We start from the raw sequence: 56992 nt of genomic DNA, 5'->3' as shown, positions 1-56992 counted from the left end.
ACACTCGCACAGTCCACAAGCGGTCGAGCTGCGAGTGGCGGCTTCGCTGGAGAATCTGGCCGTCCTGCGCACCCTCGTCGCCGCGGTCGGCACGTTCGAGGACCTCGATTTCGACGCGGTGGCCGATCTGCGGCTGGCCGTCGACGAGGCGTGTACCCGGCTGGTCCGGTCTGCGGTGCCCAACTCGACCCTGTTGGTCGTCGTCGACCCGCAGCCCGAAGCGCTGTGCGTGCACGCCTCGACCACCTGTGAGAGCTCCGACATCCTTGCGCCGGGCAGCTTCAGCTGGCATGTGCTGACGTCGTTGACCGACGAGGTCAACACGTTCACCAACGGATCGTCGCCCGACGGGCAGGTGTTCGGGATCTCGATGATGACGCGACGAGCGAGTTCCTTGCAGTGACGCGGTCGTCGTCCAGGGGTTCGTCCTCACGGCCGAGCTCTGAATATGCCGACGTTGCCGACATGTTCCGCGAGTTGGCTGAGCTCGATGCGGACTCGGCAAAGTTCCAGCGCCAGCGTGACCGCATCGTCGAGCGGTGCCTCCCTCTGGCCGATCACATCGCCCGGCGGTTCGACGGCCGCGGTGAACCACGCGACGATCTTGTTCAGGTTGCGCGCGTAGGTCTGGTCAACGCGGTCATCCGCTTCGACGTGACGGCCGGCTCGGACTTCGTGTCGTTCGCGGTGCCCACCATCATGGGCGAGGTCCGCCGACACTTCCGGGACAACAGCTGGTCGGTGAAGGTTCCGCGCCGCCTGAAGGAACTTCACCTGCGGTTGGGTTCGGCCACCGCGGACCTGTCGCAGCGCCTGGGCCGCGCCCCGACGGCGTCGGAGTTGGCAGCTGAGCTCGAGATGGATCGTGACGAGGTCATCGAGGGCCTGGTCGCGGGCAGCTCGTACAACACGCTGTCGATCGACAGTGGTGGCAGCGGAAACGAGGACGCTCCCGCGATCGCCGACACGCTCGGCGACGTCGACAACAGCCTGGATCAGATCGAGAACCGCGAGGCGCTACGGCCGCTGCTCGAGAGCTTGCCCGAGCGTGAGCGCACCGTGCTGGTACTGCGGTTCTTCGAGTCGATGACGCAGACGCAGATCGCCGAGCGGGTCGGCATCTCGCAGATGCACGTGTCCCGCCTGCTCGCGAAGTCGCTAGCGCGACTCCGTGACCAGATGGAGTAGCGGGGGCGGATCCTGGTGGACGGCGTGCAGTGCGTCGTCGACGTCGACGAAGACGGGCAATGTCGCGTCCGGATCGCAGATGCGCAGCACACGCTGCACCGACCCCCCGGACGCCACCGCCCAGCGGACTTCCTGCCCGACGGTCTGCACGTTGAGGGTGTGCAGTGCGGTGAAGCCTGCGGTGGCGAAGAACGTCAGGCCCGTCAGGTCGATGACCAGGTGCTGGGCGCGCTCGGCCTGGGCCATCGCGTAGGCGACGAACTCCGCGCCGTTGGCTGCGTCGAGTTCGCCGAAGGCGGCGACGACCGCTGTGCCGTCCTGCGGCCAGGTGGTCTGGAACTGCGCGGTGTGGCTGACCTGCAGGTCAGTGGCCGCAAGTGCAGTGTTCGTGTCGTGGGTGGGCACGTGAGGCATGGTGAACTCCATCAGTCGTTTTCTCTGTGTGTTCACGCCAAGGCTTGGGCCCTATTTCTAAAAGCCGGTAACAGGAGCGGTCAGATTCTCGCCCCTGTTGACGATGACGCTGGGAGGCTGTCTTGATCAACCTCGATTTGAACGATACGCCCTTTGGTCGATCTTGGACAATGATCGTGAGAGCTTATTAACAAACGTTCAGGGTCGCATTCACACAGTCGTCACCGGCGCGGAGGTGCCCTACGAAAAAGGCGGAGCAACAACAGTTTTCGGCTGCAGGCGTGTTACTGGCCGCGGGGGCTGGAACCCGCTACGGAAAGCCGAAGGTGCTGGCCGGGGGAGGATCGTGGCTGCGTGCGGGCGTCGCAGCGTTACATGAAGGTGGCTGCGGGGACGTCGTGGTGGTGCTGGGGGCCGCGGTGGTCGACGTTCCCCCGCCGGCTCGCGGCGTCGTCGCTGGTGACTGGGCTGACGGGCTGAGCGCCTCGGTGCGCGCCGGCCTGGCCGCGCTTCCCGAGACTGCGCGGTATGCGGTGCTGACGACGGTGGACACGCCCGACATCGGCGCGGCGGTGGTGCGCCGGGTGCTGGCTGCGGCGCAATCGACAGGTCTGGCCCGCGCGGTCTACGGGGATCGGCCCGGCCATCCGGTGGTTTTCGCCCGCGAGTACTGGCCCGCTCTGCTGGACAACCTGCACGGGGACCAGGGGGCAGGACCGTTCCTGCGGGCCCGCGACGACGTCGTGCTCGTGGACTGCGCCGACCTCGCCACTGGTCGCGACGTCGACGTCAGCTGAGTCTTCCCCCGATCGGGGGAACGCCGATTCATCCTCTGCGCCGTCTGATCCGCCGACAGACGGGGCGGCCGTGGTGGGAGAGAGTTGTCTCAGCGAAACACCCACCACCACAAGGAGATCGACATGAACCGCATCATCCAGCTGATCGCTCTGCCCCTCGTCTCCGCCGGAATCATCGGCGGTGCCGCGCTCGGCCTGGCCGGCACGGCGAGCGCGTCGATGACCGTCAACGACGACGGCAGCATGGTCGCCACGCCGGACACCTACGCCCATCAGACGATGATGTACCCGCACTGGGGCTACTACTACTGGCCCTCGCAGGCGACCGGGCCGCACACCGACACCACGGTGCACCAGAGCCGCTGAATCCCGGCGAATCGGGCGCGCTACGGCACCGTGAGGGTGCCCTAGCGCGCCAGATTCGCAGGGGTAACCGCGCTACGGCTGCGTGCGGGTGCCTCCGCGCGCCGGATTCGCAGCGTCAGCCGAGCATGGCGTCGGCGAACCGGCGGACCGCATCGGCCCCGGTCTGTGCGGCCTGCGCGTGACCGCGGCGCGCCTGCAGCCCGATGTTGCCGCTGGCCGGATCGAGGGTGACCTCGGCGAGCAGTTCGCCGGTGGTCGGTTCGCAGACCGCCCAGGAGTACAGCGTGTCCGTCTCCCACTGTGTCGTGCGGCGGGCGACGTGCTCGGCGTCGTGCTGGCCCATGTCGGCCAGGGCCGGGCGGTCGTCGACGCGGTCGTCGGCACGCAATGCGCGCAGGTACCAGGCGCCGGCATTGATTTCGATGGGCTCCACCCGCACAGCTTCGCACAGGGATCGGCCCCGCTGCCCATGCAGGCAGCGGGGCCGTTCCACCCCTCGGTCCACTGTTGAGTCGGGTCCGCTCAGCAAACCTCTGACCGCAACGTGAGCAAACCATATACGAGGAGGCCGGGTGAGGGGAAGTAATTCACGAAAGTGCAAATTGCCAGCTTCGCGGGATGCGCGGTGCCGGCGCTGTGCCCGCCCAGCGTAGCCTAGCCATACCCGCATAGGCAGTACAGCTAATCATCGAGCGGCGCACTGCATGCCCGACCGGTGAACCGGCCCGCAAACGCGGCGAGCGCACGCACCTGCACGAAAAACGACGGAGTGTCGTGTGCAGACGCGCGCGCTCGCGCACTCACAAAGCGGGAAAGACTAGTCGCCCTTGATCTCGCAGATCACGGTGCCCTGGGTGATGGCGGAGCCCGGCTCGGCGTTCAGGCCGGTGATGACGCCGTCCTTGTGAGCGGTGACGGGGTTCTCCATCTTCATCGCCTCGAGCACCACCACCAGCTCGCCGGCGGCCACGGTCTGGCCCTCTTCGACCGCGACCTTGACGACGGTGCCCTGCATGGGCGCGGTCACCGAGTCGCCGGAGGCCGCGGCCCCGCCGGCACCACCGCGCTTGCGGGCCTTGGGCTTCTTGCGGATGACCCCGGAGGCCGGGGCGCCGCCGCCCCCACCGAGCGCCAGGTCACCGGGCAGCGACACCTCGAGGCGACGCCCACCGACCTCGACGACGACGGTCTGGCGCGGCAGGGTGTCTTCCTCTTCGATCGGGTCGCCACCGGTGAACGGCTCGATGGTGTTGTCCCACTCGGTTTCGATCCAGCGGGTGTGCACGTCGAACTTGGTGCCGTCACCGATGAAGGCAGGATCGGAGACCACCGCGCGGTGGAACGGGATGACGGTGGCGAGGCCCTCGACGACGAATTCGTCCAGTGCGCGCCGCGAGCGGGCCAGCGCCTCCTCGCGGGTGGCGCCGGAGACGATCAGCTTGGACAGCATCGAGTCGAACTGGCCGCCGATCACCGAGCCGGCTTCCACACCGGAGTCCAGCCGCACGCCGGGGCCGGTCGGGATGTCGTAGCGGGTGACGGGTCCGGGGGCGGGCAGGAAGCCGCGGCCGGCGTCCTCGCCGTTGATGCGGAACTCGATGGAGTGCCCGCGCGGGGTCGGGTCCTCGGTGATGGACAGCGGCTCGCCGTTGGCGATCTTGAACTGCTGCAGCACCAGGTCGATGCCGGAGGTCTCCTCGGTGACGGGATGCTCGACCTGCAGGCGGGTGTTGACCTCGAGGAAGCTGATCAGGCCGTCCTGGCCGACCAGGTATTCGACGGTGCCGGCGCCGTAGTAGCCGGCCTCCTTGCAGATCCGCTTGGCGGACTCGTGGATCTCCTTGCGCTGCGCGTCGGTCAGGAACGGCGCCGGGGCCTCCTCGACCAGCTTCTGGAAGCGGCGCTGCAGCGAGCAGTCGCGGGTGCCCGCGACGACGACGTTGCCGTGCATGTCGGCGATGACCTGGGCTTCGACGTGGCGCGGCTTGTCCAGGTAGCGCTCGACGAAGCACTCGCCGCGGCCGAACGCGGCGACGGCCTCGCGGGTGGCCGAGTCGAACAGCTCGGGGATCTCCTCGATGGTGCGGGCCACCTTCATGCCGCGCCCGCCGCCGCCGAACGCGGCCTTGATCGCGACGGGGACGCCGTACTCCTTGGCGAACTCGACGACCTCGTTGGCGTCCTTGACCGGGTCGGGGGTGCCGGGCACCAGCGGGGCCTCGGCGCGCGCGGCGATGTGACGGGCGGTGACCTTGTCGCCGAGGTCGCGGATGGACTGCGGGCTGGGGCCGATCCAGATCAGCCCGGCGTCGAGCACGGCCTGGGCGAAGTCGGCGTTCTCGCTCAGGAATCCGTAGCCGGGGTGCACGGCGTTGGCGCCGGACTTGGCGGCGGCGTCGAGCAGCTTCTCGAACACCAGGTAGGACTCCGCGGAGGTCTGCCCGCCCAGTGCGAACGCCTCGTCGGCGAGCCGGACGTGGGGTGCGTCGGCGTCGGGTTCGGCGTAGACCGCCACGCTCTGCAGCCCGGCATCCCGTGCTGCGCGGATGACTCGGACGGCGATCTCTCCGCGGTTGGCGATGAGCACCTTGGAGATCTTCGAGCTGGCGTGACTGGCCACAGCGCCTCCTGTTGACACGATTTTTTAAGAGCTTCCTAAAGACGATATCCCGGGCAGTTTATGCGGCCCACCTTGAGTGTCGGCGAGCCGGTCCCTTACCCGCCGGTAACGTTGCGGCCGTCTTCGCGTTCGACGTCGGAGGCTGCCCGGTGGGTCTGCAGCGGACCGTGGTGGTGCACCCGGTTACCGCCGGCGCGTTTGGCGGTGTACATCGCGACGTCGGATTGCACGGTGAGCCAGTGCAGCGAATCGACGATGGTGGCGGTGTTCAGCGAGGTGACGTCGACGGCGGCAGTACCGACGCTGGCGGTCAGTCCGTAGCGGGTCGTGGTGACGGCCGCGCGGGCCTGTTCGCCGAGGGTCTCCGCAACCGGTGAGGTGATGATGTCGGCGACCAGGAACTCCTCACCGCCGACCCGCCCCACGATCGCCGACGACGGCAGCGTCGCGCCCAGGGCGCGGCCGACCTCGACCAGGGCGTCGTCGCCGGCGTCGTGGCCGAGGGTGTCGTTGAGCGCCTTGAACCGGTCCAGGTCGATCATTCCGAAGGCCAGATAACGTCCGGCACGGTGACCGTCGAGAACGGTTGCGACGACGGCACGCTGGAATGAACGCCGGTTCAGCAGGCCGGTGAGCGGGTCACGATCGGATTTGATGAGGTCGATCCCCAGCGCGTGCACCATGATCTGGATGGCCAGCGGGACGGCGGCGTTGAGCTCGACGACGAGGAAGACCATGGTCAACGCCAGCACCAGCTCGCCGTGGGTGGCCATCGCCCAGACGTGTGTGGTGGCGACGGCGAGCGCGACGACGAAGTTGGCGGTGACCAGCCGAGCGGAGTGGAAGAAGGCGAAGTAGCCGCCGGACACGGCCAGCGCAGCGCACGCCATCAAGCCGATCTGCGGGTCGGCGGAAGCCCAGCTGCCGAGGCCGATGCTCAGGCAGATGAACGACGCGAATCCGATGGACTGCGCGCGGGTGGGCCACCGCGTCAGCCACAGCGCGGTGTAGCCGAGGCCGGCCACTCCAGCGACCACCGCCGCGGGAATGAGGAGTGCGAAGTTGGCCGGAGCCGGGCTCCACAACGCGTTGGCGGGGACGAGCGCGCCGGACGCAGCGATCACGGCCATCAGAATCTGCGCCGGCCGGGTGAAACCGCGGGCATGCATGTAGCTCGACAACCAGTCGTATTGATCCGGGCTCCGCCACCAACGCAGAATCGACCGCATCCGACCCCCGTCGTCGTCTGCTCAGCCGCTTTGCTGAGCATGGACAGAGCCTAACCCCGGTCGTGCACCCGGCCGCGCGGTTAGCCCGATTTGCCCTCCGTGTCCGCGCGCTCGGCGTTTCGTCCGAGCCTGAAAGCCGCGAGGCTCCTGCGCGTGTCGTCGACGGCGCCTCGGTGCGATCAGTGACGGGGGGATGTACGGGAGGGTCCGAGTGCGTAACTGTTGCACCGGTGCGTCGGTGGACACTCCCGTAAAGTTGTATGTTCCACTCGACTGAGGGGAATGTGATGTCGAGCGTGCTTGACGACGCCGCTGCGGGCCAGGGTGTCGAACCGCAGTTCCAGCGCGTGGTGTCGCTTCCCGATGAGACCGTGGTCGGCTATGAGGCCTTGGCACGGTGGCCGGGGTTGCGGGATGTCGGTCCGCTCGACGTGTTCGCCCGGGCGAGGGTCAACGGGACGCTCGACGCGCTGGATCACCACTGCGTCGGCTCGGCGGCGCAGGCGGCGATGCAGGGCGGTGCGGCCTCGGGCATGTTGCTGTTGATCAATGTCGAGCCGACCACGGCGGCTCTGGACCCGGGCGCTGCGGCGAAGGTGACTGCTGCCGCCGAGGAGTGCCATCTGGTCTTCGAGTTGACCGAACGTGAGTTGCTGACCAATCCGAGCGCTCTGCTTCGCAAGGTCGCCGCTCTGCGCGCTGCCGGATATTCGATCGCGCTCGACGACATCGGGGTGCACAGCGATTCGTTGGCGCTGCTGGATCTGGTCGCTCCCGACATCCTGAAGCTGGACATGCAGTTGGTGCAGAATCAGCCCAACAGGCTGCAGGCCCGCACGATCGCCGCGGTGATCGCCCACCACGAGCGCACGGGCGCGACGATCCTGGCCGAAGGCATCGAGACAGACGAGCATCTGGAGCAGGCCCTGGCCTACGGCGCGACGCTGGGGCAGGGGTTCCGGTTCGGCCGCCCCGGTGACCTGCTCGTTCCGCCCCAAAGCAGCTACCGCCCGGCGCACACGGCTCAGTCACCGCTACCAGCCCAGGCGTCGGCCTTCGACCTGGCGGCACCGGGATTGATGACCCGCGCGGTGCGTAAGCCGACCGTGTTGCAGCTGTCTCGCCACATCGAGCATTTGGCGTCGGTGGCCGACAGCCCGCCGATCGTGCTGGCCGCGGTGCAGGAGGCCAAGTACTTCACCGGCCTCACTGTGGATGTCTATCTCGGGTTGGCGGAGCGCTCGCCCCTGGTCGCAGTGCTCGGCGGGGGTACGTCGAGAGCCCCGTGCCCCGGGGTGAAGTGGGTGAGCCTGGACGACGGGGACCCGCTGCTGGCTGAGTGGGGGGTGGTGGTGCTCGGCCCGGACATGGCGGCCGGCCTGCTGGCCCGCGAGCGGCCGGGCGCGGGACTCTCGCCGGGCGGGGAGAAGAGATTCGACATGGTGATGACGTTCGACCGCGCGCGGGTGGCCGCGGCGGCGCGCTGCATGCTGGACCGTTTTCCCGATCGGCGGGGTCCGGGCTGAGTCGCTGTCACGGGGGATCTCGTCGTCCTCCGTCGGTTCCGCGCGATTCGGCGGGTCCGGCCAATGCCGTTGCGCGGAAGGCGAAGACGCCCGGCGGTGGTCCATGGTGTCTCGCTTCCGGCGCACCGTTCGCCGCTACTGAAGCGGAAGCAGTATTAGCGAAGCACGCTTCGTAGGTCAATGTCCGGCCGCCGGATACATACGCAACGTGCTTCGTGTATTGTGTTTCGTAGCATAAGCCTACTCGCCCAGGGAGGCACCCCCATCATGTGGTCCGCTGTGAACTTCATGACCAGGCCGGTGGTCACCGTCCGGCATGCCACGCCGTTGTCCGAGGCGGGGGCGATTCTCGCCAACTGTGGTTATGCCGCGCTGCCGGTGGTCGACGACGGTGGACTGCTGCTGGGTGTGATCACCGCCGGAGACGTGTTGCGCGCCAACCATCGTGGCCACACCACAGCCGGTGAGGCGATGGCCTGTCCCGCACTTGCCGCTGAGATGTTCGCCGACGTCCATGTCGTGGGCCAGCTGTTGCTGGGCCAGGGGATTCGCAGCCTGCCCGTCGTCGACGACGAAGGACGGGTGATCGGCATCATCAGCCGAGGGGATCTGCTGCGGCTCGACCTGACCAGTGACGACGCGATTGCTGTGGGCGTGCAGAAGTTGCTCGACGACTACACCGGTAAGCGGCGCTGGGTCGCGCAGGTGCGCGGCGGTGACGTGACGCTGGCGGGGCGCTTCGACGACGACCCGGAGCGTCGCATCGCCATCGCGCTGGCCCGGACGGTGCCCGGCGCGAAGACGGTCCGCATCGGCCGCGGCGGCCGGGCAGAGCCCGCACAGGTTCCGCAGGCCGCCGATGTGTCGCCGTGAACGAACTCAGTCGACGGTGATCTCGTGGACCTGCACCCCGGCGGCATGGATGAGCTTCAGTTGCTGCCTGTCGGCGGTCGAGTCGGTCACCAGGTGATGGATCCGTTCCAGCGGAACCATTTTCGCGAGCGTGACGGTGCCGATCTTGGAACCGTCGACGGCGACGATGACACGCTGGGCGTTGGCGGCCATCGCGATCGCGGTACGGGCCTCGGCTTCGTCGAAGGTGGTGGCGCCGACCTCCGCTGACATTCCGTCCGCGCCCAGCACCGCCGTGCCGACGGTGATGACCTGGAACGCATGCTCGGACATCGGGCCGACCGCCTCCAGGGTGTTGGCGCGCACCAGGCCCCCGGTCGCGATCACCTTCATGTGCGCGTCGACGGCGCAGTCGGCGGCGATGGTCAGCGAGTTGGTGACGATCGTGATGTTCGGCCTGCCCTTGAGTGCCCGGGCGACCTCGCCGGTGGTCACTCCGCCGGTCAGCGCGACCGCCTGCGGCCCGGGCGGCACCAACGCCGCGGCGTGCTGGGCGATCCGTCGCTTGATCGCCACCATCCGGTGATCGCGCAACCGGACCGGGATCTCGCTGCCGCTGGGGTCCAGCGCGCGCGCACCGCCGTGGGTGCGCACCAGCAGGCCCTGCTCTTCCAGCTCAGCGAGGTCGCGGCGCAGCGTGGCCACCGAGACGCGCAACTCCGCACACAGCACCGTCGACGAGACTTCGCCCCGGTCGCGGAGCAGTGACAGCACCTCCCGCATCCGGTCGGTGCGCTTGATCGACATGGCCGGTACTCCTCGGACGGTGGCCGAACCGCGCAGTTTTGTTGAGCGTTTGGCCGGTTGGTATTGCGCGCTTTGAGCGAGCTTCTCATGCTCGAGTGATGTCCCACACATCCGCCCCCGCCGCCGAGGCCGTGTCATGGCGTTGACCGCCACCGCCGACCTGATCATGTCCGCGGCGGTGACCGGTGCCGCTGTGCCGGCCTTCAACGCGATCACCCTCGAGCATGCCGAGGGCATCGCCACCGGCGTCGAGCGCAGCGGTGCCGCGGCCCTGATCCAGATCAGCGAGAACACGATTCGTTTTCACGGCGGGCGCATGGCGCCGCTGGTGTCGGCGTGCGCGCGGATCGCCGAGGGCTCCGATGCCGCGCTGGGGGTGCACCTGGACCACCTGCAGGACCCCGCACTGATCGACGAGGCGATCGCCACCGCCGCCGACCTCGGCGTCACCTCGCTGATGGTCGACACGGCGCACCTGTCCTACCGCGCCAACGTCGAGGCGACGCATGGCTTCACGCTCCGCGCACACGAGGTGGGTCTGTGGGTGGAGGCCGAACTCGGCCAGGTCGGCGGCAAGAACGGTCACGCGATCGGCGCCCACGAACCGGGCGCCCGCACCGATCCGGCCGAGGCCGCCGAGTTCGTCGCCGCCACCGGAGTGGACGGGCTGGCGGTCGCCGTCGGCAGCTCGCACGCCATGACCACCCGCGACGCCGAATTGGACCTGGCCCTGATCGGACGCCTCAGTGGCAGTGTCGCGGTTCCCCTTGTGCTGCACGGCTCTTCGGGGGTGTCGGACGACAACCTCGGCGCCGCGGTGCGCGCGGGGATGCGCAAGGTGAACATCGGTACCGCGCTCAACCTGGCCTACTCCGGTGCGGTGCGCGCCGTCCTCGACGGGCAGGCGTCGGTGACCGATCCCCGCACGTATCTGGCACCGGCCCGCGAGGCCATCGCCGACACCGTCGCCGAACTGTGCCGCGTCATCACCGCGCCGGCCACGTTGGAGGCGCGATGAGTTCGGCATCGACGCTGCGGCGGGTCGACTGGCTGGCCGACACGATCGGGCGGCACAAGGCGGGTGAACCTGTGGGGGTCTACTCGGTGTGCTCGGCGCACCCCACCGTGCTGGAGGCAGCGATTGTCCAGGCCGCCGCCGACGACGGCTTCGTGCTGATCGAAGCCACTTCCAATCAGGTCGACCAGTTCGGCGGCTACACCGGGCTCCGGCCCGCGGAGTTCCGGGAGCTGGTGCTCGGCATCGCCGACACCCACGGCTTCGCCCGCGACCGGGTGGTCCTCGGGGGCGATCACCTCGGGCCCAACCGTTGGCAGCGCGAGAACGCCGCGGTGGCGATGGATCACGCGGAGACGCTGATCGCCGCCTACGTCGAGGCCGGCTACACCAAGATCCATCTGGACTGCAGCATGCGCTGCGCCGACGACCCCGCCGTGCTCGCCCGACGACGTTGTCGCACAGCGCAGTGCGCGGCTGCTGCGCGTGGCCGAGGACACCGCCCGCCAGGTCGGCTCCGACGGTCCGGTGTATGTGATCGGCACCGAGGTGCCCGTCCCCGGTGGCGCCCACGAAACCCTGGAGCAGCTCACCCCGACGCCGGCCGAACGGGCCCGCGCCACGCTGGCCGCGCACCGCAGTGCGTTCGCCGACGCGGGCCTGGGTGAGGTGTGGCCGCGGGTGATGGCGCTGGTGGTACAGCCCGGCGTCGAGTTCGACCACCTCAACGTCTTCGACTACGTGCACGGCGCCACCGCAGAACTGCGGCACGTGCTCGACACCGAGCCGCACCTGGTGTTCGAAGCGCATTCGACCGACTACCAGCGACCCGCGCAGTTGCGCGAACTGGTCGACGACCACTGGGCCGTCCTCAAAGTGGGTCCCGGGCTGACCTTCGCGATGCGTGAGGCGCTGTTCGCGCTGGCGCGGATCGAAACCGAACTCATCGCGCGACCGGCCCGGTCGAACCTGATCGAGGTCGTGGAACGACGGATGCTGGCCGAACCGAAATACTGGCAGTCCTACTACGAGGGCAGCCCGGCCGCGCAGCGCACCGCTCGCCGCTACAGCTACAGCGACCGGTTGCGCTACTACTGGGCCGACGAGGAGGTGGACGCGGCGCGACAGATGCTGCTGGCCAACCTCGACCGGGTCGGCATCCCGCTGCCGCTGATCAGTCAGTTTTTGCCGCTGCAATACGAACGCATCCGTGCCGGTGGCCTCGACGACTCCGCGCAGGCGCTCGTCATCGACCGGGTCCGTGACGCGCTCAGACCCTACGCGGACGCCTGCCGCGCCCCGAGCCCCGAAGGAGCCCGATGACCACCCACACCGCTGTGCCCGCCCAACAGGACGGCGGCGCAACGATTCTCGAGATCGCGCAGCAGCCCGACGCGTGGCGTGAGGTTGCGGGCCGATCCGACGAGCAGGCAGCGGCGTTTCTCGCCGATGTCCTGGCGCGGCGCGACCTGCGCGTCATCCTGACCGGGGCGGGTAGCTCCGCATTCGCGGGTGACATCGCCGCGCCGGCGCTGCGGCGCCACCTGAACCGCCGGGTGGAATCCGTCGCGACCACCGATATCGTCGCCGGCCCGCTGGACCACCTGGAGCCGGGTACCCCGACGCTGCTGGTGTCGTTCGCCCGCTCCGGCAACAGCCCCGAGAGTCTGGCCACCACGGCACTGGCCGACCAGTTCGTCGACCAGGTGTGGCATCTGGTGCTGACCTGCGATCGGGACGGCAAGCTGGGCCGCGCGCATCTCGACCGCGACGACTCGCTGGTGGTCTACATGCCCGAGCGCACCAACGACTCCGGGTTCGCGATGACGTCGAGCCTGACGTCGATGCTGCTGAGCTGCCTGACACTGCTCGGTGGCGCCCGGGGCATCGACGCGTTGGCCCGCGGCGCCGAGCACGTGATCGGTCTGCAGGACGACATCCGCGTGCTGGCGCGGGCCGGCAAGCAACGCTTCGTGTATCTGGGCAGCGGCCCACTGCAGGGCCTGGCGCAGGAGTCGGCGCTCAAGCTGCTCGAACTCACTGCGGGGGAGGTGGTGACGTACTTCGACTCACCGCTGGGTTTTCGGCACGGCCCGAAGTCGGTGCTGGACGCCGACACGTTGGCGGTGGTGTACGTCTCGACCGACCCGTACACCCGCCGTTACGACCTCGACATCGTCGCCGAGCTGCGCGCCCAGCTCGGCGCGGAGAACGTGCGGGTGATCAGCACCGAGCCTCTGCCGGATGACTCGGGGCCGGCGATGGTGATCCCGGGCCTCGACGGTCTGTCCGACTCGCTGGTCGCGCTGCCGTATCTGGTGTTCGCCCAATATCTGGCGCTGTTCACGTCATTGGCGCACGCGAAGACTCCGGACAACCCGTTCCCGTCCGGTGAAGTCAGCCGGGTGGTGCGGGGCGTGACGATCTATCCGATGGACGGTCGGCGATGACGGCGCGGTATCTCGGCGTCGACGGCGGCGGCTCCAAGACGGCGTTCGCGTTGATCGACGACGCGGGCCGGGTCCTGGCTCGCGCGACCGCGCCCACGTCGTACTACTTCAGCGCCGCGGCCGGAGCCGATTCCGCCACCCGGTTCGACGGCGTGGAACGCGTTCTGGCCCAGGGCATCAACGACATCTGCGCGCAGGCGGGCATCGTCACCGAGGACGTCGATCGGGCCTTTTTCGGTCTGCCGGGATACGGAGAGGCCAGCGCCGACATCGCCGCGCTGGATGCGGTGCCGGCGAAGGTCCTGGGACATGACCGCTACGGCTGCGACAACGACATGGTGTGCGGTTGGGCGGGGTCACTGGCCGGCGAGGACGGCATCAACGTCATCAGCGGCACCGGGTCGATGACCTACGGCGAGCGGCGCGGCACCGGGCACCGGGTGGGCGGCTGGGGTGAGCTGTTCGGCGACGAAGGGTCGGCGTACTGGGTAGCCGCGCACGGCCTGAACGCCTTCAGCCGGATGAGCGACGGCAGAGCGCCCCGCGGACCGCTCTACGACCTGCTCAAGCAGCGCCTCGGGATCACCAGCGACCTCGACGCGGTCAGCCTGGTCATCGACACCTGGGGCGGAGCCCGTGGGTCCATCGCCGCGCTGGCCACCACGGTGTGTGCGGCCGCGACGGCCGGTGATGCCGCCGCCGACCGGATCCTCGTCGACGCCGCCGGCGAGCTCGCCGCACTCATCGACACCACCGCAACACTTGTCGGCTTCACCGCCGCCGAGACGGTGCCGGTGTCGTATTCGGGCGGCATGTTCTCCGACCCCGGCTTCCTGCAGCGTTTCCGGGTGGCGCTGGACGCGTCGCCCACGGCGTTCGACCTGCGCCGGCCGTTGCTCGATCCCGCCGTCGGCGCGGCGTTGTACGCCGCCAAACAGAGCGGACATCCGCTGAGCGCGGACGCGGTGCAGCAACTCGCCGCTTCCGCAACCGATTCCGAGAAGGTGACCTCACCATGACGGACGTGACGACGACATCTGCATCCAGCCGCAGCTGGATCTTCTATGCGACCCTGCTGATCCTGTTCTGGGGTGTGTGGGGCGCGTTCTCCGCGCTGCCGGCCACCTGGTACGGCTACCCCGACGAGATGATCTACTGCGTCTGGGCGCTCACCATGATCATCCCCGCCGCGTTCGCGCTGCGCGGCCAGCGTTTCGACCGGCGGCCCCAGGCCACCATCTACGGTCTGCTGATCGGGTTGACCGGCGCCGGCGGCCAGCTGCTGCTGTTCCAGGCGCTGACGATCGGCCCGGCCTACCTGATCTTTCCCATCGTGTCGATCTCCCCGGCGATCACGGTGCTGATGGCGATGCTGCTGTTGCGGGAACGCATCAGTGGGCTGGCCGTCGTCGGGCTGATCGCCGCACTGGCCGCGATCGTGCTGTTCAGCATCTCCGGCGGCGACGCCGAGGGGTCCTCGGGGCCGTGGCTGCTGCTGGCCATCGCGGTGTGCGTGGCCTGGGGAGTGCAGGCCTACTTCATGCGCAAGACCGCCACGCTGGGTGTCAACGAGGCCACCACGTTCGGCTGGATGGCGATCACCGCCATCGCGCTGATCCCGGTCGCGCTGCTGTCGCTGGGCGGCCTGCCGCTCGACTTCCCCTGGCAGGCACCGGCATTGACCGCGGCGACGCAGATCCTGAACGCCGTCGGCGCGCTGTTCCTGGTGATGGCGCTCTCGCGCGGCAAGGCGACGATCGTCGCGCCCACCACCAACGCGCTCGCCCCGGCGCTGACCATCGTGGTCTCGCTGATCGCGTACCAGGCGCTGCCCACCCCCTACGGTGCGGTCGGCATCGTGCTGGCGCTGGTCGGTTCGACACTGATGGTGTACAGCGACGAGAAGCGTGGTGAGGCGCCCACCGCCGCGGTGCAGCCCACCGTGGCGCCGACGGACAGGTCGGTCGAGAAGAGGAGCCGGGCATGAAACCGTCCATCGTCATCATCGGTGCCGGCAGCGTCGAGTTCACCCGGGAGCTGCTCGGCGACATCCTGTCGTTCCCCGAGCTGGGCGGGGTGCGGGTGGTGCTGCACGACATCGACGCCGAGCGGCTCGAGACCGCCGAGGCCATCACCCACGCGACGGCCCGGGCGGCCGGTGCACACCCGGAGGTGGTGTCCACCACCGATCGCCGCCGCGCCCTCGACGGCGCCGACTACGTCATCAACGTGATCCAGGTCGGCATGCACGAGGCGACGGTGCGGGACTTCGAGATCCCGGCCCGCTACGGGCTGAACCAGACGATCGGGGACACCATCGGTGTCGGCGGGATCTTCCGGGGTCTGCGCACCTTCCCGGTGCTGGCGGGCATCGCCGCCGACATGGCGCAGGTGTGCCCGGACGCGTGGCTGCTGAACTACACCAACCCGATGGCGATGAATGTCACCTTCCTGCACCGCGTGGCGCCGAACCTGAAGGTGCTCGGGCTGTGTCACTCGGTGTATTGGACGATGGTGGGGCTCTGCGAGCTCATCGACGTGCCCTATGACGAGGTGTCCTACTGGTCGGCCGGGGTGAACCATCAGGCGTGGGTGCTGCGCTGGGAGCGGGGCGGGCAGAACCTGTACCCGCTGCTCGATCAGCGCATCGCCGACGACCCGGAGCTGCGGCGCCGGGTGCGGGTGGACATGTACCGCCGGCTGGGTTACTACCCGACCGAAACCAGCGAGCACAGCAGCGAATACGTGCCGTGGTACCTGCACAACCCCGACGAGGTGGCCCGGTTGCGCATCAACGTCGGCGAGTACGTCGCGATCAGCGAGGCGAACCTGGCCGAGTACCGCCGCGTGCGCGACGAGTTGGCCGGTGCCGACACGCTGCCCATCGACACCGACTCCACTGAGTACGCGCCGCAGGTGATCCACTCGCTGGAAACCGGTACCCGAAGGGTCATTTCGGCCAACATCGCCAACGCCGGTCTGATCACCAACCTGCCCGACGGGGTCGCGGTGGAGGTGCCGACGGTCCTCGACGCACTCGGTGCGCACCCGATGAAGGTGGGTGACCTGCCGGCGCAGTGCGCCGCGTTGAACCGCAACTTCCTCGGCCCGGTGGACCTGACGGTGCGCGCCGCCGTCGAGGGCGATCCCCGGTTGGTGCGCGCCGCCGCGCTGGTCGACCCCAACACCGCCGCCACCTTGAGCGTCGACCAGATCGCCCAGCTGTGTGACGAGCTGACCGCCGCGCACGGCGACCTGCTACCCGAATCGTTGCGTCCCACCTACTGAGGAGTGTCCACCGTGATCCGACGCCGCCTGTGTGTCGCCCTGCTCGCTGTTGTCACGCTCGTGCTCGCCGCGTGCGGGGGCGGCGGTTCGTCGTCCGGACCCACCGAGATCGCGGTGTGGCACGGCTACCAGGACACCGAGGGGGAGGTGTTCAAGAAGCTGATCGCGCAGTACAACCAGGATCACCCCGACGTGAAGGTCAACGAGCTGTACTCCAGCAACGACCTGGTGCTGCAGAAGGTGCTGACCGCGGTGCGCGGCGGCAGCGCACCCGATGTGGCGTACATGTTCGGGTCGTGGTCGCCCAACATCGCGCAGATCCCCCAGGTCGTCGACATGGCCGAGTATGTGTCCGAACCGGACTGGCAGTGGGACGACTTCTATCCCGCCGAGCGGGAGGCCGCCACGGTGGGGGAGAAGATCGTTGGGGTGCCCGCGTTGGTGGACAACCTCGCGATCGTCTACAACAAGCAGTTGTTCACCGATGCCGGGGTCGCTCCGCCGAGCCCGGACTGGACGTGGGCGGACTTCCGTGCCGCCGCGGCGAAACTCACCGATCCGGCGAAGGGGCAGTACGGCTGGCTGATTCCGGCCGACGGCAGCGAAGACACGGTGTGGCACTACCTTCCGATGCTGTGGGAGGCCGGCGGTGACATCCTGTCGCCGGACAACGAGACGGCGGTGTTCAACTCCGAGGCCGGGGTGCAGGCGCTGACCGTGCTGCAGCAGATGGCGGTGACCGACAAGTCGCTGTATCTGGACACCACCAACGAGAACGGCCCGAAGCTGATGAACAGCGGGAAGGTCGCGATGCTGGTGACGGGACCGTGGGATCTGAGCCAGCTGCCCGACATCGACTACGACGTACAGGTGATGCCCACGTTCGCCGGGTCCTCGGGCGGACACCAGACCATCGCCGGGCCCGACAACTGGGTGGTGTTCGACAACGGTGACGAGAAGAAGCAGGCCGCGGTCGACTTCGTCGCGTGGCTGTCGGCGCCCGAACAGGTCAAGACGTTCTCGCTGGGCACCGGCGACCTGCCGATCCGGCAGTCGGTGGGCAACGACCAGGCCGTGCTGGACACGCTCAACGAGAATGTGCCGGGCACGGCAACATTCGTGGAGAACCTGAACAACGTGAAGAAGGTCCGTCCCACCGTCGAGCAGTATCCCGACATCTCCGATGCGCTGGGGCAGGCGATCGTCGCGGTGATGCTCGGCAAGGAGCAACCCGCCGACGCGCTGAACAAGGCCGCGCAGGCGGCCGACGCGGCCCTGGCCGAGAAGTGACCGGGTCCGAGAAGTGACCCGGTCCGAGAAGTGGCCGTTTCCGAGCAGTGACCGTTTCCGAGAAGTGACCGTGGCCGAGAAGTGACCGTGGGACGAGGATGAACCGATGCTGATCACCCCCGACGTCGAGAAGCCGGTGACCCCGGCGCCGCCGCACCCTCGGCGGCGGCGCCGGCTCGGCGGCGCGGAGAGCGTGACGGGGTGGACGCTGGTCAGTCCCGCGGTGATCCTGATCGGCATCTTCGGGCTGCTGCCGGTGCTGATGTCGCTGCAGTTGTCCTTCCAGCACTCCGATCTGCTCACCCCGGAGACGCCGTGGGTGGGGTTCGACAACTACCGCAAGATGGCCGACGACCCGGTCTTCCTCGAGGCGATCAAACACACCATCGTTTACACCGCGCTGTTCGTGCCGGGCACGATGCTGGTCGGGTTGCTCGTCGCCGCGGCGATGAACCGGTCGCTGCGGTTCATCTCGCTGTACCGCACCGCGGCCTACATCACGATGGCGGTGTCCACGATCTCGCAGGGCATCATCTTCCTGTGGCTGACCGACCGGGACTACGGCCTGGTCAACGCGGCACTCAACGCGGTCGGCGCGCCGTCGCAGCCGTTCCTGGCGTCGCCCAGTCAGGCCATGTACGTCATCGTGGCGATGACGATCTGGGGCTGGACCGGCTTCTCGGTGATCGTCTACCTGGCTGCCCTGCAGGGGGTTCCGGCCGAACTGCACGAGGCCGCCGCGATCGACGGGGCCAGCCCGTTCACCCGGTTCCGCACCATCACGGTGCCGCTGCTGGCCCCGGCCAACCTGTTCCTGCTGGTATGGCTGACCATCAACGCGCTGCAGCTGTTCGACGAGGTGTACGCCACCACCCGCGGCGGCCCGCTGCGGGCCACCACCGTCATCGTCTACTACCTGTGGGATCAGGCGTTCGTGCACTTCGACGCAGGCTACGCCGCGGCGATGGCCTACGCGCTGTTCGTCGTCATCCTGATCATCACCGGTGTGCAGTTCCGGCTCACCCGCCGGTTCGGTGGCACCTCATGACGCGCCTGCGGCTGCCGTTCAGCCCCTGGCATCTGGTGTTGATCCCGCTGAGCTTCCTGCTGCTGGTTCCGCTGCTGTGGATGCTGATCACGTCGCTGCAGACCGAAGGCGAGGCCAACCGCTTCCCACCGGTGTTGTGGCCGGCCAGCCCCCAGTGGCAGAACTACACCGAGGCGTGGGCCGCGGCGCCGTTCGGGCACTTCTTCCTCAACAGCTTCACCGTCACCGCGGTGGTGCTGGTCAGCAACCTCGTGGTGTGCAGCGTCGCCGGATATGCGTTCGCGCGCATCCGCTTTCTGGGCCGCGGAGCGCTGTTCGTGACGCTGATGGCGACGCTGATGGTGCCGTTCCAGGTGACGATGATCCCGGTGTTCCTGATCGTGAAGTGGTTCGGCGACAACGTGTGGGAGGTTCTGGGTATCGACCACATCGGGGCGTTGATGCTGCCCAACCTGGCGACCGCGTTCGGCATCTTCTTCCTGCGCCAGTTCTTCCAGACGGTGCCGGTGGAGCTCGAGGAGGCCGCCCGCGTGGACGGCACCTCCCGGCTCGGTGTGCTCTTCAAGATCGTGCTGCCGCTGTCGCTGCCGGCGATGTCGACGCTGGCGGCGCTGACCGTGCTGACGTCGTGGAACGACTTCCTGTGGCCGCTGATCGTCATCACGTCCCAGGAGCAGATGACGATTCCGTTGGGGCTGAGCTACTTCCAGGGCGCCCACCATGTGCAGTGGCCGCTGTTGATGGCGGCCAACGTGATGAGCCTGCTGCCGATGCTGCTGGTGTTCATAGGAGCGCAGCGCTATTTCGTGCAGTCGGTGGCCAGTACCGGACTCAAGGGTTGAGAGGCGAGACGTTGTCAGAGATCGAGTTCCGGGATGTCACCCGCACCTACCCTGGTGGCGTCACCGCGCTGAAGGGGCTGAACCTGACCGTCGCCGACGGCGAGTTCCTGATCCTGGTCGGCCCGTCGGGCTGCGGGAAGAGCACCGCGCTGCGGCTGCTGGCCGGGCTGGACAAACCGACCTCGGGCGAGATCCGCATCGGCGGAACGGTCGTCAACGACCTGGGGCCCGGGCAGCGCGACATCGCGATGGTGTTCCAGAACTACGCGCTGTATCCGCACATGACCGTGTACCGCAACCTGGCCTACGGTCTCAAGCAGCGCAAGACGCCGCGCGCCGAGATCGACCGCCGGGTCCGCGAGACGGCCGAGCTGCTGGAGATCGGTGGCTTGCTGGACCGCAAGCCCGGTCAGCTGTCGGGCGGGCAGCGGCAGCGGGTCGCGATGGGGCGGGCGCTGGTGCGCGAACCCCAGGCGTTCCTGCTCGACGAGCCGTTGTCGAATCTGGACGCCAAGCTGCGCAACCAGGTGCGCGGTGACCTCAAGCGGCTGCACCGCGAGGTGCCGGTGACCTCCCTCTACGTCACCCACGATCAGGTGGAGGCGATGACGTTGGGGGACCGGTTGTGCGTGATGGCCGGCGGTGAGGTGCAGCAGATCGGCACCACCGACGAGGTCTACAACCATCCGGCCAACACGTTCGTCGCGGCGTTCATGGGCAGCCCGCCGATGAACCTGCTGCCCGGCGAGGTGCGCTCCGGGGTGCTGCACGTCGGCGGCGCCGAGCTGTCGACGGTGCCGTGTCCGGACGGGCCGGTGACGGTGGGGGCGCGGCCCGAGCATCTGGAGGTGCGCGGCGCGGGCGGCGAGGGGGTGGTGCCGGCCCGGGTGGACTTCGTCGAACCGCTCGGCAGCCACGTGCTGATCACCGCCGACGTCGACGCCACGCGGGTGATCGTGCAGGCGCCGGCGGGCACGGACTTCGCACCCGGCACCGCGATCGGGTTGGCGTTGCCGCCGCAGCACACCTACTTCTTCGACGCCGAGACCGGCGAGGCCCAGCTGCACCGCGAGCGCCTCACGTTGTAGCGGTCACGCGGCGCCTCACGCGGCTAGCCGCCAAGCGCGGCATCGGAACCGTGCCGCCATCGAGCCAGCGAACCCCAGCGCGGGGTACGGTGAGCCCTCGAGCGGTGCTGTGTGGCGTCCTGCTTGTTGGCGGCCCGGCGAAGAGGGGGAGCGTGACCGTTGACGCGTGGGTGACGTTGGCCGTGGTCGTCGTCACCGTCGTTGTGCTGGTTTTCGACCGATACAACCCGGCGCTCGTCATGGGCGGCGCGGTCCTGGCGCTCTACGTTTCCGGGGTCATCGACTCCGGGCAGCTGCTGGCCGGTGTGGCCAACGAGTCCCTGGCCATCGTGGCCGCGCTGTATGTACTGGCGGGCGCCGCCGACATCACCGGCGCGTTCGACGGGGTGACGTCCAAACTCCTGGGCGGCGCCGACCGGAACCGGCCGCGCGCGGAGTTGCTGCGGGTGTGCGGCCCGTCGGCGGGGGTGTCGGCGTTCATCGCGAACACCCCGCTGGTGGCGATGCTCGCGCCGCGGGTGGTTCGCTGGTGCCGCCGCACGGGACGCTCACCGTCGCTGTACCTGATGCCGCTGAGCTATGCGGTCATCCTCGGCGGGTCGATGACGATGATCGGCACCTCGGTCAACCTGTTCGTCAACGATCTGATCGACTCGGCGGGTCTGGGCCGGCTCGGGGTGTTCTCCATCATCGGTGTCGGGCTGCCGTTGACCATCGGCTGCGTACTGCTGATGGTGCTGTTCGGGCCGCGCCTACTGAAGGACCGCACCACGCCGGGCGAGACGCTCGCCGGTAACGAACGCGAGTTCACCGTCGAGATGACGATCCCGTTCGACAGCGCCATGGCGGGGGTGACGGTCGCCGAGGCCGGGCTGCGCAACCTCGACGGTGTGTTCCTCGTCGAGGTGGAACGCGCGGAGCGGGTCATCGCCGCGGTCGGTCCGGACGAACCGCTGGCGGTGGGGGACCGGCTGGTGTTCGTCGGGAACCTCGCCCGCGTGCTGGATCTGCAGAACATGACGGGCCTGGCCTCGGCGGAGGCGCGCCACTTCGACGACCTGGCCCGCAACCCCCAACGCCAGTTCGTCGAGGCGGTCATCGGTGCCGGGTCACCGCTCGTCGGCTCGAGCCTGAAGGCCGCCGGCTTCCGCAGCCGCTACGGCTCCGCGGTGGTGGCGATCCACCGGGCCAGTCAGCAGCTGTCCGGCAAGCTCGGCGACGTCCGGCTGCGCGCCGGGGACGTGCTGCTGGTGCTGGCCGGGCCCGACTTCGCCCAGCAGTTCCGCGAGCACCGCGACTTCGCGGTCGTGGCCCCGCTCAACCAGGACCGGCCGATCCGGCGTGAACGCACCCGGGTGGTCGAGTTCTGTGTCGCGGCGCTGATCGTGCTGGCCGGCACCGGGCTGCTGGATCTGCTGAAGGCGTCCCTGATCATCGCGTTCGCGCTGATCGTCAGCCGAGTGGTGACGCTCAACGATGCGCGGCGCTTCGTCAACGTCAATGTGCTGTTGTTGATGGCGACCAGCTTCGCGCTCGGGCTGGCCGTCGAGGAGAGTGGGCTGGCCGCCACGCTGGCCAACCTGGTGGTGAACGCGGCGGCGCCGCTGGGCAGCATCGGACTGCTGGCGGCGGTGCTGGCGGCCACCATGCTGGTGACGGAGGTGATCTCCAACCTCGCCGCCGCTGCGCTGATGTTCCCGATCGCGGTCGCCGTCGCCGAGCAGGCGGGCGTGAACGCGATGCCGTTCGCCGTGGTGGTGATCTTCGGGGCCAGCCTGTCGTTCCTGACGCCGATCGGCTACCAGACCAACACGATGGTGTGGGCCATGGGCGGCTACCGCTACACCGACTTCGCCCGCCTGGGTATCCCGCTGACGCTGCTGGTCCTGGTCGCGACGCCGTTTCTGGTGCCGGTTTTCTTCCCGTTCTGAGCCGGCGCCCCTTATTCACCTGGGTAGGGTTCGCGCCGCCAGCTGGTACTAGGACTGACCGACGTATTCGTCGCAGGAGAGGACGAGCGTGTCGGCGGGACTCGAAATATCGACATATTGATGTCCGGGGCGGCCACCGTCTCCAAGTGCAATCAGGTCGGCGATCACCTCGCTTGCCTTGGCTTGATCGAGCCGCCAGACGACCCGAGAACGGTCTACTTCCACTTCTGGATCGCCAGGTTGGATCAGAAACTGATGGGCGAAGTCTCCATGCTGGAGTTGCCCGCCACCGTCTTTTACGGCGGCTTGCAGCGCGGAGGTGAATTTCTTCACTCCGTCTCCATCCATAGCCAGCAACACGGCATCGTCGCCGAGATTGAACCCGGGGGCGAACTCAACGCGAATGGTGCTCATGCGTCCCCCAAAAAACGATTGTGCCTGTGCTGGCAAAAAGATACTGGCGCAACGCACTCGCACCCGCGACGCCAATTATTGGATTCAGTCACTGCGGCGCAACCTCTGAAGCGCACCAGGGAGCCGGTCACCAGTCGCGCGCGACAACCGATATGATGAATTGCGATTGTGCTCAATCCATCAAGTCGGAGGTCGGATGGCGCCGAGTTTCCGGGATTCCGCCGAGCGGCCCCTCTACGAGATCAAGGCCAACCTGTTCAAGGCGCTCGCCCATCCCGCCCGCATCCGCATTCTGGAGATCCTGTCGTCCACCAGGCGCCCCACCCCGGTCAGCGAGATCCTCGCCGAGACCGGGCTCGAGCCGACCCTGCTCTCCCAGCATCTGGCGGTGCTCAAGCGGCACTACGTCGTCAGCGGTGAGCGGGTCGGCAACGCGGTGTACTACGAGCTCGCCCACCCCAAGATCTCGGAACTGTTGCTGATCGCCCGGACTTTCCTCACCGACACCCTGGGTGCGCGCCGCGATCAGCTCGAGATGCTGGGCTCCCTGCCGCCCGTCGGACAGCCGTGACGCTCGTCGGCGGACTCCGGCACGCCCGCTCGTTACTGCCGCGCCGCTCCGATTACGCCGGGCTGTCGCGGTCGTGGCGCCGGGATGTCTTGGCAGGCGTGACCGTCGGGGTTGTCGCGTTGCCGCTCGCACTGGCTTTCGGTATCAGTTCCGGCGCGGGGGCGGCCGCCGGTCTGATCACCGCGGTGGTCGCGGGACTCGTGGCCGCGGTGTTCGGGGGCTCGCACGTGCAGGTGTCGGGGCCGACCGGCGCGATGGCGGTGGTGCTGGCGCCCGTCGTGGCGCACTACGGGATGGGTTCCCTGGCGATGGTCACGGTGCTGGCCGGGGTGCTCGTGCTGCTGGCCGGTGTGACCGGGCTGGGACGGGCGGTCACGTTCATTCCGTGGCCGGTCATCGAGGGCTTCACCCTCGGTATCGCCGCGATCATCTTCCTGCAGCAAGTTCCGGCCGCACTCGGTCAGTCCGCATCACCCGGGGCGTCTCCGCTGGTCGCCGCGTTCCGGGCTGTCCTCGGGGTCGACTGGTCGCTCGCTGGACCGGCGCTGCTCGTCACCGTGCTGGTGGCCGCCGTGATGGTGGTGCTGCCCCGAATCCACCGCGCGATGCCGGAGTCACTGGTGGCGGTCATCGCGGCCACCGTGCTCGTGGTCGCGCTCGGTCTTCCGGTCGCCCGGATCGGTGAACTGCCCAGCCAGCTTCCGGCCCCGGTGCTGCCACATGCCGACTTCGGTGCGCTGCGAACGCTGCTCGGGGCCGCTTTGGCGATCGCCGCGCTCGCCGCCATCGAATCACTGTTGTCGGCGCGGGTGGCGGCCACGATGTCGCCCACCGGCCCCTACGACCCGAACCGTGAACTGGTCGGGCAGGGGCTGGCGTCGGTGGCGTCCGGGGTGTTCGGCGGCATGCCGGCCACCGGCGCGATCGCCCGGACGGCCGTCAACGTGCGCTCGGGCGCCCGCACCCGGGTGTCGGCGATCGTGCATTCTCTGGTGTTGCTGGCGGTGGTCTACCTGGCCAGCGGTCCTGTTGCGGCGATACCGCTGACGGCGCTGGCCGCCGTGCTGATGGTGACGTCGGTGCGCATGGTCTCGTTCCGCACCGTGGGCCGGCTCCTCGCCTCGACCCGCTCCGACGCGGTGACGTTCGTACTGACCGCGGTGATCACCGTCGGGTTCGACCTGATCGAGGCGGTGCAGATCGGGGTGGTGGTCGCGGCGGTCTTCGCGCTGCGCAGTGTCGCCCGGCGCAGCAGCGTCACCCGCGAGGAGCTGCCCGGCCCGCCGCGCCCCGGCGACGAGAAGATCGCCGTGCTGCGTCTCGACGGTGCGATGTTCTTCGGTGCGGCGGAGCGCATTTCGAACACCATCACCGACGCCGAGCATCCGGACGTGAAGGTCGTGATCATCCGGATGTCGCAGCTGGGCATGCTCGACGCCACCGGCGCGCACACGCTGGCGCAGATCGCCGAGGAACTGGAATCGCGCGGAGTCACGGTGATCATCAAGGGGGTGCGTCCCGAACACCGCGCTCTGCTGGCCAACGTCGGGGTGATCGACTCACTGCGGCACGAGAACCATCTGATCGACTCGCTCGACGACGCGGTCGAGCACGCCCGCAGCCACGTCTGACGACAGCCCCGGTTGCCGTGAGAAGATCCGGGACCGCTTGCGCCTACTTGAGCCGCTTCTTGATGCGCGCCAGCATCGCCGACATGCCCCGCAACCGCAGCGGGCTGATCAGCGCCGCCAGCCCGAGGTCGGTGTAGAAGTCGTCGGGCACGGCCAGGATGTCCTCGGCCGACTGCCCGTCCAGGCCGGCAGCCAGGATGGCGGCGAACCCCCGGGTGGTCGGCGCTTCGGCCGGCGCGCTGAAATGCAGCCGCACCTGGCTGCGGTCCTCGGCGTCGACATGCAGGAACAGCGGCGACTGGCATTCGGGCACCGGTTCCATCGCCGCCTCCTCGAGGTCGGCGGGCAGCGCGGGCAGCTCGTCGGCGAACTCCAGCAGCAGGGCGAGCTTGTCCTGCCCGTCCACCTCCTGGAAATCCGAGACGACCTCGGCCAGGGCAGCCGGCATGCTCATGAGGCGCCGGGCGCATCCCCCGGATCGGATCCGGTGGTCACGGGCACCCGCACGGCGTTGCCCCATTCGGTCCACGAGCCGTCGTAGTTGCGCACGCCCTCCATGCCGAGCAGGTGGGTCAGCACGAACCAGGTGTGGCTGGAGCGTTCCCCGATGCGGCAGTAGGCGATGACTCCCGAGTCGGTGCCGCCGGAGGGGGCGAACTGCCCGTAGAGCTCGTCGAGTTCGGCGCGGGACCGGAACTTGCCGTTGTCCTGGGCGGCCTTGGCCCACGGGATCGACACGGCGGTCGGGATGTGGCCGCCGCGCAGCGCGCCTTCTTCGGGGTAGTCGGGCATGTGGGTGCGCTCACCGGTGTACTCCTGCGGCGAGCGGACGTCGATCAACGGTTGCTTGCCCAGGATGGCCAGCACGTCTTCTTTGAACGCACGGATCGGGGCGTCGTTGCGCTCGACCACCGGGTAGCCGGTGGCCTGTTTGGACGGCACGTCGAGGGTGGTGTCACGGCCATCGGAGATCCACAGGTTGCGGCCGCCGTCGAGCAGGCGGACGTCGGGGTGGCCGAACAGGGTGAACACCCACAGCGCGTAGGCGGCCCACCAGTTGCTCTTGTCGCCGTAGATGACGACGGTGTCCTCGCGGGAGATGCCTTTGCGGTTCATCAGCTCGGCGAACTGCTCGCCGGTGATGTAGTCGCGCACCTCGGGGTCGTTGAGGTCGGTGTGCCAGTCGATCTTGACGGCGCCGGGGATGTGGCCGGTGTCGTAGAGCAGCACATCCTCGTCGGACTCGACGATGGCCAGGCCGGGGCGGCCGAGGTTGCCGGACAGCCAGTCGGCGGTGACCAGACGTTCCGGGTGGGCGTAGGACTGCAGGGCGGGGCTGGGATCAGGCGGTAACGGCACGCGCCCAGCCTACCGTCGGGACCGCCCGCTTCCGATGCCCGGGACCTGCGGCGCCGCCCCGGGAAGTGAGCCCGCTCACCACCTGGCTGGTGGGCCGCTGGGGGATTCCTGCCGGTTCGCTGGGGTCACCGGCTCATCGCTGGTAGAGGCCTTAATCTCAAGATCACAAGCGTGCTGGGCAGCGTCGCGCGGCAGTGAGCTTCTCTTACTCCCTGAAGGGGATGGGCAGACGATGAACAAGAATCTGGTCGCGGCGGTGTCGGCGGTGTGCATGATGGGCGCGGTGGTGACGGCGAGTCCGGCGCTGGCCGCCAAGGGCGATCCCGCCGCCGGCGGCACCCAGTCCACGTGGGAGATGCCGGATGTGAAGGGCATGATCCTGCACCCGGCGCTGCAGTCCATCCTGTCGGCCACGGGCGGCAAGCAGGTCAAGATCAACTACGTCGACGCCGGTCGCCTGGCGGTCTACAACGACGAGAACTGGATGGTGTGCGGGCAGTCGCCGGCACCCGGCGCCGAGACGGCGAAGTACTCGGTGACGCTGAAGGTGGAGCGTCCGGCGTTCGACGAATGCCCCTCCAGCTGAGCTGAACAATTCCCAGAAACTTCCGGGTTTCCTGATCTGATCTTGTGGGTAAGCCGCCAGGGTCGGAGTCGTGAACAGCCTGTTCTCGGCGCCGGTGCGCACAGCCAAATAACAGAAAGCCCTTGCCGCGTCAGCGGTGTGCTGACTGCTAGCCGCTGACCCTGGGGTGTCGGATCGGGAATGAGTCCCCTCGTGGGCGTTGCAGCGGAGCAGCCTTCCGACGCCGACCCTGATTTGAGGAAGGCTTCCCATGAGTAGCCCCGACAAGTCCCCGACCGCCGACTCTGCTGACGAAGCCCCTCCTGGGGTATTGAAAAAGGCCATCGCCGCCTCGGCGATCGGCAACGCCACCGAATGGTTCGACTACGGCCTCTACGCCTACGGCGTCACCTACATCTCGGCGGCCATCTTCCCCGGTGACACCACGGAGGCGACGCTCTTCGCGTTGATGACGTTCGCGGTGTCCTTCCTGGTGCGCCCGCTGGGCGGGTTCGTGTGGGGCCCGCTCGGTGACCGGCTCGGTCGCCGCCAGATCCTCGCCATCACGATCGTGCTGATGGCTTCGGCGACCTTCTGTGTGGGCCTGGTGCCCACCTACGACATGATCGGCTTCTGGGCGCCGGTGCTGATGATCGGCCTGCGGATGATCCAGGGCTTCTCCACCGGCGGTGAGTACGGCGGTGCCGCTACCTTCATGGCCGAGTACGCGCCGCCGCGCCGCCGCGGATTCATGGGCAGCTTCCTGGAATTCGGCACGCTGGCCGGCTTCTCGGCCGGTGCGCTGCTGATGCTCGGCTTCTCGCTGGTGCTCAACGACGACCAGATGGGCAGCTGGGGCTGGCGCATCCCGTTCCTGATCGCCGCGCCGCTGGGCATCGTCGGTATCTATCTGAGAACCAAGCTCGAGGACACCCCGGTGTTCAAGGAGTTGGAGGATCAGGGCAAGGAAGAGGCGAACATCGGCTCGGAGTTCAAGGACCTCATCACCCGCTACTGGTCTCCGATCCTGAAGCTCGGCGGCCTGGTGGTCGCGCTCAACGTGGTCAACTACACGCTGCTGTCCTACATGCCGACCTATCTCGAGCAGGGCATCGGGCTGTCGACCGACATGTCGCTGGTGGTCCCGATCATCGGCATGCTGGCGATGATGGTGTTCGTGCCCTTCGCGGGTCATCTGTCCGACCGGGTCGGTCGAAAGCCGATGTGGTGGGTGTCGCTGATCGGCCTGTTCATCATGGTGGTGCCGATGTTCATGCTGATGTCCACCGGTGTGGTGGGCGCGATCATCGGCTTCGCGGTGCTGGGTCTGCTGTATGTGCCTCAGCTGGCGACGATTTCGGCGATGTTCCCGGCCATGTTCCCGACCCAGGTGCGCTTCGCCGGCTTCGCGATCGCCTACAACGTGTCGACGTCGATCTTCGGCGGCACCGCTCCGGCGGTCAACGAGTGGTTGGTGGCCGAATCAGGCAACAACCTGTGGCCCGCGTTCTACATGATGATCGCCGTGGTGATCGGTGCCATCGCGCTGTTGAAGGTGCCCGAGACCACGCGGTGCCCGATCAACGGCACCGAGATCCCGGGCACCCCGGAAGCCCCGCCCCAACTGGAGCTCGTCGGGGCGGGCAGCCGGTCCTGAGCCGGTCGGCGCCGCTCGGCCGAAGGCGTTGTACCGCCTGGCCGAGCGGCGCTGCGTCGTTCAGCCGACGGCGTTGACGGCGTCGGCCCAGCGGCGCTGCTTTGTTCAGCCGACGGCGTTGACGGCGTCGGCCCAGATGCCGACCGCCTCGTCCACCTGATCGGCGTCGACCACCAGCGCGGGGATGAACCGCACCACCTGACCCCACGCCCCGCAGGTCAGCAGCAGCAGGCCGCGGCGGGCAGCCTCCTGCTGGGCTGCCGTCGCCGCCGCACCGTCGGGTTTGCCTGCGGCGTCGCGGAATTCGTTGCCGAGCATCAGGCCCAGCCCACGCACGTCGGTGATCGCGTCGTGCTTGTCGGCGACCAGCTGCAGCCCCTGACGCAGCTGGTCGCCGCGGGCGGCGGCGTTGTCGACCAGGTTCTCGTCGCGGATCACGTCCAGCGTCGCCAGTGCCGCCGCGCAGGCCACTGCGTTGCCGCCGTAGGTGCCGCCCTGCGAGCCCGGCCACGCCTTGCTCATCAGCTCCTCGGTGGCCGCGATCGCCGAGAGCGGGAACCCGGACGCCAGGCCCTTGGCGGTGATCAGGACGTCGGGCCGGACGAACCCGTCCGAGGCGAAATGTTCGTGGCCCCAGAACTTTCCGGTACGCCCGACACCGGTCTGCACCTCGTCGATCACCAGCACGATGCCGTGCTGGTCGGCTCGCTCACGCAGCCCGGCCAGGAAGCGGGCGTTGGCAGGGACGTAACCGCCCTCGCCGAGCACCGGTTCGACGACGAACGCGGCGGTGTCGGCGGGCGCGGTCATGGTCTGCAGCAGGTAATCCAGTTGGGCCAGGGCGAAATCGGTGGCCTGCTCGACCGGCCAGCCGTAGTGCGTCGGGTCCGGGAACGGGGCGACGTGCACACCGGCCATCATCGGCGCGAAGCCGGACCGGAACTTGGTGCCCGAGGTGGTCATCGATGCGGCGGCGACGGTGCGGCCGTGGAAGCCGCCGTGGAACACCACGACGTTGGGCCGCCCGGTGGCTTGGCGCGCCAGCCGCAGCGCGGCCTCGACGGCCTCGCTGCCGGAGTTGGTGAAGAACATGCGCTCGAGTCCCGCCGGCAGCACCTCGCCGAGCCGGTCGACGAGGTCGAGCAGGGGACGGTGCATGACGGTGGTGTACTGCGCGTGGATCAGCGTGCCCACCTGGCGTTGGGCGGCCTCGACGACGTGGGGGTGGCAGTGGCCGGTGCTGGTGACGCCGATGCCGGCGGTGAAGTCGAGATACCGTCGGTTGTCCTCGTCGTAGAGCACGGCGCCTTCACCGCGGGCGGCCAGCACGCCGGTTGCTTGCTTGAGGACGGGCGAAAGAGCGGTCACAGCGAGTCCCTTGATTGTCGACGGGTAGATTGTCAACAATCTAGCGGACGTGGTTGTCGAATTTGAAGGGGTGGTGCAGTGGACCAGGCACGGGTCGTCGCGGCGGTCGAGAGAGGTCTGTTCATCGACGGCAAGTGGGTCGACGCCACCGGCGGGCGCACGTTCGACGTCGTCAACCCCGCCACCGGGCAGACGCTGTGCGCGGTCGCAGACGCCTCGCCCGAGGACGGTCGCGCCGCACTGGATGCGGCGGTGGCCGCCCAGCCCGCGTTCGCAGCGATGCCCCCGCGGGAACGCGCCGACATCCTCACCCGCGCGTTCGAGCTGCTGCATGAGCGCGTCGACGACCTGGCGCTGCTGATGACCCTGGAGATGGGCAAGCCGTTGGCCGAGGCCCGCGGCGAGATCGCCTACGCCGCAGAGTTCTTCCGCCACTTCGCCGGTGAGGCGGTGCGCATCGACGGCGGCTACCAGACTGCCCCGGCGGGTGGGGCGCGCTTCCTGGTCACCCGTCAGCCCGTCGGGCCGTGCCTGCTGATCACGCCGTGGAACTTCCCGATGGCGATGGGCACCCGCAAGCTCGGCCCCGCCATCGCGGCCGGCTGCACCAGCGTCATCAAGCCGGCGCCGCAGACCCCGCTGTCGATGCTGGCGCTGATGGACCTGCTGGTCGAGGCGGGTCTGCCGCCGGGTGCGGTCAACTGCATCGCCACCACCGACGCCGGCGCGGTGATCGAGCCGATGATCCGCTCCGGGGCGATCCGCAAGCTGTCGTTCACCGGCTCCACCGCGGTCGGGCGCAAACTCTTGGAGCAGTGCGCCGAGAAGATCCTGCGCACCTCGCTGGAACTGGGCGGCAACGCGCCGTTCGTGGTGTTCGAGGACGCCGATCTCGACGAAGCAGTCGACGGTGCGATCGCGGCCAAGATGCGCAACATGGGGGAGGCGTGCACCGCGGCCAACCGGATCTACGTGCAGTCCTCGGTCATCGACGAGTTCGGCCGCCGGCTGGCCGAGAAGATGTCGGCGCTGAGGGTGGGCCCCGGCACCGAGGACGGCGTCAACGTCGGCCCGCTGATCGACGCTGCGGCGCTCCAGAAGGTCGAGACGCTGGTCGCCGACGCGGTCTCACGCGGGGCGTCGGTGCTGACCGGGGGCACCGCGCCGGGCGGGGAGGGGTTCTTCTACCCGCCGACGGTGCTGACCGGGGTGCCGCGCGACGCGGCGATGTGTGATCAGGAGATCTTCGGGCCCGTCGCGCCGCTGACGCCGTTCGACACCGAGGAGGAGGTGGTCGCGGCCGCCAACGACACCGAATACGGTTTGGTGTCTTACGTGTTCACCAACGATCTGCGTCGCGCGCTGCGGGTGGCCGAGGCGTTGGAGACCGGCATGGTCGGGCTGAACCAGGGCGTGGTGTCGAATCCGGCTGCCCCGTTCGGCGGGGTGAAGGCTTCCGGGCTGGGCCGCGAGGGCGGCTCGGTCGGCATCGACGAATTCCTCGAGACGAAGTACATCGGCATCAAGATGTGACGTTAGGTTGCGTTGAAACTGCGTTCAGCGCGGGGTTTTCGCCCATTTTCCCGCAGCCAGCGCAGCCCCAACGCACGAACCGGACTCCGGTTATACCGAGTTATACTCTCTTGATGAAGACGGCCATTTCCCTGCCAGACGAGACGTTCGAGCGTGTGACTCGGCGTGCCAACGACCTCGGTATGAGTCGATCCGAGTTCTTCACCCGGGCCGCGCAGAGATATCTCGACGAACTGGATGCATCGTCGCTGACCGAGCACATCAACGGTGCGTTGGAACGCCTCGTCGGCCCCGACGAAGAGGTGGCCGATGCGGTGGAAGCCGGGCATCGCGTATTGCATGACACGGATGATGAGTGGTGATCAAACGCGGGGACATCTACTGGGCTGACCTCGCGCCGCCGACAGGCAGCCGTCCCGCCAAGCACCGACCGGTGCTCATCGTTCAGTCTGAGCCATATAACTTGAGCCGTCTTGCCACCGTTCTCGCCGTGGTGATCACATCGAACACGGCGCTGGCGGCAATGCCCGGCAATGTCTTCCTACCGGCAAGTGTCACGGGACTACCCCGCGATTCGGTCGTCAACGTGACTGCCCTGATCACCTTGAACAAGACCGACCTCACCGACCGAGTTGGAGGTGTGCCGCCCAGCCTGATGGCCGGCGTCGACGGGGGGCTCCGGCGCGTGCTGGATCTCTGAGCAGTGCATGGCGAGTGCTCACCGGGCGAGGAGTGGGTGCCCTAGGCAGCTGCGGAGCGTGCCGGGGTGTCGCAGCTGGCGGGTTGGCAGGTGGCAGCTGGGTCACTGCAAACCTGTTTGAGGTGCTCGGAGCGAGATCGACATGACGGCTGCTGTTTTCGCTCGATTGGGGTGTTTTCACAGCCCGGATGTCAATCTGGGCTATAGCACTGAATCGAGAGTTGTTCCCCAACATGGCCGCGATCCACAGCCGTGCTGCGGAACCCGGCTGCACCACACGGACGTGTCACACCGTCCGGCGAGCGTGGCCGCATGCGCGAACCGTTCCTCGGCAGTGAGGCGATCACGGAAGGCACGCTGACCCGTGGGGCACTGCGCTGGAACTACACCAGCCTGCTTCCCGACGTCTACATCCACAAGGACGCACGCATCGACACCTGGGCCAAAGCTCAGGCGGCCTGGTTGTGGACGGGCCGCCGCGGCGTCATCGCCGGCCGGACCGCGGCCGCGCTGGCCGGCGTCAAGCCCATCGACCCCCGCGCGCCCATCGAGATCATCGCACCGCCGCGGCGGACCCAGCCGGGCATCATCGTCCGCAACGAACGCATCGACGGTGACGAGATCGACCCGGACGGGGTGCCGCCGCGGACGAATGCGGCGCGCACCGCGTTCGACATCGCCAGGCGTCTGCCGCTGAAGGAGGCCATCGTCGTCCTGGATCAGCTCGCGGCGATAGCCGACATCACGCCGGCAGGCGTCGAGCCGTTGCAGCACCGCTATCAGGGCGCCCGCGGAACGTGGGAGGCGCGCGACGCCATCAGGATGATGGACGCCGGCTCCAGGTCTCCCGAAGAATCGTTGCTGCGGCTGTCACTGCTCCAGAGTTGTCTGCCGCCTCCGCAGACCAACATCGAGATCAGCGAGGAACTCTGGGATGCGGCCATCGCCATGGGGTGGCCGGACGCTCGGGTCGGAGTGGAATGGGGCCCGCACCGCCGCCCCGTCCACCTCGACGTCAAGTTCCGGCATCTGCTCTATGAGCGGGGTTGGATATGATCGAGGCCATGCCGAACAAACGCGTGGGCTTCACAATCGAGAAGTGCTGGAAGGCGCTGCGTCGGCGCGGTGCGGTGCGGTGAACTGAGCTGAGCTACGACACCACCGCGTCGACCGGCTCCTCGGCGGGCGCCTCGAAGAGTCGGGCCAGCGCGTCGTCCATGTGGGCGACCATCAGCCGGTCGGTCAGCTCGGGATCGCCGGAGCGCACTGCCGTGGCCAGCGTGCGGTGCTCCTCTTCGCGGAAGTCGGACTTGGCGTAGGAGTCGTCGAGCGAGTGGATGCACATGCGGGTCTCGGTGATGACGGTCTGGTGCATGCGGCGCAGATGCTTGCTGCCAGACAGCGACACCAGCAGCTCGTGGAATTCGATGTCGAGCTCACTCATCTCGGCCGCCGACGCCGCACGGCCCATCTTGTCCACGACGGCCAGCAGCGCATCCCCGGCGGCGACGAAGTCCCCGGACACCACGATGCTGCGCGCCGCGGCGCGTTCGATGGCCTCGCGCGCGATGTACATGTCGCGGATGTCCTCGGGCGTCATGTCGATGACGAACAGCCCGCGGTTGCGGATCGCGACCAGCAACCCTTCCTGGGTCAGCCGCTGCATGCCTTCACGCAGCGGGCCGCGGCTGACGCCGAGCTGGCGGGCGAGGTCGGCCTCCAGCAGCTGTTCGCCGGGCTTGAGTTCGCCGTAGCCGATCGCGGCGCGCAGCTTGTCGGCGATGATGCTCGGCGTCGAGCGCTGCACCAGCGGCCCGATGTGCCCGGTCATCTTCGGCTCCCGAACAACGCGCCCAGGCCGGGCAGTTCGGGTACCGGCCCCAGCAGCTCCAGGCCCTTCCACACCGTCACCTGGTTGGCGGTCAGCACCGGCTTGCCCACGGCGGCCTCCAGTTGGTCGATGATCGCCAGCGTGTGCATCGCGGTGTCGGGCACCAGCACCGCCTCGGCGTCGGGGTGATCGGCCGCAGTCACCATGTCCACGACGCGGGACGGTTCCAGCGTGCCGACTTCGGCGGCGGTGTAGATGCCGTGGCTGCCCATCGACACCACCTCGGCGCCGCCGTCGGTGAGGAATCCGACGAAGTGCTGGGCGACGTCGTCGGGGTAGGACGCGGCGACGGCGACGCGGCGGATCCCGAGGTGGCGCAGCGCGTCGACGAACGCGATCGACGTCGACGACGCCGGCACCCCGGCCGCGTCGGCGACGGCGGCGGCCTGCGCGCGGGCGCCCTGCGGGCCGAACACGAAGCTGCCCGACGTGCAGGCCCACATCACCGCGTCGGGCTGCGCGCCGGACAGCTGGGACGCACCGTCGGCGAGGCGGGCGCCGCTGCCGATGTCGAGCAGCGCATCGACGCGGTGGGCGTCCTCGCCGACCGAGGTGATCACCACCGGGAGCCGCACCGCGCCGGAGATGCGCTGTTCGAGTGCGGGAAAATCGTCTTCGGCGCTGTGTCCGGGGTAGAGCAGACCGACCGTTGGCATAGAGGACCTCCTTGGCTGACCGCCACCCAGATAGGTAGATTGTCAACAATGTTAACGCCCGCGACCTACGACGTCAGGCGGCTGGGGGCCCAGCTGCGTTCCGAGGTTCGCGGCACCGTCGCCGACGACGCGACGGCGCGGGCCCTGTATGCCACCGACGCCTCGAACTACCGGGTGGTGCCAGAGCTGGTCGTGGTCCCGAGAGACGTCGACGATTTGGCCGCCGCGGTCGCGCTGACGGCCGCAGCACAAGCCCCGGTCGTGATGCGCGGGGGCGGCACCTCGATGGCCGGCAACGCGATCGGCGGCGTGGTGATCGACGCGTCGCGCCACGTCAACAAGATCCTCGACATCGACACCACCGCCCGCACCGCGCTGGTCGAACCCGGGGTGGTGCTCACCCATCTGCTGGCCGCGGCCAAACCACACCAGCTGGCGTTCGGTGCGGACCCGTCCTCGGCCAGTCGCGCCACGCTGGGCGGGATGATCGCCAACAACGCGTGCGGCGCGCATTCGGTGGCGTGGGGCACCACCGCCGACAACGTGCGCGCGCTGGAGGTGCTGCTCGCCGACGGCACCCGCACCACGGTCACCTCCCACGGTGACCGCCAGACGCTGGCGGCGCTGCCCGGTGCCGAGGGCGAACTGCACCGCCACCTCACCGGATTCGTCGACACCCACGAGACGGTGATCCGGCGGCGGTTCGGGCAGTTCACCCGCCAGATCTCCGGCTACGCGCTGCATGAGCTGCTGCCCGAACGCGGCTACAACGTCGCCGCGCTGCTGTGCGGCAGCGAGGGCGGGTTCGCCGCGACGCTGCGCGCGACGGTGGCGCTGACCCCGCTGCCGGCGGCGCGGGTGCTGTGCGTGCTCGGGTTCGCCGACTCGATCGCCTCGGCCGAATGCGTGCCGACGGTGCTGGCGCACAGCCCGCTGACGATGGAGTCGATCAACGACCAACTCGTCGACCGGCTGCCCGGCGAGGTGCGCCGCGCCGCGATCGACGCCGGGCTGCCCGCCGGGCGGGCCTGGGTGCTGGTCGAGATGGGCGGCGAGGATCTGATCGCGGCGACCATGGCCGCCGAGAAGATGCTGGTGGCGCTGAAGGATTCGGGCTCGCCGGCGACGGCGTCGCTGGTGACCGAGCCGGCCGCGCAGGCGGTGCTGTGGCGGTGTCGCACCGACGCCGCCGGGCTGGCCACCCGCCGCGCCGACGGCGCCGAGGCGTGGGGCGGCTGGGAGGACGCCGCGGTGCCGCCGCACCGGCTGGCCGACTACCTGCGTGGCCTGGACGCGCTGATGGCCCGCTACGGGCTGGCCGGGGCGTCCTACGGGCACTTCGGTGAGGGCTGCATGCACATGCGCATCGACTTCGACCTGCTCTCCGACGACGGCATCCGCGCCTACCGCGCGTTCGTCGAGGAGGCCACCGATCTGGTGGTGTCGCTGGGTGGTTCGGTGTCCGGGGAGCACGGCGACGGCCGGGCCCGCTCGGAGCTGCTGGGCCGGATGTACGGCGATGACGGTCTGGCGCTGATGGCCGGCATGAAGGACATCTGGGATCCGCGCCGGGTGCTCAACCCCGGGGTGGTGGTGGATCCGCCGCCGCTGGACGCCGACATCCGCCATCAGGCGCCGCTGCAGCGAAAGCCGTTGACGCTGTTCGCCTATCCGGACGATCACGGCGACTTCGCCCAGGCGCAGCGCCGCTGCGTGGGCATCGGCAAATGCCGCCAGACCAGCGGCGGGGTGATGTGCCCGAGCTATCAGGCCACCCGCGAGGAGCAGCACTCCACCCGCGGGCGCGCGCATCTGCTGTGGGAGATGCTCCAGGGTGACGTGGTGACCGACGGGTGGCGATCCACCGAGGTGCGCGACGCACTCGATCTGTGCCTGTCGTGCAAGGGGTGTCTGTGGGACTGCCCCGTCAACGTCGACATGGCCACCTACAAGGCGGAATTCACCCACCACCACTACCAGGGCCGGCCCTGGGCGCGGCCGCTGTCGCACTGGTCGATGGGTTGGCTGCCGCTGTGGTCGCGGGTCGCGGCCAAGGCGCCGAAGCTCGCCAACCGGCTGGCCCGGGGCCCGCTGGTCAAACGCCTCGGTGGCATCGCCGACGAACGCGAGATCCCGCAGTTCGCCGAGCAGACGTTCACGTCGTGGTTCGCCGCCCGGCCCGTCACCGCCGGGCCGAAGGGGCGGGTGCTGCTGTGGCCGGACAGCTTCACCAATCACCTTGCCCCGCAGGTCGGTCAGGCCGCGGTCGCGGTGCTCGAAGCGGCCGGTTATCAGGCGGTGCTGCCCGAGCGGCCGGTGTGCTGCGGGCTGACGTGGATCTCGACCGGGCAGCTGAACGCGGCGAAGAAACGGCTGACGTCCTCGCTGACCGCGCTCGCCCCGCACCTGGCCGCCGGCACCCCGATCGTCGGCCTGGAGCCCAGCTGTACCGCGGTGCTGCGCCGCGACGCGCACGAGCTGCTGCCGGATGACCCTCGCGCCGCCCAGGCCGCCGAGACCACGCACACGTTCGCCGAGTTCGTCCTCGCCTCCGGCTGGCAGCCGCCGCAGCTCGATGCGCAGGCACTGGTGCAGACGCACTGTCACCAGCACGCCGTGCTGGGCTTCGACGCCGACCGCACGTTGATGGCCAAGGCCGGCATCGCCGCCGACATCCCGGACTCCGGATGCTGTGGCCTGGCGGGCAATTTCGGCTTCGAGCGCGGCCACTACGAGGTGTCCCAGCAGGTGGGGGAGCGGGTGCTGCTGCCCGCGGTGCGCAACGCCGCACCGGAGACAGCGGTGGTCGCCGACGGGTTCAGCTGCCGCACCCAGATCGCGCAGGGCACCGAAAGGCGCGCGGTGCACCTGGCGGAGCTGCTGGCGCGCGGACTCTGAGTTTGGTGCCGCCGAGATGCTTCGAGATTGTCGTAGCGGCTGTCCTGAAGGAGTTCCCGCAGCCCTGGGCGCAATCTCGGCTCCCAGTCGACGGGCGCGGCGCCGAGGGCTCTACCGCTCCATCAGCTGCTGGCCGGGCCCGACCGCCTTGCGGCCGATCAGGCTCAGCGCATGCCACATGGTGACCTGGTTGGCCGTGAGCACCGGCTTGCCGAGTTCGGCTTCCAGCTCGGCGATCACGTCGTAGGTCGGCATGTTGGTGCAGCTGATGAACACCGCCTGCGCGTCGTCGGTGTCGGTCTCGCGGACCAACCGGCGGGTGACGTCGTGCGGCACCGTCCAGATGTCCGACGTCAGCCCCAGCCCCGCGGCCGCGGTCACCTCGATGCCCGACTCACCCAGGAACGCCGTCAAACCCACGGTCAGGTCGGCGGTGTACGGGGTGGCCGTGGCGACGCGGGTGTAGCCGAGGTAGCGCAGCGCCGAGAGCAATGCGCCGCTGGTGGTCAATGCCAGCGGCGACCCTGCCGCCAGCATCGCCTCGACCAGCGCCTGTTCGGCCAGCGGGCCGCCGACGAAACTGCCCGACGTACAGGCATAGGCGGTGACCAGCGGTCCGATCGCCGAGACGTCGGTGACGCAGCGGGCGGCGGATTCGGGGTCGGAGATGTGCACGGCCATCTCCATGGTGGCCGGCATGGGGGCATAGGGCAGTCGGGTGATGTGGAGGCTCACGTCATTGGGAAGCCACCGCCAGAGTTCGCGATCCAGCGCGAAATCGTAGGGCACTACAACGCCGATACCGGCTTGCTGCAGAGGTGGCGACGGGTTCATTGGCACAGTGTGGGGCCACTTAGCACACGCCGCAAGTCGATTGTTGACAATCGGACCATCTGATTCCTAACCTGTGCCCAATGCCTGGATTTCGCCCGGTTGTCGCGGTGTTGTGCGCGAAGCCAGATGACCGCCCGCCTGGGTTCGACAGTTGGGATCTCGCCGTCGACTTCCGGTTCTGCGACGCCGCCGGTCTGGCCGAGGCGGTGCGCGGCGCGCAGGGACTGTTGCTGTGGGATTTCTTCTCGACCGCTGTGCGCGACGTGTGGGACGACGCCGACGCGCTGCAGTGGATCCACATCACCGCCGCCGGCGTGGACACGTTGTTGTTCGACGAGCTACGGGATTCCGCGGTCGTGGTCACCAACGCGCGCGGGGTGTTCGACCGGCCGCTGGCCGAGTTCGTGCTCGGTGCGGTGATCGCGCACGCCAAGGACGCCCGCACCAGTTTCGCGCTGCAGGCCCGCCATGAATGGCGGCACCGCGAGACCCGCAGCATCACCGGCGCCACCGCGCTGGTGGTCGGCACCGGCGGCATCGGCCGCGAGATCGCGAAGCTGCTGCGCGCCGCTGGGCTGCACGTGCGCGGCGCCGGCCGCCGGCCCACCACCGACGACCCCGATTTCGGTGAGATCGTCTCCAGCGCGGAGCTTTCCACGCACGCCGGGTGGTGTGACCACCTGATCCTGGCCGCCCCGCTGACCGACGAGACCCGCGGCCTGGTCGGCGCCGACGTGCTGGCTGCGATGAAACCCGACGCGCATCTGGTCAACATCGCCCGCGGCCCGATGGTCGACGAGGCCGCGCTGCTCGACGCGTTGAGCACCCACCAGATCGGTGGTGCCACACTGGATGTGTTCGACACCGAACCGCTGCCGCCTGATCATCCGCTGTGGGACGCGCCGAACGTGACGATCACCGCGCACATGTCCGCCGACGTCGTCGGGTGGCGCGAGGAGCTGGCCGGACAATTCGTCGCCAACGCGCGCCGCTGGCTGGCGGGGGAGGACCTGCACAACGTGGTGGACAAGAAGCTGGGCTACATCCCGGGAGGGCAGTGATGTCGGACGCGTCGATGCCCGAGGCGACCGAACTCGTTGCCGGCTACCGGGACAAATCCATCTCCCCGGTGGAGGCCACCCAGGCCGCGCTGGACGCGATCGAGGCCTACGACGACGCGGTCAACGCGTTCGTCCTCGTCGACCCCGAGGGCGCGCTGGCCGCCGCCAAGGAGTCCGAGGCGCGTTGGCATGCCGGGGAACCGCTGGGCCCGGGCGACGGGGTGCCGACGTCGATCAAGGACATCTTCCTGACTCGTGGCTGGCCGACGCTGCGGGGCAGCGCACTGGTCGACACCGCCGGCCCGTGGGACGAGGACGCCCCGTGCGTGGCGCGGCTGCGCGAAACCGGCGCGGTGATCCTGGGCAAGACCACCACCCCGGAGTACGCGTGGAAGGGCGTCACCGACTCGATCGCGTTCGGCCCGACCGGCAACCCGTGGAACCCCGCGACGACGGCCGGCGGGTCCAGCGGCGGCAGCGCCGCGGCCGTCGGCCTGGGCATGGGCCCGTGGTCGGTGGGCACCGACGGCGGTGGCTCCGTGCGGATTCCGGCCGGCTTCACCGGCACCGTCGCGCTCAAACCCACGTTCGGGCTGATCCCGCACTACCCGCCCAGCCCGTTCGGCACGCTGGCGCATTCAGGCCCGATGACACGCACCGTGCGCGACACCGCGGCGCTGATGGACGTGATCACCGGCTTCGACGCCCGCGACTGGGCGGCGATGCCGACACCGACCCGTTCGTTCCTCGACGGCCTCGACACCGGCGTGGCCGGACTGCGCATCGGGTTCTCCCCGGACCTCGGCTACGTGTACAACGACCCCGACGTCGACACCGCGGTGCGCGCGGCCGTCGCGGCGCTGGCCGAGGCGGGCGCGATCGTCGACGAGGTCGACCCCGGCTTCACCGACCCGGTCGAGGCGTTTCACGTGCTGTGGTTCTCCGGGGAAGCCAAGGTGCTCGAACCCTACGGGTCGCTGGCCGAGCTGACCGGCCGCGCCGACCCCGGGCTGCTGCGCACCGCGGCGGCCGGGTCACGCTGCTCGGCGTCGGACTACCTGGACGCGATGGCGGTGCGAATGCGGCTGGGCCAGTTGATGGGTCGCTTCCACCAGGACTTCGACGTGCTGATCACCCCGACGCTGCCGCTGCCGGCGTTTCCGGTCGGCCAGGACGTGCCCGACGGGTCGCCCTCGCCGGACTGGACCAGCTGGACGCCCTACACCTATCCGTTCAACATGACCCAGCAGCCGGCGCTGAGCGTGCCGTGCGGATTCACCTCCGCCGGTCTGCCGGTCGGGCTGCAGATCGTCGGGGCCCGGCACGCCGACGCGACGGTGCTGCGGGTCGGGCAGGCCTACCAGTCGGTGACCGACTGGCACCGACGCACCCCCACATTGATGACGCAGGAGGACAACTCGTGAGCAGACTGATCACCGTCTCGTTGGACAAGCGAGGGGTGAGCTGCCCGGCGCGGCTGCTCGACGAGGCCGCCCCGCGGACCTGTGCAGCGGTGTGGGACGCGTTGGCTGACGGTCCGCTCTCAGCGCCGGTGTTTCACGGCAAGTACGCCCGCAACGAGATCTACACGCTGCTGCCGGCGTTCGCCGCGGCCGACCCGGGCCTGGAGAACACCACGGTGACACCGATTCCCGGGGATCTGTGCTGGTTCTCGTTCAGCTCCGATCAGCTCGGCAACCCGGCCTACGGCTACGAGAACTCGACCGGCACCGGCACCCAGGGCGCGATCGTCGACTTGGCGTTGTTCTACGGCCGCAACAACCTGCTGATCAACGGTGACCAGGGCTGGGTGCCGGGCAACGTGTTCGGCGAGATCATCGAGGGCCTGCCCGCGATGGCCGAGGCCTGCCAGGACCTGTGGATGGGCGGCGTGCGCGGGGAGACGCTGAGCTTTCAGCGCGGCTGAACGATGGTGATGCCCGCCGCCGGCTCCAGCGCTTCGGGCCGCATCGCGTAGGACACCAGGGCCAGGGTCACCAGCACCAGCCCGGCGACTAGCGCGACCTTGGTGGCGCGCTCGATGTGCAACAGGCCGTGCTCCATCGCGCGCATGCCGTCGCGGATCTTCTCGCGGCTGGCGTGCCGCAGCGGCTTCTCGATGCCGTGGTGCAGCAGCAGCGCCAGCCCGAACATCAGCGACAGCGCGCTGGCGTAGAAGTAGACGCTGGTCTTCATCTCCGCGTGGAGCAGCACGATGACCGGCCAGTGCACCAGGAACAGCGCGAACGCGAGGTCGCCGAGATAGGTGCTGACGCGGTTGCGCAGCAGCGGCTGGAAAGCCGGCTCGCCGCCGATGCCGGCCGCGATGACGAGCGCGGCGCCGGCGACTGGCAGCAGCGCCCATGGGGCGGGGTAGCCGACGGTGGTCTCGGTGATGACGAACACGCTGGCGACGATGATCGCCACACCCGCCCACGACAGCAGCGGTTTCACCAGCATGGGGGTGCGGGCCAGGAAGCCGGCGGCGGTGGCCGGCAGTGCGCCGACGCCGAGCTCCCAGAGCCGCGAGAACGTGTTGAAGTAGGCCCAGTCCGGTGTGCTCGCTGAGCTGTACAGCGACCAGGCCAGCGACGCCGTGATGACGACGGCGGCGATCCCGGCAACCAAGGCGGTCTTGCGCGCCTGCGACCACGCGAGCGTGGCGGCGATCATCGCGGCGACCAGAATCAGCAGCGGCCACACCAGCCAGAACTGCTCACCCACCGACAGCGCCCAGAAGTGCTGCAGCGGTGACGCCGAGGCTGGGCCGGCAAACGGGTCGGCCCCCAGGAAGGCGAAATGCCAGTTGGCCGCGAACGCGAAGGCGGACAGCGCGTCGACGCCGACCTGTTCCGCACGGCCCCTGGGGAGTACCAGCAGCGATGCGACGTAGGTGAGTAGCAGGACCACGGTGGCCGCCGGGACCACGCGCAATAGGCGGCCCCAGTAGAAGTGCCCGACCGCCATCGTTTTGCTGTGTTTCCCGGCCCGCAACAGGCTCGCGGTGACGAGATAACCGGACAGGACTAGAAATATGTCGATTCCGACGAAGCCGCCGACGGGTTGTCCCCACACGCTGTGCGCAACGACCGCCAAGACCGCCGCCGCCCGCAAACCCTGAAGGTCCAGGCGAATGTTTGCTTCAGCCGCTTTGCGAGCGCGCCGTCGAGACGAGCTGCGGTATCGGTCCAGCGTAGTAGTCATCAAAAGCCCCCCAGCCAAATACTTTGCTTGCGTCAAATCATGGCTGAAATACCATCCTGGCGAAAGTTAGCAAATGCCAGTGTGATTCGAATCACGCAACCCTTTCCGGGCGCGGCCGCTGTTCGCCGGCGCCCGAACGGGGCCTAGCAAATCGGTCGTGAGCGGATTGTTACCGTCGTCGAGGTTTGACTCGGTTACTGTTCGTCAGGGGGCTCACAGGAAACGTGGAGGGGATTCGCATGCGTAAGCAGTTCGCCGCGACATTGGCGGCCACGATGGCGGTATCGGCCGGACTGATGGGTGCTGCGCCTGCGGCGGCCGCGCAGGATGGCAATCCCGGCCCATGGGAGATGCCGGACGTGCGCGGCGAGATTCTGCAGCGCGCCATCGACTCGGTTCTTGACGTGACCGGAGATGTCGATCTGGATCTCGAATTGCGCAACCGGAAAGACGTCCGCGAGGTCATCAACTACACGAACTGGGAAGTGTGCGCTCAGGCGCCGCGAGGCGGCCAGAACATCTCGCCGAAGGCCAAGCGGGTTATTTTGGTGGTCCGGCGTCCAAACACGAGGGGCTGCTGAGTCAGTCGGCTCAGTTCCGCCACAACTCGGTGATCGGGATCCCGGCGCGGCGCACCATCCGCTGCAGCAGGGGCAGGCTGATCCCGATGACGTTGGAGGGGTCACCCTCGATGCGATCGATGAACCAGCCGCCGAAGCCGTCGAGCGTGAATCCGCCGGCGACGTGGTTCGGTTCGCCACTGTCGACGTAGGCGTTCAGTTCGTCGTCGGTCGGCGTGCCGAAATGCACTGTGGTGCTGGCCGTTTCGCTGTCGGTGTGTGCGATGACCCCGTCGGTTATGCGCAGCAGCGCATGCCCGGTGAGTAGATGGCCGGTAGAGCCGGCCATCGCAACCCACTGCCGCCGCGCCGCTTCCGCGGAGCCGGGCTTGCCGCACAGGGCGTCGTTGTGGAACAACATGGAATCGCAGCCCAGCACGATGCAGTCGGCGGCAACGTCCTGCGACAATTGCGCCGCCACCGCGACCGCCTTGGCGTTGGCAAGCTTGGCCACCACCGCCTCGGGTGGGGTGTCGCCGTCGAGCGAGTCGATGAGCGCATCCTCGTCCACGTCAGACACGAGCACCAGGGGATCGAGGCCAGCCTGGCGCAGCACCCGCAGTCGCCCGGTCGACGCCGAGCCCAATACGACCCGGGTCATGAGGGCGCGCCGTGGTCGAGGCGGATGGTCAACGCCGCAGGTGGGTGCGCTCCAGCAGCGTGACCCGCTGCCAGCTGGCGTAGGAGTAGCGCAGTTTGTCCACCGGATGTCCCCACGGGTTGAGCTCCTGCGGGCCCGGTTCCGGGTGGCCGCCGCCGGCGCCGGCGAGCACGGTTGCCAGCGCAGCGATTTCCTCGAGGCTCGGGTCACCCTTGAGGATCTGGAAGTGCGGTTCCGGCGCGGGCGGGTTGTCGATCGTCATGTCGCGCGGGTCGGAGACCTCGGCGATGTCGGTGTCGTGGCTCATGGCTCACAGTCCTTGTCTGGCAGACGGGTCCGTCGTGGTGGCAGGGTCAGAGAGGGATGTTGCCGTGCTTCTTCGGCGGGGTCTGGGTGATCTTGCGTTCGAGCAGCCGTAGCGCGGTGCCGATGTAGCCGCGGGTGTGCGAGGGCGGGATCACCGCGTCGACGTAACCGCGCTCGGCGGCCATGTACGGGTTGACCAGGGTGTCTTCGTACTCCTGCTGCAGCTGCAGGCGCAGCGCGTCGACGTCTTCGCCCTTCTCGGCGGCTTCCTTGAGTTGCTTGCGGTAGACGAAGCCCACCGCGCCGGAGGCGCCCATCACGGCGATCTGGGCGGTCGGCCAGGCGACGTTGACGTCGCAGCCCATGTCCTTGGACCCCATGACGCAGTAGGCGCCGCCGTAGGCCTTGCGGGTGATCACGGTGACCTTGGCGACCGAGGCCTCGCCGTAGGCGTAGAGCAGTTTCGCGCCGCGGCGGATGATGCCGTTGAACTCCTGGTCGGTACCGGGCAGGAAGCCGGGCACGTCGACGAGCATGACGATTGGGATGTTGAAGCAGTCACAGGTCCGTACGAACCGGGCGGCCTTCTCCGAGGCGTCGATGTCCAGGCAGCCGGCGAACTGGGTGGGCTGGTTGGCCACGATGCCGACCGGGCGGCCGTCGATGCGGCCGTAGCCGCACAGGATGTTGCCCGCGTAACCCGCTTGGATTTCGAGGAATTCGTCGTCGTCGAGGATGCGGGTGATGACCTCGTGCATGTCATAAGGCTGGTTCGGCGAGTCCGGGATCAGCGTGTCGAGCTCGAGGTCCTCCTCGGTGAGGTTCTCCTCGATCGGACCGGGGTGCGGCGCCGGGTAGCGCGGCGGCTCGGCGTAGTTGTTGGGCGGCAGGTAGGACAGCAGATCGCGCACCCATTCCAGGGCGTCCTGCTCACCGGAGGCGACGTAGTGCACGGTGCCGGACTTGGCCATGTGGGTGTGGGCGCCGCCGAGTTCCTCCATGGTGACGTCTTCACCGGTGACGGTCTTGATGACGTCGGGGCCGGTGATGAACATCTGGCTGGTCTGGTCGACCATAACGACGAAGTCGGTCAGGGCGGGGGAGTAGACGTGCCCGCCGGCGGCCGCACCCATGATCAGCGAGATCTGCGGGATGACACCGGAGGCCTTGATGTTGTTGTGAAAGATTCGGCTGTAGAGGCCCAGGGACACCACACCCTCCTGGATGCGGGCGCCGGCACCGTCGTTGATGCCGATCAGCGGGCGGCCGGTCTTGATGGCCAATTCTTGGACCTTGACGATCTTTTCGCCGTACACCTCACCCAGTGACCCGCCGAACACCGTGGCGTCCTGGCTGAACACGCACACATCGCGGCCGTCGATGGTGCCGTACCCGGTGACAACCCCGTCGCCGGTGGGGCGGTTGGACTCCAGACCGAAGTTCTTGCTGCGGTGCTTGGCCAGCGCGTCGAGCTCGACGAACGACTCCTCATCCAGCAGCGCCAGGATGCGCTCGCGGGCGGTCAACTTGCCCTTGGCGTGCACCTTCTCCACGGCGGCCTCGCCGACCGGATGCAACGCCTCTTCGGCCCGCTTGCGCAGATCAGCAAGCTTCCCGGCGGTGGTGTGGATGTCGATCTCGTGCTCGGCGGCAGGCTCAGTCACGCTGGTCATGAGGTGATCGTATCGGCGGGGGATTCAGGAGTCGCGGGTGGCCCTTATAAGTCCCTTAAGAAGTGTTGGCGAAGGCTTCTGCTCAAGGGGCCAGGCGGCGTGCGGAACATCATCGAGGTCCGTCTGCGGCTTAACTGAGCGCTGACCGGCTTTCTCTTCTGGCCTCATCCCACAACTGCTGTGGCCCAAACCGCACATTCAAGTCGTTATTGCCACGGTCTTCCCGAACGGCTGCTTCCACACCGCGGTGGCAACGGAGTGCCGATGCGATTGGCCTCAGCCACCGCGCAATCAACTAACTAAAGGGCCTCGTGCTGAACAATTAGTATGTGTACGTTGGCGCAGCAAACTTGATACTCCGCGCATTGAGCGTCGCTAGGCGGTGGGCTGGTGGAACCGGCTGAAGCTTTCGCAAGTCGTAGCTGAACTTGAAGACCCGCTGGTCATGCGTTTTTCAGATTTTGCGGAGAAAATTGCACGGAAGCGGCCGTTTCGGTTGACAGGGTGCCCGGAGTCTGAGAAGCTCTCAGCAACATCAAGGGACCGAACCTTCTTGGGGGGAACAAAAATGAATGCCATCGCGACCAAATTCCAGGTGGGTGCCGCGGCGCTTGCACTTGGGGCGTCTGCTGCCTTCGTGCCCGCGGCCGCGAACGCCGCACCCGCTGTTCAGGTTCCCGCCGCCCCCGTGCACCAGGTCGCCGGCGACCTCGCGGCGGCGCCGGGCGACTTCATCTGGTTCTTCCAGGTGACTTCCGTGCAGCTCTCCGCTACCTTCACCAGGAGTGCGACCTTCTGGACCGACACCACGATCGCCATCTACGAAGCGAAGCTGGCAAGAAGGCCTGACTCGATCTTCGCACCCTTCTACGAGAATCGCATCGCCCAGCTGCAAGAGCAGCGTGCGACCTTTGGGCAGCTCAGTCTGAGTGCCTGTCGGGATGGCGAAGGGATTTCTGCCGGTCCCTATGGGACAGTAACCCGTGGCGCCTGCTAACGAACTGTTGGTCTTTTGACACGGACAACCAATTCATAGAGTTGGAGCCTGCACGTCGAGACATCGACGTGCAGGCTTCGACCTTGCGCAGGGAATTGTGAGTGCGATTTTTTCCGCAACGCCAGTCTGACAAGAAGCTGAAGGGCCACGACGACGAAGGGGCGGAGCGCGACGAAGGCCGGCGGCGCCTGTCCGGCGCATTTCGAAGCCGTAGGTTTCTTTGGGGCACAGCAGTGTTGGCGCTTGTCTTGCTTGGACTGGGCTGCTGGGTAGCGGTCGGTGCGTTCCATGCTAAGTCGAACCTCGAGCAGGCCCGTGATAGTGCTCAGGCCGCGAAAGACGCACTGCTAGAGGGAGATACCCAGGCCGCCTCTGAGTCGGCCGATGACGCAGTAGTCAGTGCCCAGACGGCGCGAAACGCCACCCATTCTCTCGCTTGGGACATCCTCGCTGGCCTGCCGTGGCTTGGCAGTCCCTTCAAGACCGGCCAGCAGGTCACCGATGTAGTCCTCGGCCTCGCTTCCGACGTTCTGCGACCGGCGGCGGATGTAGGTATCGCTATCGCTCCAGAACGGCTGTACCGAGACGGCCGTGTTGACGTTGAACTGCTCCGTAGCCAGGCGCCTCAACTTGGCGAGTTGTCTGCCAACGCCACCCGTCTCAACGGGGAAGCCGCTTCGATTACAGAGCCACGGTACGTATCCCTGATCCGCGATGCTCGGTCCGAACTTCAAAGCCAGATTTCCGGCATCACTTCGGTTATCGAGAACGCCGCTATGGCTGCACGCTTGGCGCCGACGATGATGGGCGCAGATGGGCCGCGAACGTACTTCATGGGCTTCCAAACGAACGCAGAAGCACGGGGTACCGGCGGCCTGCTGGGCGCATACGGAGTTCTCCGATTTGACAATGGCGTTCCCGCCGTCGACGCCCTCGCCCCTAATGACGACCTTTCCGAGGCCGTGGCGCCCATAGAGCTTGGGCTGGAGTACGACCAGCAGTACGGATACGCCCAGCCGTTTACGGACATCCGTAACAGCAACCTAAGCCCACACTTTCCCTACGCCGCGCAGATATGGAAGGCCATGTGGGCCGAGCAAACCGGCACAGAGGTCGACGGTGTGATTGCGATTGACCCTGTCGCGCTGAGCTACATCCTTGGAGCAGTTGGCCCGGTCTCACTAGCCGACGGCGAGCTCGTTTCCAGAGAGAATGTGGTCGAGCTCACGGAATCAACCGCCTACATTCGCTTCCCAACTGACCAGGTAGCCCGCCAGCAGTACCTGCAGGATATCGCCAATGCTGTAGTTGCAAAGATGACGGGGCCAGTGAGGTCGCCTCGACAACTGCTGGATGCACTGGGCAGGGCTGTAAGCGAACGACGAATTGCAGTATGGAGTTCGGTACCCGCCGAGCAGGAGCTACTCGAACAGACTCCGTTAGCCCACATCCTGCCGAGCGACGATGCTCCATACGCGGCGGTTGTCGTCAACAACTTAGGCGGCAACAAACTTGACTACTATCTAGATGCGAATATTGAGTACGCCGCAGATGACTGTCGAGCTGAGACACGGGCGTCGACCGTCAACGTCACATTGACCAACAATGTACCCAACGAGCCGCTACCCGACTATGTAGCGGCCGCCGCAGGACTCTCCCCTGAGATGCTTATTGCAGTCCCCAAGGGCACGAATATTACCTCGGTACGGCTTTTCGCGACTAAGGGCTCGGAGTTGTCAACTGCGATACTTAATGGTGAACGGGTGCCGGCAATCATCAACGTAGAACGTGGGCATCCAGTGTTCGAGGTCCAAGTTATCATTCCGCCGGGACAATCTGCCGATGTCAGCTTCCAGCTCTCAGAGCCAACGGTCCCTGGGACACCCCGAACACCGAGTCAGCCGCTTCTTGACAATGTAGAGGCAAAGGTCATGGTGCCCGAGTGCGCAGGCTGAGCAACGCAGTGTTTGCAATTGGGGGGGGCGGGCGTTGAATCTCCAAGATTTCTTGAAGGTGCTACGTTCTCGTTGGGTCACACTATGCGTGACTGCGCTCGCCGTGGTTCTCGGCGCAGTAGTGGTTTCGTTAGTGACGACGCCGATGTATCAGGCGTCAACAAGGCTGTTCGTCTCGACCACTTCGGGATCTTCCGTAAGTGACATCTATCAAGGAAGTCGCTTCTCTCAAGAACGCGTCATTTCTTATGCAGAGCTGTTGATGGGTCAGTCACTCGCTCAACACACTATCGACAAGCTGGGTCTCGACATGACGTCAGCCCAGCTGCAAGCGAATGTGACAGCGAGCGCGAAACCTGACACTGTATTGATCGACGTTGACGTGCTCGATAGTTCGCCTGTCCGGGCACGAGACATCGCCAACACGCTGTCTGACGAGTTCGTCGCGAAGGTGCGAGACCTCGAGACACCAGAGAATGGTGCAACCCCAGACGCGCGGGTGGTCGTCGAGCAGCGCGCCTCCATTCCAAGCCATCCTGTTGTCCCGAAGACGACGCGAAATATCGCGATAGGCCTGGTTTTGGGTCTGGTCGCGGGGGTCGGTTTGGCGCTCCTTCGCGACCTGTTGGACAACACTGTGAAGCGTCGCGAGACACTGGAGGAAATAACAGCTTCCGCCGTCGTGGGAACTATTCCTTTAGACAAAGAGCGCCGCAAGCAGGCCGCAATTGCTTACGAGAGTGATAATTCGGGAATTGCTGAGGCGTTCAGGAAGCTTCGCACGAACTTGCAGTTCCTCGCAGTCGACAATCCGCCGAGAGTAATCGTTGTGACGAGTTCGGTACCTTCCGAGGGTAAGTCGACGACTGCGATAAATATTGCGCTGGCGTTGGCCGAAGCAGAACATCGTGTGGTCTTAGTCGACGGTGACCTACGCCGGCCAATGTTGCACAAGTATCTCGACTTGATCGGATCAGTTGGGTTCAGCACTGTTCTTAGCGGCCGCGTTACACTGGACGAGGCACTGCAGAAGACCCGATTTCCGGGATTGACAGTGCTCACATCGGGGGCGATTCCCCCCAATCCGAGCGAGTTACTCGGTTCTCAATCGGCGAGGAATTTGCTGAGCGACTTGCGCGGGCGTTTCGACTACGTTGTCGTCGACTCGACACCACTCTTGGCTGTCACTGACGCAGCAATCGTAGCTGCTGGTTCAGACGGTGTTCTAATAATGGCTCGATACGGACAGACAAAGCGTGATCAGCTTGCACACGCAGTCCGCAGTCTCGAAAGCGTCGGAGCCCCTTTGCTGGGTGCGGTGTTCACCATGATGCCCACTCGGGGTTCAGCATCTTACAGCTACTATGGCTACAGCTATAAGTATGAGAATGACGATAGCAGTACGCGGTCGCGCTCAGCCAGGCAGTTGTTGGCGCGGTCCTCTGTGCCGAATATCGGCGTAGCGGAAATGGGACAGTCTGAGACAGGCGACGAATCTCCGCAAACCGGTAGACGACGTCGCCATATCGGCTCCGACTAGCGCTGGAGACCGCAAACCGCGGGTCGGCGTCGTCGATCTCAGTTGCTAAGGATGCGACCCGATTTGTTCGGGATGATTTGCGCGAGCTCGGGTGGCGGTGGGCGTTCTGTGGTTTAGGGGCTTGGATAGTGACAGTGCAGTAGCAGCGTGCGCGAGTATGGTGTCAGTGGCTTACTGTGTCAGAAGCGCAAGAACGAATGTCAACGATAGAAGCTGCCTCACTGGTGCTCGTTAATTAGCAGCGAAGGGTACAAATGAGGATACTGATCGATGGATTCTGGTGGAACGCGGGTCCATACTCGAACCGGATGGTCTCGGTAGAAACGGTTAAGCAGTGGGTTCGGCAATTCCCGCAGGATGAAGTTATTTTGGCTATTCCGAAACTTCGAGAAAGCGAGTCCGACCACTCGACGATACCGTCTGGAATCGAAGTAGTCGATACTCATTTGCGAAAGCATCCTGCAATAAACCTTCTGGAACTACCCATAATTGCGAAGCGGAAGCGTGTAGATGCCACTCTGACATTCAGCTTCTCAAGTTCATCGAAACGTAGCGCTGTATTTCTCCACGATGTCTTATACCAGTCGAATCCAGAGTGGTTCAGCTGGGCCGAACGCCGCTACTTTAGTCTCATCCCCGTTCTTGCAAGGCGACCGCAATCGGTTATCACAACGTCTAAAAACGAGCGCGAGAGGATTATAGAGCATAATCCTCGGCTGAAGAGGGTTATAAATTGTGGCCTTGCCGTTTTCCCGCCCCTCGCAAGGGCTGCGATTGAGCGCCCAAACCTAAATATTGCAGAAAGTTCGTATATCGTATGCGTGGGTAGATTCAACGTACGAAAGAACCTTGAGAGAACTGTGCGGGCATTGCAAAAGACAAAACTGATATCTCCCCATTTTCCTGTCGTCTTGATTGGAGAGGCGTCAGGCGTCCCCGCAGATTTTTCAGAATTCGCAGATGCTCTCGCGGAGAAGAGCGTAATCATGGCCAGTAACTTGTCAAACGGCGAATTGAAGTGGCTGTACAAAAATTGTCGATTCTTTGTATGCCTTTCACTAGATGAAGGCTTCGGCCTGCCCGTGGTCGAGGCTGCAACCTTTGGTGCGCCCGTTCTGGTGAGCGATATTCCCGTGTTCCGTGAGACCGTTGGCTCGTACGGTACATTCACGGAGCCGACGGATCTCGATAGTATTGCGGCCGCCGCGCTTGAGTTGAATCAGTCCGTAGGTCGGAGCCGTGAACCCTATACCGAACAGTTCGGATGGGAATCTATTTGTTTGAAAATCCGGGATGAGCTCTTGCTGATCGCACAATCCTAGGACGCGTGAATGGCGTCTGATTTGCTTATAATCTAATGGCAAGATATATCACGATGGCGCATCGCTAGGTGCAGAACCGGGACGTAGAACATAGCGACGTAAGATAAAGCCGCCGATAAACGAGCCAACAGCGATTGCAAATGGCGCAGCCTCAACTAAGAGATCTGAATCGGTCTTTTGGTACACCCACATGGCGGCGATCACAAAAATCACGGACAGGCCAGAATCAAATGATCTGACGGCCAGGGTAGCACGTTCGAAACCACGGACCGCCGCCAGATTTGCATAGCAACTTGTCGTGGCAACGCTTAGAATGTACACCAACCATCCAATCGTCATCGTCATCGAGACCTGCTGTCCTGCGATCAAGGGACTCACTTGCGGAACGGCAACAGCAATACAGATACTTAACATTGCTATCCATCCACCTAGCACAACCACTTGTCGATCTACCGATCGAATCTCTTCTTTGAGGGGCCGTTGTTTGTCACGGGCGTAACTGGAAAATAAATAGGCGCCCAGGCCGACAACTAGAAGCATGGCTGGTGCGGTATATATACGCGCAGCCTCTAACTCGCCCGCCGCCGATAAACCGGCAGCACCGATCACAATTGCCCTCGTTGCTGCTAATGACGCCGGCCTTACTGCGAGCTGCAGACTCCGCCATATTCCGTATCTGGCAACAACTCGATACGAAGCCGGTCGTGGTGAAGCAAACCATTTTTCCTCACGAGGCATAAGCAGCACAGCCACCACAATCGCAACCAATTGACCTCCCGCCAGGGCGGCGAATAGGATAAGCAAATCCACGTTCGGGCTAAGGACGAACACAATAACGGCGACTGCGATAGACGTGATGTCAACAAGGGTAATTCGCCAGAAACGCATTGCAGCCATCAATAGACGCCTCAACGAATCCTCGACCAAGAAAAGGAATGTAGCGACGCCATATACAATGGCCACGCCGCCGTCGACAATACCAATTGCATAAGCGCCCAAAAAACAGATGGAAGCACAAACCGCTGCGATGAGGAGAAGCCAATTCTGCAGTGCCGCACGGACAGACGGTCGCTGCCTGTCAAGAACAGCCATGGAATCTCCGACAAAACCTGAAGGCAGTGCGGTGGCCACTATCATGACGCCATACAGCAATCCAAACTTACCAAGCCCGTCCAAGCCGAGATTCCTTGCGGCCACTACTTGGATCAAAAGGCCAGCTGAAGCTTGGGTGCCCTGGGCTGCAATCGCCGCGGCGGTTGATGTGCGCCCTGCAACAGCAGCGGCGAAACGCCCGCTCATCTGCAATTGTCCCTCCGCAAGATTCCGAGTTGGCAGTATCCCGCTGGCGCCAAGGCATGGTAGGTCGTGACACCATTCGTAGACGAATTCACATGCGGCTGAGTGCCAACGGCTACACGCGGACCTAGAATAGTCTAACGAATGGGGCGACTACAGCGCACAGGTTGAGACGAGGATGCGATAGGCAATCCCCATCGGAGCACGTAGCCCGACGACGCTATCCAACGTACGAACGGGTTCTGCCTTTATCGGCCCTGTGGGCTTCAGGCACACTTCTAGGTGGTGTTCGCGAGGCTCGTCTGGCGCCGATAATCGAGACGAGAGCGGTTCGAGAACTCCGCTGGGGCGCCCACTCTTCGTCGGGCTTGTTAAGTCGATACCGTCCGTCCGACTAGTGCGTAGTCACTAGAAAGTCGTTTCCAGTCGCTCCCGCCGAGCCCTGCCGTGCAGTAGAGTCCGGGTGTAGCGCGTTCATCGTTATACGGTTCGGTTTGAGCGGACTGCGGGCGTTGGGGATGTTCAGTGAGTGTAGGGTGGGGCAAACATAAGTGACCGACAGACAGCGGTTTACGCCTACTTTCAGCAAGGCGCCGAGATACATATATCTTTTGGTGCTTTTGCTTCTGATTGAGGTCGTTCCATGGCGACGGGGCAATTATTATAGCGGACAGTTTGACTGGACCGTAAATGGAAAGATCATGGTCCTAGGCGCATCCATCTTTCTCGCGCTATGGGTCAGACTGCATGTTGCACGTACCAGTGCTGCCGCAAATAATGTACCGGTTGCTCCGTTTCTCCTCGTATTGCTGTATCTGGTCGTATCGATTACCGGAGCCCTACTATCGGGTGAATTTGGGCCGAGTGCGGCCCTCGCATTGAGGGTAGGCGCGATCGGACTGGTAATTCTGCTTCTTGTAGAGCTAGTTGGACCTATGGACCTGATCAGAGTTGTGGCCAGTGTAATGACAATAACCACGATCTTCATTGCCGCGACTGGGACGTTCTCGGCTTATCCCTACTATGGACGCCTCTCTGGAAGCTTTCCACCGCTCGGCCCCAACGAGATCGCCTTTATGGCGTCAATTCCGCTGATATACTTTACTTGGCAACTGTTGCACGTGAACCGCACTTGGGTGGTCTATGTTGCGGTCAGTGTTCTCGGAATAATCATTATGCTTACGCAATCCCGCACTGCCTCAGCGCTGATTTTGGTTGTTTTAGTTTTCCTAGTTTTACGCGGCAGGCAGGACCAAAGATCTAAGCTGGTGATGGTTTCTGTGTTATCAATTGTTGTCATACTTCTATTGTATTCCAGCCAGCTAATCGAATCATACAGTACGCGGGGGGGCGACAGCCCGATCGATGCGGCGGGTTCTCGCACCATTGCCTGGGGCGCCGTCTTGGATTCCATGCGATCACTTGCGGAGACGCTTTTCGGCGAAGGACTTTCTGCACGTTTCGTTTCGGTTAGCGGACAATATTGGGATCAGCAAATCTTTGATAGCTCATGGTTCTCGGCATTTGTTCAGGCGGGATGGGTCGGTGTCAGCGTAGCTCTAGCGCTCGTGTTCTTCGCGGTTGTGCAGGTGATGAAGAATCCTCGCCCCAGGAGGGACCTGTGGTTAGGGCTGTTGTTTTTTGTCATCGTGCGGAGCGTTTTGGAGAGCGGTCTGATCGATGCGAGCTCAAGCTATGTAATCTTCATGATCGTTTGTCTGGGGGCGTCCGCAAATGCTTCGGCTGTGAACTCGCTTCCGCCGAGCATTCCGGTGAGACGCATTCCGGTGAGACAAAACGGCATACCTAGCAAGTCCAGCGCGTCGGAGTGAGGTGGCGATATCCCGTGGTGGTGATGGCTTGCTTGCGGAACCGGTGGCACCATGAAGGCAGCGAATCGCCGAGAACCGCAAGATTCCGGTGATCGAAGGGGTGAGGTATTCGTAACGTCGAGAAGGGTAAGCGCTGTGCCAGATAGATCCTGGGATAGTCGAGTCAAGCGTGTGCTTTTCAAAAGCCCAAGCCTGACCAGATTTTTAAGACTTGGCTCTGCCGCATATAGACATATTAAGCGGTCTGTGCACGATGAAGACTTTTATAGTTTGACGACTTTAGGTTCGGCCACTGGTTTGGCGTTGGACATCGGTGCAAATAGTGGACAGTCGGCAATTTCTATACTAGCAATCAAGCCAGAATTTCAAGTCGTGTGTTTTGAGCCAAATCCAAGTTGCCTCCCCCCGTTGCAGCTTAATGCGCGCTTGTTTCGCTCGCGAGTGCGGGTAATCCATGCCGGCGCTGGAGACGCTGAGGGTGAATTGCCATTTTACGTCCCGGTGCGAAATGGCCGCTCGCTTTTGGAGGAAGGCACCTTTAATCGCAGCGAATTGGGGCACTCTGAATATCGAATTGGACGCGAGGGGGTAGACTATCAAGTTTCGACGATCCAGTGCCCTGTGATGCGGGTCGATGACTTAAACTTGGAGCCCGTATTTGTAAAAATTGACGTTCAAGGTTACGAAGTGGACGTGCTTAGGGGGATGTCATCAACGATAGAGAGGGCCAGGCCGCTCATCCTCATCGAAGACGGCGTGACTACATCGGAGGTTCTGGAACTTCTTACTCCTCTCGGGTACGTGCAGAAATACTGGGACGGCGCAGGTCTGACTGACAGAAACATCCGTAACTCGGGCAATTTCCTAATGTGCCCTCTGCCTGGTGCGCCAAAGCAGTAGGTGGCATGAAGCCTTCAGAGCCAGGTTGGGCACACCGCTAAGGCAATGGGACTTGCCTGTGACATTTCCCAGGACGGGGCAATGATGACCTGCGCGAGCGCGCTTCTCTATAATGGCTTGGAACAAGACGGTTCACGACACTTGAGGGTGGTCAGTTGCAGCACTCCAACTCCCTGAACTTTCAATTGCGGCAGTTAGCTAAAGACTGCCTACCTGAATCGTGGTTTGAAGCCCGCCGTGTCCGAAAGGCGCAGACGTGGTATCGCAGTGCAAAAGTGGCGTTCATCCACGTCCCTAAGTCAGCTGGGACTAGCGTATCTCGGTCTATCTATGGCGAGCAGGTCGGTCACTTCACACTCGAACGTATGATCCGAAATTCGCAACAGGATGTGTTGGATCTCCCGCGTTTCGCGATTGTGAGAAACCCGTGGGACAGGGCTGTGTCGGCTTACCATTTCGCGAGGGATGGGGGTTCCCCGGGCGGTGGATGGATGGAACATCCTGAGCGTTACCGCACCGAGGAGTTCCGCAACTTTGATTCCTTTGTGCACCAATATCTCGCTACTCGAGATGTCCGCACATTGAGCATAATCTTCAGGCCGCAGTGTTACTATTTGAGTCTCGGAGACGGCACTACCCCATTAGACCACGTAGGCTATCTTGATCGGCTAACGCAAACAGAGGATTGGTTGACTAGGACGCTCGGTCGTGTCGTGAAGTTTGGCCAGTCCAACCGAACTGAACATAAAGACTACCGAGATTATTATGATCGCGACACAAGGCGCGTGATCGCGAAAGTATACGGCGAAGACATAGAGAAATTCGGCTTCAGGTTTTGACCTGACTTGGCTCACGTT

55 protein-coding genes (1 of these 55 cut by a window edge) are annotated in these 56992 nt (G+C 66.1%); 38 read left to right on the top strand and 17 right to left on the bottom strand.

What is annotated here, in order from left to right; genetic code table 11:
• Both J3476_RS05560 and J3476_RS05555 read left to right on the top strand, forming a co-directional pair.
• Window positions 1–403: the 3' portion of an ATP-binding protein gene (locus J3476_RS05560; protein WP_163673375.1), read on the top strand. The gene continues 29 nt to the left of window position 1, outside the view; 403 of the gene's 432 nt are visible here — the last part of the coding sequence; its start codon lies off the left edge, out of view; the stop codon is at window positions 401–403.
• Window positions 404–465: 62 nt separating this feature from the next.
• Window positions 466–1188 (top strand): RNA polymerase sigma factor SigF, encoded by a 723-nt coding sequence (locus tag J3476_RS05555; protein ID WP_255728452.1) that lies wholly within the window; start codon window positions 466–468, stop codon window positions 1186–1188.
• Here the strand turns inward: J3476_RS05555 and J3476_RS05550 are convergent.
• Complete coding sequence (locus tag J3476_RS05550; protein ID WP_207065512.1) at window positions 1159–1602, bottom strand: STAS domain-containing protein; 444 nt, start codon at window positions 1600–1602, stop codon at window positions 1159–1161. The genes J3476_RS05555 and J3476_RS05550 overlap by 30 nt on opposite strands.
• Window positions 1603–1883: 281 nt before the next feature.
• Here J3476_RS05550 and J3476_RS05545 point away from each other — a divergent pair, with 281 nt between their 5' ends.
• Both J3476_RS05545 and J3476_RS05540 read left to right on the top strand, forming a co-directional pair.
• A complete protein-coding gene (locus tag J3476_RS05545; protein WP_207065511.1) occupies window positions 1884–2399 on the top strand; it encodes an NTP transferase domain-containing protein in 516 nt (171 codons plus the stop codon).
• A gap of 123 nt (window positions 2400–2522) precedes the next feature.
• The gene (locus tag J3476_RS05540) at window positions 2523–2765 is read left to right on the top strand and encodes a hypothetical protein (RefSeq protein ID WP_152516103.1); all 243 of its coding nucleotides are present in this window, start codon (window positions 2523–2525) and stop codon (window positions 2763–2765) included.
• A gap of 115 nt (window positions 2766–2880) precedes the next feature.
• Here the strand turns inward: J3476_RS05540 and J3476_RS05535 are convergent, their stop codons facing one another.
• From J3476_RS05535 to J3476_RS05525, 3 genes are all read right to left on the bottom strand, one after another.
• The gene (locus tag J3476_RS05535) at window positions 2881–3198 is read right to left on the bottom strand and encodes a hypothetical protein (protein ID WP_163673376.1); all 318 of its coding nucleotides are present in this window, start codon (window positions 3196–3198) and stop codon (window positions 2881–2883) included.
• A gap of 384 nt (window positions 3199–3582) precedes the next feature.
• A complete protein-coding gene (locus tag J3476_RS05530; RefSeq protein WP_207065510.1) occupies window positions 3583–5385 on the bottom strand; it encodes an acetyl/propionyl/methylcrotonyl-CoA carboxylase subunit alpha in 1803 nt (600 codons plus the stop codon).
• 95 nt (window positions 5386–5480) lie between these two features.
• On the bottom strand, window positions 5481–6614 hold the full coding sequence (locus J3476_RS05525; RefSeq protein ID WP_207065509.1) for a diguanylate cyclase: 1134 nt from the start codon (window positions 6612–6614) through the stop codon (window positions 5481–5483).
• A 287-nt stretch (window positions 6615–6901) separates the two neighbouring features.
• Here J3476_RS05525 and J3476_RS05520 point away from each other — a divergent pair, with 287 nt between their 5' ends.
• Together J3476_RS05520 and J3476_RS05515 are read left to right on the top strand one after the other, a co-directional pair.
• Window positions 6902–8140: an EAL domain-containing protein gene (locus tag J3476_RS05520; RefSeq protein ID WP_207065508.1), complete on the top strand. Its 1239-nt coding sequence runs from the start codon at window positions 6902–6904 to the stop codon at window positions 8138–8140.
• A 267-nt stretch (window positions 8141–8407) separates the two neighbouring features.
• Window positions 8408–9013, top strand: a complete 606-nt coding sequence (locus tag J3476_RS05515; protein WP_207065507.1) for a CBS domain-containing protein — start codon at window positions 8408–8410, stop codon at window positions 9011–9013.
• A gap of 6 nt (window positions 9014–9019) precedes the next feature.
• On the opposite strand, the gene J3476_RS05510 is transcribed toward J3476_RS05515, so the two are convergent.
• Window positions 9020–9799, bottom strand: coding sequence for a DeoR/GlpR family DNA-binding transcription regulator (locus J3476_RS05510; RefSeq protein WP_207065506.1), 780 nt, complete (start codon window positions 9797–9799; stop codon window positions 9020–9022).
• 136 nt (window positions 9800–9935) lie between these two features.
• Between J3476_RS05510 and J3476_RS05505 the strand changes: the two genes are divergently transcribed.
• The 12 genes from J3476_RS05505 to J3476_RS05455 all read left to right on the top strand — a co-directional run bounded on the left by J3476_RS05505 (window position 9936) and on the right by J3476_RS05455 (window position 22751).
• Window positions 9936–10817: a class II fructose-bisphosphate aldolase gene (locus J3476_RS05505; protein ID WP_207065505.1), complete on the top strand. Its 882-nt coding sequence runs from the start codon at window positions 9936–9938 to the stop codon at window positions 10815–10817.
• Window positions 10814–11482 (top strand): class II D-tagatose-bisphosphate aldolase non-catalytic subunit, encoded by a 669-nt coding sequence (locus tag J3476_RS28170; protein WP_373889029.1) that lies wholly within the window; start codon window positions 10814–10816, stop codon window positions 11480–11482. The genes J3476_RS05505 and J3476_RS28170 overlap by 4 nt, the downstream gene beginning before the upstream one ends.
• Window positions 11364–12137, top strand: coding sequence for a class II D-tagatose-bisphosphate aldolase non-catalytic subunit (locus tag J3476_RS27825; RefSeq protein ID WP_373889028.1), 774 nt, complete (start codon window positions 11364–11366; stop codon window positions 12135–12137). Before J3476_RS28170 ends, J3476_RS27825 begins: the two co-directional genes overlap by 119 nt.
• Entirely contained in the window at window positions 12134–13264 is a 1131-nt protein-coding gene (locus tag J3476_RS05495) for an SIS domain-containing protein (protein ID WP_207065504.1), read from the top strand. Before J3476_RS27825 ends, J3476_RS05495 begins: the two co-directional genes overlap by 4 nt.
• The gene (locus J3476_RS05490; protein WP_207065503.1) at window positions 13261–14283 is read left to right on the top strand and encodes an N-acetylglucosamine kinase; all 1023 of its coding nucleotides are present in this window, start codon (window positions 13261–13263) and stop codon (window positions 14281–14283) included. The genes J3476_RS05495 and J3476_RS05490 overlap by 4 nt, the downstream gene beginning before the upstream one ends.
• A gap of 5 nt (window positions 14284–14288) precedes the next feature.
• On the top strand, window positions 14289–15251 hold the full coding sequence (locus J3476_RS05485; RefSeq protein ID WP_373889027.1) for a DMT family transporter: 963 nt from the start codon (window positions 14289–14291) through the stop codon (window positions 15249–15251).
• Window positions 15248–16552 carry an alpha-glucosidase/alpha-galactosidase gene (locus J3476_RS05480; RefSeq protein WP_207065501.1) on the top strand — a complete coding sequence of 435 codons (1305 nt, stop codon included), beginning with the start codon at window positions 15248–15250 and terminating at the stop codon, window positions 16550–16552. Before J3476_RS05485 ends, J3476_RS05480 begins: the two co-directional genes overlap by 4 nt.
• Before the next feature lie 12 nt (window positions 16553–16564).
• Complete coding sequence (locus J3476_RS05475) at window positions 16565–17842, top strand: ABC transporter substrate-binding protein (RefSeq protein WP_207065500.1); 1278 nt, start codon at window positions 16565–16567, stop codon at window positions 17840–17842.
• A 106-nt stretch (window positions 17843–17948) separates the two neighbouring features.
• On the top strand, window positions 17949–18890 hold the full coding sequence (locus J3476_RS05470) for a carbohydrate ABC transporter permease (protein WP_207065499.1): 942 nt from the start codon (window positions 17949–17951) through the stop codon (window positions 18888–18890).
• Window positions 18887–19732, top strand: coding sequence for a carbohydrate ABC transporter permease (locus J3476_RS05465; protein ID WP_286182632.1), 846 nt, complete (start codon window positions 18887–18889; stop codon window positions 19730–19732). The genes J3476_RS05470 and J3476_RS05465 overlap by 4 nt, the downstream gene beginning before the upstream one ends.
• A gap of 11 nt (window positions 19733–19743) precedes the next feature.
• Window positions 19744–20820 carry an ABC transporter ATP-binding protein gene (locus tag J3476_RS05460; protein WP_207065498.1) on the top strand — a complete coding sequence of 359 codons (1077 nt, stop codon included), beginning with the start codon at window positions 19744–19746 and terminating at the stop codon, window positions 20818–20820.
• Between the two features lie 152 nt (window positions 20821–20972).
• Window positions 20973–22751: an SLC13 family permease gene (locus J3476_RS05455; protein WP_207065497.1), complete on the top strand. Its 1779-nt coding sequence runs from the start codon at window positions 20973–20975 to the stop codon at window positions 22749–22751.
• Window positions 22752–22799: 48 nt separating this feature from the next.
• Here the strand turns inward: J3476_RS05455 and J3476_RS05450 are convergent, their stop codons facing one another.
• Window positions 22800–23165, bottom strand: a complete 366-nt coding sequence (locus tag J3476_RS05450; RefSeq protein WP_207065496.1) for a hypothetical protein — start codon at window positions 23163–23165, stop codon at window positions 22800–22802.
• Between the two features lie 196 nt (window positions 23166–23361).
• Between J3476_RS05450 and J3476_RS05445 the strand changes: the two genes are divergently transcribed.
• Complete coding sequence (locus J3476_RS05445) at window positions 23362–23736, top strand: metalloregulator ArsR/SmtB family transcription factor (RefSeq protein ID WP_207065495.1); 375 nt, start codon at window positions 23362–23364, stop codon at window positions 23734–23736.
• Window positions 23733–25367: a SulP family inorganic anion transporter gene (locus tag J3476_RS05440; protein WP_207065494.1), complete on the top strand. Its 1635-nt coding sequence runs from the start codon at window positions 23733–23735 to the stop codon at window positions 25365–25367. Before J3476_RS05445 ends, J3476_RS05440 begins: the two co-directional genes overlap by 4 nt.
• A 43-nt stretch (window positions 25368–25410) precedes the next feature.
• Here the strand turns inward: J3476_RS05440 and J3476_RS05435 are convergent, their stop codons facing one another.
• Window positions 25411–25821, bottom strand: coding sequence for a SufE family protein (locus J3476_RS05435; RefSeq protein WP_207065493.1), 411 nt, complete (start codon window positions 25819–25821; stop codon window positions 25411–25413).
• On the bottom strand, window positions 25818–26726 hold the full coding sequence (locus tag J3476_RS05430; RefSeq protein WP_207065492.1) for a sulfurtransferase: 909 nt from the start codon (window positions 26724–26726) through the stop codon (window positions 25818–25820). Before J3476_RS05430 ends, J3476_RS05435 begins: the two co-directional genes overlap by 4 nt.
• Before the next feature lie 232 nt (window positions 26727–26958).
• Between J3476_RS05430 and J3476_RS05425 the strand changes: the two genes are divergently transcribed.
• Both J3476_RS05425 and J3476_RS05420 read left to right on the top strand, forming a co-directional pair.
• A complete protein-coding gene (locus J3476_RS05425; protein WP_207065491.1) occupies window positions 26959–27312 on the top strand; it encodes a hypothetical protein in 354 nt (117 codons plus the stop codon).
• Between the two features lie 250 nt (window positions 27313–27562).
• Window positions 27563–28948, top strand: a complete 1386-nt coding sequence (locus tag J3476_RS05420; RefSeq protein WP_207065490.1) for an MFS transporter — start codon at window positions 27563–27565, stop codon at window positions 28946–28948.
• Between the two features lie 105 nt (window positions 28949–29053).
• On the opposite strand, the gene J3476_RS05415 is transcribed toward J3476_RS05420, so the two are convergent.
• On the bottom strand, window positions 29054–30316 hold the full coding sequence (locus tag J3476_RS05415; RefSeq protein ID WP_207065489.1) for an aspartate aminotransferase family protein: 1263 nt from the start codon (window positions 30314–30316) through the stop codon (window positions 29054–29056).
• A 78-nt stretch (window positions 30317–30394) separates the two neighbouring features.
• Here J3476_RS05415 and J3476_RS05410 point away from each other — a divergent pair, with 78 nt between their 5' ends.
• The 4 genes from J3476_RS05410 (at window position 30395) to J3476_RS05395 (ending at window position 33605) form a co-directional block, all read left to right on the top strand.
• A complete protein-coding gene (locus J3476_RS05410; protein ID WP_207065488.1) occupies window positions 30395–31849 on the top strand; it encodes an NAD-dependent succinate-semialdehyde dehydrogenase in 1455 nt (484 codons plus the stop codon).
• Between the two features lie 113 nt (window positions 31850–31962).
• Window positions 31963–32211 carry a ribbon-helix-helix protein, CopG family gene (locus J3476_RS05405; protein WP_207065487.1) on the top strand — a complete coding sequence of 83 codons (249 nt, stop codon included), beginning with the start codon at window positions 31963–31965 and terminating at the stop codon, window positions 32209–32211.
• Complete coding sequence (locus tag J3476_RS05400; protein WP_207065486.1) at window positions 32205–32549, top strand: type II toxin-antitoxin system PemK/MazF family toxin; 345 nt, start codon at window positions 32205–32207, stop codon at window positions 32547–32549. The genes J3476_RS05405 and J3476_RS05400 overlap by 7 nt, the downstream gene beginning before the upstream one ends.
• Before the next feature lie 312 nt (window positions 32550–32861).
• Window positions 32862–33605, top strand: a complete 744-nt coding sequence (locus J3476_RS05395; RefSeq protein WP_207065485.1) for a hypothetical protein — start codon at window positions 32862–32864, stop codon at window positions 33603–33605.
• Window positions 33606–33699: 94 nt separating this feature from the next.
• Here J3476_RS05395 and J3476_RS05390 read toward each other — a convergent pair whose 3' ends face one another.
• Both J3476_RS05390 and J3476_RS05385 read right to left on the bottom strand, forming a co-directional pair.
• Window positions 33700–34380 carry a GntR family transcriptional regulator gene (locus J3476_RS05390; protein ID WP_207065484.1) on the bottom strand — a complete coding sequence of 227 codons (681 nt, stop codon included), beginning with the start codon at window positions 34378–34380 and terminating at the stop codon, window positions 33700–33702.
• The gene (locus J3476_RS05385) at window positions 34377–35096 is read right to left on the bottom strand and encodes a maleate cis-trans isomerase (RefSeq protein WP_207065483.1); all 720 of its coding nucleotides are present in this window, start codon (window positions 35094–35096) and stop codon (window positions 34377–34379) included. Before J3476_RS05385 ends, J3476_RS05390 begins: the two co-directional genes overlap by 4 nt.
• Window positions 35097–35144: 48 nt before the next feature.
• Between J3476_RS05385 and J3476_RS05380 the strand changes: the two genes are divergently transcribed.
• A complete protein-coding gene (locus J3476_RS05380) occupies window positions 35145–37994 on the top strand; it encodes an FAD-binding and (Fe-S)-binding domain-containing protein (protein WP_207065482.1) in 2850 nt (949 codons plus the stop codon).
• A gap of 111 nt (window positions 37995–38105) precedes the next feature.
• On the opposite strand, the gene J3476_RS05375 is transcribed toward J3476_RS05380, so the two are convergent.
• Complete coding sequence (locus J3476_RS05375; RefSeq protein WP_286182631.1) at window positions 38106–38828, bottom strand: Asp/Glu racemase; 723 nt, start codon at window positions 38826–38828, stop codon at window positions 38106–38108.
• A gap of 80 nt (window positions 38829–38908) precedes the next feature.
• Here J3476_RS05375 and J3476_RS05370 point away from each other — a divergent pair, with 80 nt between their 5' ends.
• The 3 genes from J3476_RS05370 to J3476_RS05360 are packed head-to-tail and all read left to right on the top strand — an operon-like array spanning window position 38909 to window position 41816.
• The gene (locus J3476_RS05370) at window positions 38909–39889 is read left to right on the top strand and encodes a D-2-hydroxyacid dehydrogenase (protein WP_207065481.1); all 981 of its coding nucleotides are present in this window, start codon (window positions 38909–38911) and stop codon (window positions 39887–39889) included.
• Window positions 39889–41313, top strand: a complete 1425-nt coding sequence (locus J3476_RS05365) for an amidase (RefSeq protein WP_286182629.1) — start codon at window positions 39889–39891, stop codon at window positions 41311–41313. The genes J3476_RS05370 and J3476_RS05365 overlap by 1 nt, the downstream gene beginning before the upstream one ends.
• On the top strand, window positions 41310–41816 hold the full coding sequence (locus J3476_RS05360; protein WP_207065480.1) for a DUF3830 family protein: 507 nt from the start codon (window positions 41310–41312) through the stop codon (window positions 41814–41816). Before J3476_RS05365 ends, J3476_RS05360 begins: the two co-directional genes overlap by 4 nt.
• Here the strand turns inward: J3476_RS05360 and J3476_RS05355 are convergent.
• On the bottom strand, window positions 41804–43003 hold the full coding sequence (locus tag J3476_RS05355) for an acyltransferase family protein (RefSeq protein WP_373889026.1): 1200 nt from the start codon (window positions 43001–43003) through the stop codon (window positions 41804–41806). The genes J3476_RS05360 and J3476_RS05355 overlap by 13 nt on opposite strands.
• A gap of 329 nt (window positions 43004–43332) precedes the next feature.
• On the opposite strand from J3476_RS05355, the gene J3476_RS05350 reads away from it, so the two are divergent.
• Window positions 43333–43674 carry a hypothetical protein gene (locus tag J3476_RS05350; protein WP_207065478.1) on the top strand — a complete coding sequence of 114 codons (342 nt, stop codon included), beginning with the start codon at window positions 43333–43335 and terminating at the stop codon, window positions 43672–43674.
• 10 nt (window positions 43675–43684) lie between these two features.
• Here the strand turns inward: J3476_RS05350 and J3476_RS05345 are convergent, their stop codons facing one another.
• The 3 genes from J3476_RS05345 to J3476_RS05335 are packed head-to-tail and all read right to left on the bottom strand — an operon-like array spanning window position 43685 to window position 46293.
• Complete coding sequence (locus J3476_RS05345) at window positions 43685–44314, bottom strand: nucleoside triphosphate pyrophosphatase (protein ID WP_207065477.1); 630 nt, start codon at window positions 44312–44314, stop codon at window positions 43685–43687.
• Window positions 44315–44342: 28 nt separating this feature from the next.
• Complete coding sequence (locus J3476_RS05340) at window positions 44343–44621, bottom strand: acyl-CoA carboxylase subunit epsilon (protein WP_207065476.1); 279 nt, start codon at window positions 44619–44621, stop codon at window positions 44343–44345.
• A gap of 46 nt (window positions 44622–44667) precedes the next feature.
• Window positions 44668–46293 (bottom strand): acyl-CoA carboxylase subunit beta, encoded by a 1626-nt coding sequence (locus J3476_RS05335; protein WP_207065475.1) that lies wholly within the window; start codon window positions 46291–46293, stop codon window positions 44668–44670.
• A gap of 382 nt (window positions 46294–46675) precedes the next feature.
• Between J3476_RS05335 and J3476_RS05330 the strand changes: the two genes are divergently transcribed.
• The 4 genes from J3476_RS05330 (at window position 46676) to J3476_RS05315 (ending at window position 52107) form a co-directional block, all read left to right on the top strand.
• Complete coding sequence (locus J3476_RS05330) at window positions 46676–47290, top strand: hypothetical protein (RefSeq protein WP_286182628.1); 615 nt, start codon at window positions 46676–46678, stop codon at window positions 47288–47290.
• 101 nt (window positions 47291–47391) lie between these two features.
• Window positions 47392–49245, top strand: a complete 1854-nt coding sequence (locus tag J3476_RS05325) for a DUF4012 domain-containing protein (RefSeq protein ID WP_373889025.1) — start codon at window positions 47392–47394, stop codon at window positions 49243–49245.
• Window positions 49246–49279: 34 nt separating this feature from the next.
• Window positions 49280–50785: a polysaccharide biosynthesis tyrosine autokinase gene (locus J3476_RS05320; protein ID WP_207065474.1), complete on the top strand. Its 1506-nt coding sequence runs from the start codon at window positions 49280–49282 to the stop codon at window positions 50783–50785.
• A 308-nt stretch (window positions 50786–51093) separates the two neighbouring features.
• Window positions 51094–52107 carry a glycosyltransferase family 1 protein gene (locus tag J3476_RS05315; RefSeq protein WP_207065473.1) on the top strand — a complete coding sequence of 338 codons (1014 nt, stop codon included), beginning with the start codon at window positions 51094–51096 and terminating at the stop codon, window positions 52105–52107.
• Window positions 52108–52155: 48 nt separating this feature from the next.
• Here J3476_RS05315 and J3476_RS05310 read toward each other — a convergent pair whose 3' ends face one another.
• Complete coding sequence (locus J3476_RS05310) at window positions 52156–53406, bottom strand: hypothetical protein (RefSeq protein WP_207065472.1); 1251 nt, start codon at window positions 53404–53406, stop codon at window positions 52156–52158.
• A gap of 548 nt (window positions 53407–53954) precedes the next feature.
• Here J3476_RS05310 and J3476_RS05305 point away from each other — a divergent pair.
• The 3 genes from J3476_RS05305 (at window position 53955) to J3476_RS28165 (ending at window position 56974) form a co-directional block, all read left to right on the top strand.
• Window positions 53955–55235: a hypothetical protein gene (locus J3476_RS05305; protein ID WP_207065471.1), complete on the top strand. Its 1281-nt coding sequence runs from the start codon at window positions 53955–53957 to the stop codon at window positions 55233–55235.
• Window positions 55236–55481: 246 nt separating this feature from the next.
• Window positions 55482–56135 (top strand): FkbM family methyltransferase, encoded by a 654-nt coding sequence (locus J3476_RS05300; protein ID WP_207065470.1) that lies wholly within the window; start codon window positions 55482–55484, stop codon window positions 56133–56135.
• A 275-nt stretch (window positions 56136–56410) separates the two neighbouring features.
• Window positions 56411–56974 carry a sulfotransferase family 2 domain-containing protein gene (locus tag J3476_RS28165; RefSeq protein WP_373889030.1) on the top strand — a complete coding sequence of 188 codons (564 nt, stop codon included), beginning with the start codon at window positions 56411–56413 and terminating at the stop codon, window positions 56972–56974.
• Window positions 56975–56992 lie beyond the last annotated feature (18 nt).

Origin of the sequence: Mycobacterium sp. PO1 (genome assembly GCF_017312405.1) — a bacterium.
In the GTDB taxonomy this organism is placed as follows: domain Bacteria; phylum Actinomycetota; class Actinomycetes; order Mycobacteriales; family Mycobacteriaceae; genus Mycobacterium.
Note: the sequence above shows the minus strand (reverse complement) of the source record. Positions and strands in the feature narration are given on the sequence as shown.

Excerpts from the sequence above, each read along its gene's own strand:
- J3476_RS05380 (WP_207065482.1), top strand. The coding sequence starts at position 35,145 with ATGTTAACGCCCGCGACCTACGACGTCAGGCGGCTGGGGGCCCAGCTG.
- J3476_RS05315 (WP_207065473.1), top strand. The coding sequence starts at position 51,094 with ATGGTCTCGGTAGAAACGGTTAAGCAGTGGGTTCGGCAATTCCCGCAG.
- J3476_RS05435 (WP_207065493.1), bottom strand. The coding sequence starts at position 25,821 with ATGAGCATGCCGGCTGCCCTGGCCGAGGTCGTCTCGGATTTCCAGGAG.
- J3476_RS05405 (WP_207065487.1), top strand. The coding sequence starts at position 31,963 with ATGAAGACGGCCATTTCCCTGCCAGACGAGACGTTCGAGCGTGTGACT.
- J3476_RS05385 (WP_207065483.1), bottom strand. The coding sequence starts at position 35,096 with ATGCCAACGGTCGGTCTGCTCTACCCCGGACACAGCGCCGAAGACGAT.
- J3476_RS05450 (WP_207065496.1), bottom strand. The coding sequence starts at position 23,165 with ATGAGCACCATTCGCGTTGAGTTCGCCCCCGGGTTCAATCTCGGCGAC.
- J3476_RS05510 (WP_207065506.1), bottom strand. The coding sequence starts at position 9,799 with ATGTCGATCAAGCGCACCGACCGGATGCGGGAGGTGCTGTCACTGCTC.
- J3476_RS05490 (WP_207065503.1), top strand. The coding sequence starts at position 13,261 with ATGACGGCGCGGTATCTCGGCGTCGACGGCGGCGGCTCCAAGACGGCG.
- J3476_RS05480 (WP_207065501.1), top strand. The coding sequence starts at position 15,248 with ATGAAACCGTCCATCGTCATCATCGGTGCCGGCAGCGTCGAGTTCACC.
- J3476_RS05540 (WP_152516103.1), top strand. The coding sequence starts at position 2,523 with ATGAACCGCATCATCCAGCTGATCGCTCTGCCCCTCGTCTCCGCCGGA.
- J3476_RS05445 (WP_207065495.1), top strand. The coding sequence starts at position 23,362 with ATGGCGCCGAGTTTCCGGGATTCCGCCGAGCGGCCCCTCTACGAGATC.
- J3476_RS05350 (WP_207065478.1), top strand. The coding sequence starts at position 43,333 with ATGCGTAAGCAGTTCGCCGCGACATTGGCGGCCACGATGGCGGTATCG.
- J3476_RS05515 (WP_207065507.1), top strand. The coding sequence starts at position 8,408 with ATGTGGTCCGCTGTGAACTTCATGACCAGGCCGGTGGTCACCGTCCGG.
- J3476_RS05505 (WP_207065505.1), top strand. The coding sequence starts at position 9,936 with ATGGCGTTGACCGCCACCGCCGACCTGATCATGTCCGCGGCGGTGACC.
- J3476_RS28170 (WP_373889029.1), top strand. The coding sequence starts at position 10,814 with ATGAGTTCGGCATCGACGCTGCGGCGGGTCGACTGGCTGGCCGACACG.
- J3476_RS05425 (WP_207065491.1), top strand. The coding sequence starts at position 26,959 with ATGAACAAGAATCTGGTCGCGGCGGTGTCGGCGGTGTGCATGATGGGC.
- J3476_RS05525 (WP_207065509.1), bottom strand. The coding sequence starts at position 6,614 with ATGCGGTCGATTCTGCGTTGGTGGCGGAGCCCGGATCAATACGACTGG.
- J3476_RS05375 (WP_286182631.1), bottom strand. The coding sequence starts at position 38,828 with ATGAACCCGTCGCCACCTCTGCAGCAAGCCGGTATCGGCGTTGTAGTG.
- J3476_RS05345 (WP_207065477.1), bottom strand. The coding sequence starts at position 44,314 with ATGACCCGGGTCGTATTGGGCTCGGCGTCGACCGGGCGACTGCGGGTG.
- J3476_RS05520 (WP_207065508.1), top strand. The coding sequence starts at position 6,902 with ATGTCGAGCGTGCTTGACGACGCCGCTGCGGGCCAGGGTGTCGAACCG.
- J3476_RS05420 (WP_207065490.1), top strand. The coding sequence starts at position 27,563 with ATGAGTAGCCCCGACAAGTCCCCGACCGCCGACTCTGCTGACGAAGCC.
- J3476_RS05370 (WP_207065481.1), top strand. The coding sequence starts at position 38,909 with ATGCCTGGATTTCGCCCGGTTGTCGCGGTGTTGTGCGCGAAGCCAGAT.
- J3476_RS05390 (WP_207065484.1), bottom strand. The coding sequence starts at position 34,380 with ATGACCGGGCACATCGGGCCGCTGGTGCAGCGCTCGACGCCGAGCATC.
- J3476_RS05310 (WP_207065472.1), bottom strand. The coding sequence starts at position 53,406 with ATGAGCGGGCGTTTCGCCGCTGCTGTTGCAGGGCGCACATCAACCGCC.
- J3476_RS05550 (WP_207065512.1), bottom strand. The coding sequence starts at position 1,602 with ATGCCTCACGTGCCCACCCACGACACGAACACTGCACTTGCGGCCACT.
- J3476_RS05335 (WP_207065475.1), bottom strand. The coding sequence starts at position 46,293 with ATGACCAGCGTGACTGAGCCTGCCGCCGAGCACGAGATCGACATCCAC.
- J3476_RS05555 (WP_255728452.1), top strand. The coding sequence starts at position 466 with ATGTTCCGCGAGTTGGCTGAGCTCGATGCGGACTCGGCAAAGTTCCAG.
- J3476_RS05395 (WP_207065485.1), top strand. The coding sequence starts at position 32,862 with ATGCGCGAACCGTTCCTCGGCAGTGAGGCGATCACGGAAGGCACGCTG.
- J3476_RS05495 (WP_207065504.1), top strand. The coding sequence starts at position 12,134 with ATGACCACCCACACCGCTGTGCCCGCCCAACAGGACGGCGGCGCAACG.
- J3476_RS05465 (WP_286182632.1), top strand. The coding sequence starts at position 18,887 with ATGACGCGCCTGCGGCTGCCGTTCAGCCCCTGGCATCTGGTGTTGATC.
- J3476_RS05340 (WP_207065476.1), bottom strand. The coding sequence starts at position 44,621 with ATGAGCCACGACACCGACATCGCCGAGGTCTCCGACCCGCGCGACATG.
- J3476_RS05470 (WP_207065499.1), top strand. The coding sequence starts at position 17,949 with ATGCTGATCACCCCCGACGTCGAGAAGCCGGTGACCCCGGCGCCGCCG.
- J3476_RS05365 (WP_286182629.1), top strand. The coding sequence starts at position 39,889 with ATGTCGGACGCGTCGATGCCCGAGGCGACCGAACTCGTTGCCGGCTAC.